Origin of the sequence: Halomonas sp. DP5N14-9 (genome assembly GCF_019802175.1) — a bacterium.
Taxonomy (GTDB): Bacteria; Pseudomonadota; Gammaproteobacteria; order Pseudomonadales; family Halomonadaceae; genus Halomonas; species Halomonas litopenaei.
The window spans coordinates 1-57,671 of the sequence record NZ_JAHVHR010000031.1 but is presented as its reverse complement, the minus strand read 5'-3'; the positions used below and the strand labels follow the sequence as shown (position 1 = coordinate 57,671).

Here is a 57,671-nt window from a genome sequence, read left to right as displayed (position 1 = left end):
GCACTACGCAAGGCTTTACCGGCGCTTCCCGAACCCTGAACCGCGATAGGTCTCCCACCTCTCAAGATTTCTACGCAGAATCATTGCGCAAGCGTCGCGCTCACGATCTGCTTCCACACCGCAACCTCATCGACCATGACCCATTCCATGGTGACCCGACCGCCTGTCAGGTAGGCGTGAGTGATCCCCATCACGTACACCGGCGCCCCGGTCGGCTCACCGAAGGCGCCCCATCCCGAATGACTGCCGCGCAAGGACCAGCGCATGGCGATGCGAACGGGCTGTTCAGGCTCGCGATTGATCATCAGGTGTTCGACGCAAAATTCCGCGTCCGGAAAAGAGGCCAGGTAGCCGAGCAGGAAGCGGTCGATATCGGCATGGCCGTTGCGCGATTCCCCACCGGGAACGTGCAGACAAGCGCCCGGATGATAGAGATGCTGGAGCGCCGAGATCTCCTTGCCCCCCCAGATGCGTGTCCAGCCGTCGGCGTAGGCGCGTGCGGTGGAGTCCTCGGCGATAAAGGGACGATAGGTGCCGGCAACGTCCTGCGCCGGGGTAAAGAAGCGCGGCTCGCCGAACTGGCGCATATCACTGTCGACCTGGCGCCGGGCAAGTTCCCGCGGCGAAAGGCCAAGACATCGGGCGAAGGCGGCCTGGTCACGTACCAGCCACTCCTCCTTGACCTGGTTTTCCCGCACCACGCAGTCGGCAATGATGCGCGAGCGAACCAGGCGACCGCTGGCCTCGCCGTAGGCGCCGCCTCCGGTATGGCGCATCACCGAGATCAATCGATGGGACGAGACATGTTCACTGTCGTCTTCGCTACGCCAGATCACATCCTCACCCACCAGTTGACGGTCCGGAAACTCGTTGAGGGTCGCCAGGGTGGCGGCGGTGACACCGGTATTGTCGGTAAGGATGCCGCTGGGCGCCCTGACCAGCACGTCATCGGCGTAGTAGCGCTTGAGCGCCGCACCTACGCCACGCTCCTCCCAGATTTCATGGGTGATTCCATGGATGAAATCCGGGAACGTCTCGTAGTCGTCATTGAAACCTTTCATCAGGGGTCCTTGTTGCTCTATCTGCTTTTTTATCAACGGGTCTCGCTATCTGGCGCCTGGATGGGATAGCGCCTGCGTGCGCCACATCGCCAAACCTTTTGCTGCCATCGAGCCAGAGCGGGCGACTACCGCCAGGCAGGGCTATCGGAGCCGCTAGACGCGGCGCTTCTCGAATGCTGCCCAGGCATCCATCAGTCCCTGAAGGTCGAAACCGGGACGACGTATGCGCTCCAGAAGTTCCTGCTCGGCGCCGACGATGCGATCGATGGCCTCGGGCAGTGCCCTGGCCTCATCCGGTGTCAGCCGTACCGCGCCATGGCGGTCGGCGTGGATCAGGTCCCCCGGTGTCACCTCGAGGCCGAATACCGTCACCGGCGTGTCCACCGCGGTGACGCGCACATAGGCGTGGGACGGACCGACACGGCCGCCCAGCACCGTAAATCCCGGCTCAAGGTCATCGAGGTCACGAATTACCCCGTTGGTCAGGACACCGAGCAGACCGAAGCGGTGGTGGAGGCAAGTGTTGACCTCTCCCCAGAAGGCACTGACGGCTTCATCACCATCTTCATCCTCGATCACCATCAGGCTGTCGGCGGGACTTTCGGCGATGTAGCGGTAGTAGGCCATGCGCCGCTCGCGGATGGCCTCGGCAGGCTCATCGGGCGGCGTCAGCCCCCTGATTCGCGCGCACCGTGCGTATCCCACCAGTGGAGGGCGTGACGGATCGGCCGCCACCACCGGGGTGCGGGTAAATCCTTCGGCACTGCGGGTGCCACGCACCAGATCCAGCGCATTTGCGATGGTCGGCGTATCGAATCGACGAAGCTGTTCGAGCAGGTCAGGGGTCATGATCATGGGTCTCGTTGTTGTGGTCAGGAAGACGCCTTCGCCGGAGCGGCGTCCTCGCCTGCCGGACGTCCGAGCCACTGCATCAGGGCGTGGTTGACGGCTAGGGGGGCCTGCAGGGTACTGAGGTGCCCTACCCCCTCGAGCACGACCAGTTGGGTATCCGGAATGTGGTCCGCCAGCCAGGTATGCCGGGATACCGGGCATAGCCTGTCGCCGTCACCACACAGCACCAGCGTCGGTTGACGAACCGCGCCAAGCCACTGGCTGGCGTCGGCACGATCACGCAGCGCCAGGGACTGGCGGCGAAAGGTCTCGAGGCCTTGCCCCCTCGCCATCTTCACTATCAGGTCGGTATGTTCCGGCGATGGTTCTTGCCCCTGCGCCGGATACAGCGGTGCCAGGACTTCCCGAGCGTAGCGCTCGAGCCCCATCTCCTCGGCCTGGTGGATATCCGCGGCACGCTGAATGCGGCGCTCCTCCACCTCGGCGAAAGGGTTGGTATTAAAAAGCGCCAGGCGCTCGATACGCTCACTGGCCTGGCGCACCATCGACATGGCCAGAATGCCACCCATGGACAGGCCCGCCAGGTTGAAGCGAGGCCAGGGGGCCTGATCCAGCAGGTCCCGGGCCAGGGCGTCCATGTCATCGCTGGCGCCGAGGCGAGGCACGTAGGTGTCCACCTCGTGCCCCAGCGCCTCGATCTGAGGACTCCACAGACGTGCATCGCACAGGGTCCCGGGCACCAGCATCAGCGGCAGACGGTTACCGTCGCTGCCTTCTGCCGCCATCGAGCCATTCATGCCGCCACCACCGGTCCGCGCGGCGCCTCGGTGCCTCGGGCCACCACCACTTCGGCGTCCTGATCGGCCATCAGCCGATGGGTCCAGCCCTGGGGCGAGGTAAATGTATCGCCGGGCCCAAGATCGATGGTTCCCTGGTCACTCTTCACCTTGACGCTGCCCCGCTGAACGAACAGCACCTCCGGCTCGTGGCAGTGATAGCCGGGCGTCGCTGCGCCTTTTTGCATACGTAGTACTCGCAGCTGGAAGCCGTGGGGCCACCAGCCCACGATAGGCCCGGGAGAGAAGCCGTCTCCACTGGCCTGAGGGACAATCACCGGGCACTCCTCCACCCCCGGCCCCGCCAGCGCCGCCTGAGGATTGGCACGCAGTTCATTGCGGCGAACCACGCACTCGGCCAGGCGCTGCGGCGTCGGGGTAATCAAGCGTGCGAGTTCCTCGGCATCCGGCGCGGCTTCGAGCTCGGCGCCTTCCGGCACGGATTCTCCGGCGGCCACATCGACCAGACGCCCGCCCTTGAGCAGCACCAGGCCGTGCTCCTTGGCCAGATCGAACACGCTGGGTGCCCACTTGACGCGGCCAGGGTCGTCGCCACCCAGCAGGACGAACAGGAAGCCGGTACCTTCGTCGATCTTCTCGAACCCCCGGAACATATGGATCGGCACGCTGGCGACGTCACCCGGGCCAACCTCGAGATCACCGTCCTGACCTTCTGGCCCGAAGATCAGGCGCCAGCGGCCGCTGTGCACGATAAATACCTCGGCGCTTTCGTGGGAATGCTGGGAGTTCAGGCAACCTCCCGGCTGACGCGCCCCGCCCACGTTGAAACCGTGGGGTTCGCTGATGTGCACATACTGATGGGGGTTCTCTGCGACCCCGGGGCCAATGATGGTGAAGTTTTCCTTGCGATCCGAGCCCGGCGAGCGGGTATCGACGAAGGCGTTGCGGCACGGAATCAGTTCGTCGTAGCGCACACGGCGTGCCTCAAGGGCGTCCAGGGTCCAGCTCATGTTGTTTCCTCAGCGTTGTTGATGGGCGATCTGGGCATGAATGGCAATCTCGTCGAGCAAGTGCCATTCACGCAGGACCTGACCTCGGACGATTTCGGCGTGGGTGATACCCAGCAGCACCACCTCGGCGCCGCTCGGCTGACCGAAACGACCTGCTCCCAGATGGCGCGTGTGCAACGACCAGCGCAGCGCCACCCGCCGGGGCATCCCCGGTTCTTCTCGATCCAGATAGTGATGTATGCGATAGCACCCCGCGGGGAAGGCAGCCTTCATCTCGAACCAGAATGACTCGAGCTGGGTCAATCCACGCAGATGTCGTCCGCCCGGCACCTTGGCGTCGATCGCACGGGAATAGCCTCGCCTGAGCCTGTCGAGACAGGCGTCCTGCCACAGATCGCGGTAGCGCTGCGCCACTTCACCCAGGCTGTCAATATCAAGGTCGCCCTGGGCTCCCCGCCAGCGCTCCACCAGAGCCTCGGCATCGGGCCAATCGGCCGTTGTCGCCAGCGCCTGCCCCAGTGTCATCGGGGACGCCCCTAGCTGAAGCGCCAGGCCGGACTGGTCCCTGACCAGCCACTCATCCACGATCCGGTTGTTCTGGCACAGACAGTCAGCGATGGTCATCACCTCGGCGCTGCGCCAGGTGGGCGAGCCGAACTGCCCTTCTCCCATATGTGTCATCTGAGACAGGATGCGATGGGAGGAGTAGTAGCAACCGGACACCGGCCCGCCCTCGATCACGTCTTCACCGAGCAGGGTCCGATCGGGAAACTCCTGAAGGGTGGCCAGGGTGCCCTGAACGACCTTTTCCACCCCGCGAAAGGCTCCGGCTGGCGTTTTCACCGGACAGTCCTCGCTGTAGTAGTGACGAATGAGATCGATACCCCGCCCTTCCCAGATTTCCTCGGTGATCGTCAGGATATAGTCGCGAAGGTCGCAGAAACGCTTGTCGAATCCCTGCAGTCCCATCGATGCGTCTCCTTGTTCCAGGCATTTCATTGATACCATCGCTGCGCGCGGGAAAGACCGTGCGCTCAATGGGCGGTCCAGCCGCCATCCACCATCAGCGCGCTGCCGGAGACCAGCGCCGAGGCCGCAGAGGCAAGAAAGACCAGCGGGCCCATGATGTCTTCCACCTGCCCCAGACGGCCCAGCGGGATCTTGGCCAGCACCTCATCACGAAATCCTGGACGCTCGAAGAAGGGACGCGTCATGGGGGTCTCGACAAAGGTGGGACAGAGGGTATTGGCACGAATCCCCACCGGCCCGAGCTCCACCGCCATGGCTTTGGTCATGCCCTCCATCGCCGCCTTGGAGGCGCAATAGAGGGTCCGGTTGGCCGCGCCCACATGCCCCATCTGCGACGACATATTGATGATCGAGCCGCCGGCCGGCATCCGCCGGGCCACCGTCTGAGCCAGAAAGTAGGCAGCGCGGACGTTGAGGTTCATGACGCTGTCGTAGTCGTCGACGCTGATCTCGTCGAGCGGCTTGGGACGATTGGTACCGGCATTGTTGACCAGGATGTCGAACGCCTGGGTCGCCAGGGCACGCTGTACGGCGTCGAGGTCGGTGACGTCCAGCGCCAGGCAGTCGACCCGATGACCGGCGTCGGACAGTGCCGCGCGCACCCGCTCGAGCTCATCGGCCTGGCGGGCCACCAGGGTCACCGCGGCCCCCGCCTGGGCCAGGGCACAGGCGCAGGCCAGCCCAAGCCCCTTGCTGGCCCCGGTGACCAGGGCCCGCTTGCCTTCCAGACGAAAACTCGGTGTCGATGGCAGAGAAAGCTCGCTCACGGTGCCACCTGTCCGGCGTAGGGAACCTCTTGATGACCGTAGCGCCGGACTCGCTCGTTGGCCTGCTCGCCGTGTCCGGCAAAGCCCTCCAGGGCGCACAACCGTGAACAGTAGCTACCGATGCGTGCCGATGCCTCGTCGCTGACCACGCGCTGGTAGGTGCAGGTCTTCAAGAACTTGCCCACCCACAGGCCGCCGGTATAGCGCGCCGCCTTCTTGGTCGGCAGGGTGTGATTGGTGCCGATGACCTTGTCGCCATAGGCCACGTTGGTCCGCGGCCCCAGGAACAGCGCCCCGTAGTTGGTCATGTTGTCGAGGTACCAGTCGGCGTTCTCGGTCATCACCTGGACGTGCTCGTAGGCCATGTCATTGGCCACCTCGAGCATCTCCTCATGGCTGTCGCAGACGATGATCTCGCCGTAGCTGTCCCAGGCCTGACGGGCGATGTCGGCGGTCGGCAGTTTCTCGAGCAGCGTCGCGATTGCCGCTTCGGTGTCGCGAGCCAGAGTCTCGGAGTTGGTCAGCAGCGCCGCCGGCGAGGTCGGGCCATGCTCGGCCTGACCCAGCAGATCGGTGGCGCACAACAGTCCGTCGACGCTGTCGTCGGCGATGACCAGGGTTTCGGTGGGACCGGCGAACAGATCGATGCCGACCCGGCCGAACAGTTGGCGCTTGGCCTCGGCCACGAAGGCGTTGCCCGGCCCGACCAGCATGTCGACGGGATCGATGGTCTCCGTGCCGATCGCCATGGCCCCCACCGCCTGGACCCCGCCCAGTACCAGGATCTCGTCGGCGCCGGCCAGGTGCATGGCGGCAACGATGGCGGGATGCGGCTTGCCCTTGTGAGGCGGCGCCGCCGCTACCACTCGCTTGACCCCGGCGACCTTGGCGGTCAGCACACTCATGTGGGCAGACGCCACCATCGGATAGGCGCCGCCCGGCACATAGCAGCCGACGGCGTTGAGCGGCAGATGCTTGTGACCCAGGATCACGCCGGGGCTGTTCTCGACCTCGACCGGCTGCATCGAGGCCAGCTGGGCCTCAGCAAAGTTCCTGACCTGGGCCTGGGCGAACCGGATGTCCTCGAGCGCCTGGGGAGAGACCTCGGCCATGGCAGCCTGGATGTCGTCATCGCTCAGGCGAAAGCTTGTCGGCGACCAGTTGTCGAAGCGCTCGGACAACTCGCGCACGGCCGCGTCGCCGTTGGCTTCGATCGATGCCAGGGTGGTTTCCACCACCTCCCTCACCTTGCGATCGGCTTCGGCGCGGGCTTCCTGGCTGGTGGCGTTCTTCAGATGTCGAATCATGGGGGCTCCGGTCAAGGCGTGTTGTGGATTGTTGTGGGTTACTGTCGGGTGTGACGCGATACGCGGATCGAGATCGCCGATAAAGGGCGGCCAGGGGCAGAGTTGCTCGACCAGCGCGATCACTTGCATGTCATTTGATGCTTCTTAGACTGACCCTTTTTGCATACGAATGCAAACCAGGCTACCCCCGACTTTGGTGGAATGTGACGGCGTGGCATACAGCAGCCAAACCCATAGCCGAACGCACCCCGCGGAGGGTGTGATCGCTACGCTGACAGCACCGCCAGACATCCCATGGTGATGAAGAAGAAGACAATCAACAGCCACGCCGGCGAGTCCACCTTCCCGGGCAGCAGCGACCAGCCGCCCTCCGTGATCGGCCACCCTTCCCGGGCAAACAGCGCCCGCTGGCCTTTCACGGTGTAGGGGGAATATTCTGACTGGCGACCGTCGAGCAGGCGGCTGGCCCCCAGCGACACCACCACATTGAAAAAGGCGCCGATGGCGCAGTACCAGGGCCAGCTGATGTCGGTCCAGACGGCGACCGCCCACACCGCGACGAAGCCGGCAGCAACGCCAACCAGTAGCCCGCGTTCGGTGGTGTCCCGCGAGAAGAAGCCAAGCGCGTACATGCTGAGCTTGGCGCCGACGAAGAAGGACCCCGCCTTGGTCAGAAGCTCCAGCACCGAACCCTGATTGCCGGCGAAGGCGATGGCCGGACCGACGATCAGCACCGCCCACAGCACAGTGAACCAGCGCGATGCCTTGAGGTAGTGCTCGCCGCTGGCACCAGGACGCAGATACTTCTCGTAGAAGTCCACCGTGGTGACCGTGGCCAGGGAGTTGAGGGCGGAGTCGAGACTCGACATCGACGCCGCCACCACCGCCGCAGCGACGATGCCAAGCAGCCCCGGCATGCCGTACTCGGCGGCGAACTCAAGCACGATGGTATTACTGTTGTCGAACTCGCGACCGCCGTAGTAGCTGTAGAACAGCACCCCCATCATCAGAAACATGAAGTAGATAAAGAAGGCCCCGAACCCCATCAGCATGAACGACTTCTTGGCATCGCCAATATTTCTGGCCGCCAGCGCCCGCTGCACGACCATCTGGTTCGTGCCGTAGACGGTGGTGTGATAGAGCGTCATGGCGATCACCCCGGACCACACGGTGGCGGTGACCTTGGTGTCCAGCGACCAGTCGAGGATATTGAGCTTGTCCTGGTCGCGCAGCGCATCAAACGTCAGCGACAGCGATTCGGGCATCCTGTCGATCAAGGCAAACAGGATGATGATGGCGCCGACCAGCAGGATCAGCGCCTGCAGCACGTCGGTCCAGATGACCGCGGTGATCCCCCCCATCATGGTGTAGACCAGAGCGATGAGGGAGATGGCGATGATGGCGTGCACCACGTCAAAGCCGGTCATGTAGCTCAGCACCAGCGCGGTGGCGTAGAGCACCGCGGCCGAGGACAGCGTCTGGGTCATCATGAAGATGATCGACATGACCGCCCTGGCCTTCTTGCCGAAGCGACGCTCCTGGTACTCGTAGATGGAGACCACGCCACTGTTGTAGAAGAACGGCAGGAAGAAGGTGATGACCAGAAACACCACGAGGGGATAGTTGATCTGGATCATCATCACCCCCAGACCGCTCTGGTACGACCAGGCCGGCCCGCCCAGAAAGGACATGGCGCTGACATAGGTGGCCATCACCGAGAGCCCGATGGCCCACCAGGGAGTGGTCTTCTGGCCGACATAATAGTCTTCGGCGGTGTGGATCTTCTTGCTCAGCATGGACCCCATCACCAGGTTGACGACCAGGTACAGGATCACGATGGACCAGTTCAGCGCTCCCAGATTTTCCATGGCGGTTACCGTCGTTGTTGTTGTGCTTGTTGTTGTGCTTGTTGCAGTGCTTGTCGTTGCCGGCAGCGTCGGGACAGTGATCGATCAGCCGCCGGTACCTACGTCTGAGGCTGGCACTATTTGCATACGCATGCAATGCGTCAAAGACAGCATCTTCTAGAGATATCTCTGAGCTGCAGTGCAACAGAAACGCAGGCAAGCCAGGGCTCACCATGATCAATGGCCGGCTACTCAGAGAACGGCAGTTTGGGGAAAGCCAATTCGGGGAAAGGGAACTCGGAGGAAGACAGCAAAATGAATATCGCTAAACGACAGCACAACCTGCAGGGGCTAGCGGTAAGCTCCCTATAGGCCTCGCGCGGCGATCAGGACAGAACGCAGCGACGCATCTCACACCACGGGGCTAGCCAGGTTCCTGCGCAAGGACTGGCATCGCAATCAGGCCGAGTCGGGCCGCCGGGCGGTCTCGCGCAGTACTGGAATAACCGGCAGTACACGGCTCTCGGCTCCTCCGCCCTCATGAATCTGACGCATAAGCAGCGAGGTCGCCACCTCGATCATCTGATCGATGGGCTGGCGAACGGTGGTCAGCGAATAGCTTGGCCAGGCAGAAACAGGGGTATCGTCAAAGCCGATCACCGACACGTCCTCCGGGACCCGCTTACCGAGTTCATGGCGCAAGGTCTCGAGCACCGCCACCGCCATATGGTCGCTGGCGGCAAAGATGGCGTCGGGCACGACGGTTTCAGCGAACAATCGACGGGTCTGCTGGCGTGCCATCTCGAAGTCGTAGTCGCCATGGACAACCGCGTGGGGCTTGAGCCCGTGGGCCGCCAGCCCATCGCTAAAGCCTTCGAAGCGACGCCGGCTGGTCGACGAACGCTCGACACCGGCGACAAAGGCGATATTCCGGTGCCCACCCATGGCCAGATAGCTGCCAGCCCAGTAACCACCGTGGTAGTTGTCGCTGTAGACCTGGCCAATTCCTTCGATATCGACGCCGCGGTTGAGCAGCACCAGCGGCACGCCGGCGTTCACGCACTCTCTGGCCAGGCTCGAGGTCAACAGCGCCGACAGCATAAGGATCCCGTCCACCTGGCTCTGCAGGATACGGTCCATGACTCCCGGGAAATCGTCGCTTTCCGGAACCACGAACAACAGCAGATGGTAGCCCTCATCCTGGAACCGTTGAGACGCCATCTGCACCGCCATTGGGTAGAACATGTTGTCCAGCGAGGACAGCACCAGGGCGATCGTCCGTGTCGATCGCATGATCAGCGAGCGCGCCACCGTATTGGGCCGATAGCCCAGCTCCTGTGCCGCGCGCAATACCTTTTCCCGAGTCTTCTCGGAAATACTTGCATTGGGGGAGAAACACCGGCTTACGGCGGACTGAGAGACCCCCGCCAGCCTTGCCACTTCCTTCGAGGTTACCGCCGGCCTTTGTTTCATCGTTGACGACTCAATCATTTCTGCATACGTACTCAGACTAACAGCATCGAGACCTCAAGGCGCGTCTCAATGCTCCCCCAGCGCCGCCAGAAAGGCTTCCAGCACCCGATGGGGGCGGCGGTCACGGCGGGTGATGGCGACGAACGGCGTCTCGTAGGCGGCGCTTTCGGAACACAGCTCGCGCAGTCGTCCCTGCGCGACCCAGAGATTGGCGTGGTGATCCGGCAGATAGCCGATGTAGGCCCCGGTCAGGATAAGAAAGGCCGCGCCTTCCCGGTCGGACGCGGTGGCGCTGGGCTTGAGCCCGACATGGCGCTCACGGCCGGCTTCCGACAGCGGATAGGACGGTACCACGGCGTCCCACTGCCCCAGCGCCTGCCATCCGCCCAGCGCCTCCAGCGCCGTCGATGGCTCGGCAAACAGCGGATGCCCCCGGCCACAGTAAAGCCCGGAGCGTTCGCTGTAGAGCGCCTGGCTATCGACGCTGGCGGGCAGGTTGACCGCCGGAACGACACCGACATGCAGGCGTCCGTCGAGCACCCCCCGGGCGATCTCGCCGGGAGGGTCCATGTGCATGTTGATGCGCACCTCTGGGCCCTGAGCCTTGAGGCTTGCCAGGGCATGGGTGATACGCATCTCGGGTGAGCTGACCAGGGTATCGGTGATGCCGATATTGAGTTCGCCGCGCAGGCTGTGGTGCAGCGCATTGACCTCGGTGCGAAAGGCTTCCAGTCCCGACAGCAGACGACGGGCGCCTTCCAGCACCTCACGGCCTTCCTCGGTCAGGGCGAAGCCGCCCCGCCCCCGCCGACAAAGCTTGAGCCCCAGGCGCTTTTCCAGGTCGCCCATATGCAGGCTGATGGCCGAACGACTGATGCCAAGCTCGTTCTCGGCGGCGGAAAATCCACCACACTCGGCCACCGCCTTGAACACCCGCAATAGACGAATATCGAAGTCGGTGACCGGGCTCTGCCGGCTCACGCGCTTGCTCCGCCGGACCGCCCCCGGTCTGCGCAGGCAGGACAGCGTGGATCGCGCCCCAGCCGATAGTGACGCCACTCGCCACTCAGGCCGTCGAAGGTGGCAAGCCCCCGGTGGGGCCTGCCGGCCCCGGACAACAGCTTGACCGCCTCCAGCGCCTGGAAGCAGCCGATCAGCCCCACCAGCGGCGAGATGACGCCACTCTCGGCGCAGGACAGGGCCTCGTCGCCCTGATCATCCGGCGGATACAGGCAGGCGTAGCAGGGACTCGTCTCGTCACGCGGGTCGAACACCGCCAACTGCCCGGAAAAGCGGATCGCAGCGCCGGAGACCAACGGCACCCCGGCGGCGACGCTGGCCGCATTGATGGCGTAGCGGCTGGAAAAGCGATCGGTGCAGTCGAGGATGACGTCCGCCTCCCGCGCCGCCTGGACCAGCCCCTCGGCGTCCAGATGGCGCTCGATGGCGCTGACCCGGCAGCCTGCATTGAGGGCGATGGCAGAGTCGGCGGCCGACTGGGCCTTGTTGCGTCCCAGGTCCTGCTCCTGGTGGGCGATCTGGCGCTGCAGGTTGGATATCTCGACCACATCGGCGTCGGCGATGGTCAGCTGTCCGACTCCGGCGGCGGCCAGGTACAGCGCCACCGGCGAGCCCAGGCCACCGGCACCGACGATCAGTGCGCGCGACGCCAGCAGGCGCCCCTGGCCTTCGATGTCCACCTGGGGAAGCATGATCTGGCGGCTGTAGCGCAGCAGGTCCTGGTCATTCATGAAAACTCACTTGTCCTCGAACTCTTCGATATCCGGCACGTGCAGGGCAAAATCTTCCTTCACTTCTTCCATCACCACGTAGCTCTTGGATTCCTTGACCCCGGGCAGGGTCAGCACCACGTCGCCAAGCAGCTGACGATAGGCGGACATCTCGGGAATTCTGCACTTGAGAATATAGTCGAACTGCCCGGACACCAGGTGGCACTCCTGGATCTGCGGCAGCTTCGACACGGCACGACGGAACTCATCGAACACCGCCGGGGACTGGGTCTCCAGGCTGATCTCGACGAACACCAGCAGATTGGCCTTGAGCATGCGCGGGTTGAGGATCGCCTTGTAGCCACGGATCACCCCGGAGCGCTCGAGGCGCTTGACGCGCTCCAGACACGGCGTGGTGGACAACCCCACCTGGGCGGCGAGGTCCACGTAGGACACCCGGGCGTTTTCCTGCAGGCAACGCAGAATCTTCAGATCGATACGGTCGAGGGAGCGGTTCTTGGTTTTCATTGTGGTCCTGAACGCTGGTCTGACGGCGAGGGGCACGCAAGGAAAGAATCGACCAAAAAGGCCTGGTCGCAAAGCATTTCACGACAATCTCTCGCGCCCAATCGCTTGGTGGCAAAACATTTTACTGATAATCAGTATCACATGCCCCCAACAGACTCCAGTCCCTGCTTCAACGTTGCATGCCCCACTGCCCCAGCGTCACCCGAGGGTGGCCCCCCAGGTCATGCACGCTGTCGCAGCGAACATAGCCCAGCGCTTCAAGATGCTCTCGCACCCGCTCGGCCTGCTCGTAGCCGTGTTCCATCAACAGCCAGCCGCCCGGCTGGAGGAAGCTCCGGGCGCGCTCGGCGATGGCAAACAGATCGGCCAGGCCATGGTCGGCGGCCACCAGCGCCGAGCTTGGCTCGAAGCGCACATCGCCCTGCCCCAGGTGAGGATCCTGCGGGTCGATATAGGGCGGGTTGGCCACAATCAGATCGAAGCGCTCGTCATCGAGCGCATCGAACCAGTCGCTCTGGCGAAATCGAACCGCCAGACCATGTCGCTCGGCGTTGCGCCGCGCCAGTGCCACCGCCTCAGGGGACAGATCGACGCCCTCGACCCGCCAGCCGGGGCGCTCGCTGGCAAACGCCAGGGCGATGGCACCGGTGCCGGTGCCCAGGTCGAGCAAGGCGCCGGTGTGGGCGTCGCTCCTGGCATCGGGCTTGGCATCGCTCTTGGTATCGGCCCGGGCCAGCGCGGCCTCCACCAGGGTCTCGGTATCGGGCCGGGGAATCAGGGTGCTGGGCGAGGTCGCCAGGGCCAGCCCCCAGAATTCGCGCTCACCGGTCAGGTAGGCCACCGGCATGCCCTGGGCACGCGCCGCCACCCAGGCCTCGAAGCGGGCCCGGGCCAGCGTCGCCATGGGCTTGTCGCCCCAGGTGTAGAGCCAGGTGCGGTCGACCTTCATCGCCGCCATGGCCAGCACCTCCGCGTCGAGTCGCGGCGTCGGGCTGCCGGCGGCCTCGAGGCGGCGGGTCGCCCGGGCGATCAGCACATCACAGCGCATCAGCCGTCCTGTTGCAGAGCGGCGAGCTGCTCCGCCTGATACTCGTGGATCAGTGGGTCGATGACCTCGTCGAGGCCGTCGCCGGTGACCACTTCGTTGAGCTTGTACAGGGTCAGGTTGATGCGGTGATCGGTGACTCGCCCCTGGGGGAAGTTGTAGGTACGAATGCGCTCGCTGCGATCGCCGGAGCCCACCAGCGAGCGACGGGCGTCGGCCTGCTCCTGGCGCTGACTGTCCTGGGCCGACTGCTTGAGCCGCGCCGCCAGCAGCGACATCGCCTTGGCCCGGTTCTTGTGCTGACTGCGCTCCTCCTGACACTCCACCACCACACCGCTGGGCAGGTGGGTGATGCGGATCGCCGAGTCGGTGGTGTTGACGTGCTGACCGCCGGCGCCACTGGAGCGAAAGGTGTCCACCCGCAGGTCGGCTGGATTGATGTCGATATCGCTGACCTCATCGGCCTCGGGCATCACCGCCACGGTGCAGGCCGAGGTATGGATACGGCCCTGGGATTCGGTGGCGGGAACCCGCTGAACGCGATGGGCACCGGACTCGAACTTGAGCCGGGCGTAGACGCCCTCGCCCTTCACCCGCGAGATGATTTCCTTGTAACCGCCCTGCTCGCCGTGGCTGGCACTGACCACCTCGACCTTCCAGCCCTGGTTCTCGGCGTAGCGCGAGTACATGCGAAACAGGTCGCCGGCGAACAGCGCCGCTTCGTCACCGCCGGTTCCCGCGCGCACCTCGAGAAAGACGTTACGCCCATCATCGGGATCCTTGGGCACCAGCAGACGCTTGAGTTCGGCCTCCAGCTCCTCGAGCTTGGCCACGCCCTCCTCGCGCTCCATCTGGGCGAGCTCGCGCATGTCGGCGTCGGCGTCCTCGGCCATCTGCTCTGCGGTGGCCACGTCTTCCTCGACGCCACGATAGCGGCGCCAGGCGTCGACCAGCGACTCGAGCTCGGCGTATTCGCGGGAGTAGTCGCGAAAACGTGGCTGATCGCTGATCACGTCGGGCTCCGACAACAGGGCAGAGAGTTCCTCGAAGCGGTCGACGAAGGCATCGAGGCGCTCACGCAGAGAAGCTTTCATCGGCAAATCCTTGAAATCATGTAAGAAGGCGCATTGCGGTCAAGCCAGGCCCGGCTAGTTCCGGGACTCGGGCTCGCCCAGCAGCAGTTCGACGGCAGCCTCGAGCAGGTCCTGGCGCTCATCGGCGGCGGCACCCCGCAGGGCCAGGGTGGGCTGATGCATCAGGCGGTTGGTCAACTGGTGGGCCAGGCGACGCACCACGGCCTCGGGATCCTCACCCTTGGCCAGGCGCTCCAGCGCCTGGGTCTGGGCCTCGTCACGCAGCCGTTCACCCTTGGCACGCACGTCGCGGATCACCTCGCCGGCCCCGCGCACCCGGCGTTCCTTGTGCCAGTGGGCCACGCCGTGCTCGATCAGCGCCTCGGCCTGGTCCGCCGCCACCTGGCGGTGACGTCGGTTTTCCTCGATGACCTCGTGCAGGTCATCGACGGTATAAAGGAAGATGTCGCTGAGCTCGCCGACCTCTGGCTCGATGTCGCGCGGCACGGCGATATCGACCATGAACACCGGACGGTGGCGGCGACGCTTGAGCGCCCGCTCGACCATGCCCTTGCCAAGAATCGGCAAGGGCGCCGCGGTGGACGAAATGACGATGTCGGCCTTTTCCAGGGCGACGGGGATCTCGTCGAGGCTGATGGCCTGGCCGCCCAGGCTGCCGGCCAGGGCACTGGCCCGCTCGCGGGTGCGGTTGGCCACCGTCAACTGGTGCACCCCGGCTTCATGCAGGTGGCGCGCCACCAGCTCGATGGTCTCGCCGGCACCGATCAACAGCGCCCTGGCGCGCGAGAAATCGTCGAAGATTCGACTGGCCAGACTGACCGCCGCGTAGGCCACCGAGACAGGGTTCTCGCCGATGGCGGTCTCGGTGCGCACCTGCTTGGCCACCGCGAAGGTATGCTGGAAGAGCCGCTCCAGCTCCCCGCCGAGCCCGCTGGCGTCCCTGGCCGCCTGGTAGGCATCCTTGAGCTGGCCCAGGATCTGGGGTTCGCCCAGCACCATGGAATCGAGCCCCACGGCGACGCGCATCAGATGGCGCGCGGCGTCGCCTTCCAGATAGTGGTAGGCGCAGTGCAAGAGGTCCTCGCGGGGCAATGCATGAAACCGGCTCAACCAGTCGAGCACCTCGCTCTCCCCACTCGACTCGGTCACGCAATAAAGCTCGGTGCGATTGCAGGTCGACAGCACCGCAGCCTCATGCACACTCGGCAGCGCGCGCAGCTCGGAGAGCGCCCGGGTGAGTTGCGAGGGGCCAAAGGCCACCTTTTCGCGCACCTCGACGGCCGCGGTTCGATGGTTGATGCCAAGGGCAAGCAGGGTCATGCGTTCGACGTCTTCATCAGATGATGTCCGGAGCGGCCAACCAGGCCGCTCCTGCAAGGCGCATATCCTACCATAGGCAGCTCTGACCTCGCTCCCCCGGGCATTGACCTTTGCCAAGACTCTCCAAGCCGTTATGCTGAGAATTCTCATGGAGAAGATGACGCCTCAATGCCCCCGAACGCGCGCCACGGAAAGCTGACCTGCACTCTGGCCACCCTGTCACTGACGGCGTGGCTCGCCGGCTGTCAGAGCTTTTCCTACAGCCCAGGCAGCGCGTCACAGGCTGACCCCATGGCCGGTGCTCCACCGATCACCCGTGGACTCGATGCCGACGGCCTGTCGACGCTGCTGATTGCCGAAATGGCCGGTCAGCGGGGCGACTATCGACGCGCCACCGAAGGCTACCTCAAGGCAGCCGAGCGCTATCACTCCGCCGCCCTGGTCGAACGCGCCACCCTGGCTTCACGCTTCACCGATGACACCGCCCTGATCGAACGCGCCGCGCGCCGCTGGCAGGAGCTGGCGCCCGAGGCGCCGGTGGCCGCCCAGATCCTGGGCAACCTCGCCGGTGGACGCGGCAACTGGGACGAAGCCCTGAAACAGCGGCTGATCGCGGCCGATGACGACACCGACATCACTCGCTTCGTCGATACCGCCCTGTCCAGCGGCGGCGATCCGGTGGCGCTCGCCGCCACCCTCGAACAGGCGCTCGACGAGCCCACACTCCCCGAGTCGAGGAAAGACGACCTGCGCCTGGCGCTGGCCCTGACCGACTCGGCCCAGGGGGATCATGAGGGCGCCCAGCGACGAATTGCCGCACTGGGAAACAACAGTCGCGATAATCCCCAGCGGATTCTCGCCGAATCACGCATCGCCCTGGACGCCGGCAAGTACCACCAGGCCCGCCTGGCGGCCAAACGCGGCCTCAACCTCTCTCCCGGCGACCCCCGCTTTCTGTTGTTGATGGCGCGGGCCGACATTCGCCTGGGCAACCTGGTGTCGGCCGAGAGCAGCAGCGACACCCTGCTCGAGACCCGTGGCGACAACCCCCTCTTGCGGGTCGGCCTGGCCCAGCTCTATCTGGAAGAAGGCCACCACGACCCGGCGCGCCGGCTGCTGCTGCCGCTGGTCGATGATCCCCAGGCACCCAGCGCCCTCTATCTATTGCTTGGCAGCATCGCCGAGCAGGAAGACGAGGTCGACAACGCCCTGCTCTACTATCGCCGGGTACCGCCGGGCCCTGACTTCCTGCTGTCGCGACAGCGCGCGGCCAGCATGCTGATCGAGGCCGACCGGCTGCTGGACGCCCGGGCCTTTCTACGGGTCGAGCGGCTGCGTCACGACGATGCCTATACCGGCCTGGTCATCACCGAAGTGCAACTGCTCGACCAGCAAGGTCTCGAGCCCGAGGCCGAGGCGCTGCTCAACCGCGAGCTGGCGCGCAGCCCCGAGGATGGCGACCTGCGCTACTTCCGCGCCATGCGTGCCTGGAGCGAAGGCGACCTGGACACCTCCGAACAGGATCTGCGCACCCTGGTCGAACAGCAGCCGGACAACGCCGTGGCGCTCAATGCCCTCGGCTACACCCTGGCCGATGCCGGCGATCCGGATGACCTCGACGAGGCCAGGCGACTGATCCAGCGGGCCTACGAACTCTCGCCGGACAACCCCGCCATCCTCGACAGCCTGGGCTGGGTCGCCTACCGTGAGGGCAAACCGGAGGTTGCGCTACCCTGGATCGAGCGCGCCTGGCGCGAGATCGCCGACCAGGAGGTCGCCGCCCACCTGATCGAGGTGCTGTGGGACCTGGGCCAGAAGCAGCGCGCACGCGAGCTGTTGCAAGAAGCCCAGCAACGCTTCCCCGAACGCCCGCTGATCGTCGATCTCCTCGATCGGCGCCCCGAAATCAGGCCTGAGCCAACGGCAACAGCGCCTTGACTGCCCCGACACCACGACCACTACCCGCAAGGACCCCGCGATGATGTCTTGTTTTCGCCTGACCGCCGCCGCCCTGGGGCTCGGCCTGCTGGCCGGCTGTGCCACCTCCCAGAGCGTCACCGAGCCGCGCCAGGAGCGCCAGGCCGGTGACTGGGAAGCCCAGACCGAACAGGTGGAAGCCTTCACCTCCTGGAACCTGACCGGAAAGGTGGGCCTGCGCACTCCCCAGGAATCCACCAGCGCCAACCTCGACTGGCGCCAGACCCCCTACCACTATCGCCTGCTGGTCACCGGCCCCATGGGCGCCGGCCGCAGTACCCTGGAAGGACGCGACGGTCGCGTCTCGCTGACCACCAGCGAGGGTCGCTTCGAGGCCGACAGCCCGGAAGCCCTGATGGAACAGCGCCTGGGCTGGTCGCTGCCGGTCTCGAGCCTCACCGACTGGGTGCGCGGCCTGCCCGCCGACGACAGTGACTTCGAGATGACCGACGACGAACTCGGCTTCCCCGCTTCACTTGAACAGGACGGCTGGGAGATCGACTACCGCGGCTGGAAGGATGTGAACGGCACCTGGCTACCCAACCGGCTGGTGATGACCTATGACGACCTGCGCGCCACCCTGGTGGTGAACCAGTGGCAGCCACTGGAACAATAGTCGCACCGGTTCCCGCCCCGGATGGCGGGAGCCTGTCTCCCGGGTAAAATGAAGCACCATCGCCCTCTGCCTCCTGTCGACGTGCTCCTTGCAGCAAGCTCCCTATAGAGAGAAGCAACGAGAGCCGTCATCGATCCCGGTCGCCGATGGCAGGCGCCACCCCCAGCCACCGATCGCCATCACTTCGGTCAGCCGATCCCTGGACAGCACCCTTTATAGACTCCCCCATGCCCGACACCTCTTTCTCTTCCGATGCCAGCATGCAGCCGACCCTGACGCTGCCGGCGCCGGCCAAGCTCAATCGCATGCTGCATATCGTCGGCCGTCGCGACGACGGCTACCACGAGCTGCAGACGCTGTTCCAGTTCCTCGACCACGGTGACGATATCCACCTGCGCCTGCGCCAGGACGGTGAGATAACCCTGACAGACCGTCTCGAGGGCGTACCCCGCGAGGCCAACCTGCTATGGCGGGCCGCCGACCTGCTCAAGCGCGAGACCGGCTGCGCGCTCGGTGCCGATCTTGGCGTCACCAAGCGTCTGCCCATGGGGGGTGGCCTGGGTGGTGGCAGCAGCGACGCCGCCAGCGTGCTGGTCGGGCTGAATCATCTGTGGGGCCTGGGACTGACGACCCGGCGTCTGGCCGAACTCGGCCTGACGCTGGGCGCCGATGTGCCGGTATTCGTCCACGGCCAGGCCGCCTGGGCGGAAGGCGTCGGCGAACGCCTTGTTCCGGTGGCACTCGACACCCCCTGGTTCGTGGTCGTGCACCCGGGTGTGGCGGTCTCCACCCCCGCCGTGTTCACTGCGCCGGAATTGACACGGGACACCCCCGCCATTACCATGGCGCGCGCACTCAAGGGGGGAGCGTCAAGCTGGCGCAACGATTGCGAGGACACCGTCAGGCAAGCCTATGCTGAGGTGGCTCGTGCCCTGGACTGGCTCAACGCCCGGGCGCCGTCAATGTTGACGGGTACCGGCGCGTGCGTTTTTGCCCGTCTGGAGTCGGAGGCCGAGGCCGTCCAGTTGCTGGACGAGGTTCGATGCCAACAGCCGACCTGGCACGCCTTCAAGGCCCTGGGCCTGAATCGATCGCCTCTCCTCGACGCCCTGCCCGCGTGAGGCAGGACGTATGCTGGGGTATAGCCAAGCGGTAAGGCAGCGGTTTTTGGTATCGCCATGCGGAGGTTCGAATCCTCCTACCCCAGCCAACTTCCTTCTGAGTCCTGGACTCACTCCCCCAGGCTCACACTGAAGACCCAACACAGCAAAGGTGGCTGCGCGTGTCAAAATTGATGGTTTTCGCCGGGAATGCCAACCCCGAACTCGCCCGTAAGGTCGCCGAGAGCCTGGACAGCCGACTGGGTAATGCCACGGTCGGCCAGTTCAGCGATGGCGAGGTCGCGGTCGAGATCAACGAGAACGTGCGCGGCAAGGATGTCTTTATCCTGCAGTCCACCTGTGCACCGACCAACGACAACCTGATGGAACTGATCCTGATGGTTGACGCCCTGCGCCGGGCCTCGGCCACCCGTATCACTGCGGTGGTGCCCTACTTCGGCTACGCCCGCCAGGATCGCCGCGTGCGCTCCGCCCGGGTGCCGATCTCGGCCAAGATCGTGGCCGACATGATGGTCAAGGCCGGCGTCGACCGGGTCATGACCATGGACCTGCACGCCGACCAGATCCAGGGCTTCTTCGACGTGCCCGTGGACAACGTCTACGGCTCGCCGATCCTGCTCGACGACATCGAGCGTCAGAACTACGACGACCTGGTCGTGGTCTCCCCCGATGTCGGCGGCGTGGTCCGTGCCCGTGCCATCGCCAAGCAGCTCAACGCTGACCTGGCGATCATCGACAAGCGTCGCCCCCAGGCCAACCAGGCCCAGGTGATGCACATCATCGGTGATATCCAGGACCGCACCTGCGTGGTGGTGGACGACATGATCGATACCGCCGGCACCCTGTGCAAGGCGGGCGAAGCGCTCAAGGAACACGGCGCCAAGCGCGTGGTCGCCTACGCCACCCACCCGATCCTGTCGGGCCCTGCGGTGGACAACATCTCCGAGTCGGTGCTGGACGAAGTGGTGGTGGCCGACACCATCCCCCTGTCCGACACCGCGCGTCGCAGCGGACGTATCCGCCAGCTCAGCGTGGCCGGCCTGATCGCCGAAGCGATCCGCCGCGTCAGCAACGAGGAATCCGTCAGCGCGATGTTCCACTAAGCGACATATCGCGCGGGAAACGCGCCCCGACAACCGGGGCATCTGGAACCACCGAGGTCTGGTCGCGGGCTCGGTGGCTTCCTTACTTTAGCCAAGAGGCAATTTCATGTCTGACTACAAACTTACCGCCAATGTTCGTAACGACCTGGGGAAAGGTGCGAGCCGCCGCCTGCGTCGTGCGAACCAGCAAGTCCCCGCCATCATCTACGGTGGTGAAAAGACGCCGCAGCCGATCGCCGTCGACAAGACTGCGTTCTACAAGGCGCTGGAAGACGAAGCCTTCTTCTCTTCCGTCATCAACCTTGAGGTTGACGGCAAGTCCCAGCAGGTCGTGGTGCGTGACCTTCAGCGCCACCCGTACAAGCCGCTGGTGACCCACGCCGACTTCCTGCGCGTCGATGCGACTCACGAGATCACCATGCGCGTTCCGCTGCACGTGGTCGGTCAGGACGAGTCCAAGGCCATCAAGGAGCAGGACGGTGAACTGCACCAGTTGGCCAACGAAGTCGAGATCAGCTGCCTGCCGAAGGACCTGCCCGACTACCTCGAGGTCAACATCGCTGACCTCGAGATCGGCAGCACCCTGCACCTGTCCGACCTCAAGGTTCCGGCTGGCGTGACCATCGTCGAGCTGAGCCACGGTGAAGAGCACGACCAGGCCATCGTCAACGTGACCAAGGCCAAGGTCATGCAGTCCGAGGAAGAAATCGCCGAGGAAGAAGCCGCCGCCGCCGAGGCCAGCGAAGAAGCTGCCGAGGAAGCGAAGGACGACGCCAAGGACGAAGGCGAAGAAGGCGACAAGGAGTAATCCTTTTCTGCCGGATTCAGGGGCCACTGCGGTGGCCCTTTTCGTTTCCGAGGGCTTTGCCCATGGCCTCGTCGCCAAGGCCCTGAGCAAAGCGCTTGCCCCGCACCGCTGACCGGAGAGACCACCATGACAAGGATCAAGGCGCTGATTGGCCTTGCCAACCCTGGCACCCAGTACGAGGCGACGCGTCACAACGCCGGCGCCTGGCTGGTGGAGGAAGTCGCGCGTCAGTCCAGCGCCGAGCTGCGCCCGGAGAAGAAGTTTCTCGGCCTCTACGCCAAGGCCTTTGTCGAAGGCAGCGATCTGCACCTGCTGGTGCCGACCACCTACATGAACCGCTCCGGTGCCTCGGTGGCGGCGCTGGCCAACTTCTTCAAGCTGGCCCCCGACGAGATGCTCATCGCCCACGACGAGCTCGACCTGCCCCCCGGCAGCGCGCGCTACAAGCAGGGCGGCGGCCACGGCGGCCATAATGGCCTGCGCGACATCATCAGCGCCCTGGGCAACGACAAGTCCTTCCATCGTGCGCGCATCGGCATCGGTCATCCCGGCAGCGCCAAGCTGGTCACCAACTACGTGCTGGGCCGTCCCGGCAAGACCGAGCGCGAGGCCATCGACGGCGCCCTGATCGAGTGCCTGGCGACATTGCCCCAGGCGCTATCCGGCGACTGGGCCAAGGCCATGAACCGCCTGCACAGCCACTCTGCCTGACCCGGCGGGCGCCAACCAGGACAGCAGGTGGTTGCACCGCCCGGGCTGTCCCCGCCTGGCCCGACGTCATACACTGTGCGCCGACTTCTTTCACTTCACGCCTTCAGGAACCACCCATGGGATTCAACTGCGGCATCGTTGGTCTGCCCAACGTCGGCAAGTCCACCCTCTTCAACGCCCTGACCAAGTCCGGCATCGATGCAGAGAACTTCCCGTTCTGCACCATCGAGCCCAATGTCGGCATCGTCCCCATGCCGGACCCGCGCCTCGACAAGCTCGCCGAGATCGTCAAGCCGGAGAAGGTGGTGCCCACCACCATGGAATTCGTCGATATCGCCGGCCTGGTCGCCGGAGCCTCCAAGGGTGAAGGTCTCGGCAACCAGTTCCTCGCCAATATCCGCGAGACCCAGGCCATCGCCCACGTGGTGCGCTGCTTCGACAACGACAACGTCATCCACGTGGCCAACCAGGTCGACCCGGCGGCGGATATCGAGACCATCAACCTGGAGTTGGCCCTGGCTGACCTCGACACCGTGGAGAAGGCCATCCAGCGCCTGGTTCGCGTGGTCAAGGGCGGCGACAAGGACGCCATTGCCACCAAGGCGGTGCTCGACAAGATCCAGCCGCACCTGGCCGAAGGCCAGCCGCTGCGCAGCTTCGATCTGAGCGATGACGAGAAGAAGCAGATCAAGAGCTTCGGTTTCCTGACCCTGAAGCCGACCATGTACATCGCCAACGTCAACGAGGACGGCTTCGACAACAACCCCTACCTCGACGTGGTCAAGGGCATCGCCGAGGCCGAGGGCGCCGTGGTGGTTCCCGTGTGCAACCAGCTGGAAGCCGAGATCGCCGAACTCGATGACGAGGAACGCGAGATGTTCCTGGCCGAGATGGGCATGGAAGAGCCCGGCCTCGACCGGGTGATCCGCGCCGGCTACGCCCTGCTAGGTCTGCAGACCTACTTCACCGCAGGGGTCAAGGAAGTGCGTGCCTGGACCGTCAAGGTCGGCGCCACCGCCCCGGAAGGCGCCGGTGTCATCCACACCGACTTCCAGAAGGGCTTCATCCGCGCCGAAGTGGTGGCCTATGACGACTTCGTCAGCCTGAACGGCGAGCAGGGTGCCAAGGACGCCGGCAAGTGGCGCCTGGAAGGCAAGGACTACGTGCTCAAGGACGGCGACGTGGTGCACTTCCGCTTCAACGTCTGACGCTCACCGCAGCGTCCGACGTAACATCACGTTTCCTGTGTCAACACCGAGGCATGCCTCGGTGTTGTCGTTTACATGCCAGTCACATGCAGCAACTCTATCGCAAAGAGGTTATATTCGAGAGATGTCATCAAGCGCAGGAACAAGAGCGTGACACTCTCGAACGATTCTCCACCACTCAAGGCAACGGCGCCTGAGCTATGGATAGCGGATGGGCCCGTCATCAGAGGCAAGCTGCTGCCCTATCCGACACGCATGGTGGTGGTACGCCTGAGCGGCGACCGGCTGTGGGTCCACAGCCCCGTCCCGCTGACCGAGCCACTGCGTGACGCCCTCGACGAGTTGGGCCAGGTACACTTCCTGATCGCTCCCAACCATTGTCACCACCTGTTCATGCGCGAATGGCAGATGGCCTACCCGATGGCTCGCAGTTTCGGCACCCGGGAAGTCATCGCCAAGCGCGGTGACCTGGTGTTCGAAAGCACCCTGGATGGCACGCCCAACCGCTACTGGGGTGACGATATCGACCAGTGCCTGTTCACCGGCTCATCGCGCATGCAGGAAGCGGTGTTCCTGCATCGTTCCAGCCGCAGCCTGATCGTGGCCGATCTTATCGGCAATCTACCCCCTGCTTCCCTGACGCCCTTGCAGCGTCGACTGGCCAGGCTCTCGGGCATCCTGGCGCCGGATGGCAGGATGCCGCTGGAGTGGCGACTGAGCTTCCTCGGCCGACGCTACCTGGCGAGCGAGCATCTGCGCACCCTGCTCTCCTGGCGGCCCGCTCGGATCATCATGGCCCACGGCGAGATCATCGAGCATGACGCCAGTGACTTTCTCGCCCGCGCTTTTCGCTGGTTGAAGGAGTAAGGGCCAAGCATGGCGCTGTTTGCATACAGTGCATAATGTTTGTATAACATTGAGGCAGGTTCTGAACGCAAAGGATCTGCGCTCATGCTTGGTTCACCTCGGCTACTGCTGATCGGTTATCTGTTGGCAGTAGGCCTGCTCGGCATATTTTGGCTACCGACATCCCCGCAACAGCTCTGGTGGTGGCTACCGCTGGCGGCGCTGGGGGTGGTCGGCGTGCTGGACCTGCGCTCCAGCCACAACGTGCTGCGCAACTACCCCATCGTCGGCCATCTGCGCTACATGATGGAATTTCTGCGTCCGGAACTGCGCCAGTACTTCTTCGAATCGGAGACCAGCGGCCGGCCGTTCAATCGCGAACAGCGCCAGATCATCGGCGCCCGGGCCGAGGGACGCAGCGACACCGCCCCCTTCGGCACCCGCCAGGACGTGCTGCGCCAGGGGCGTCGCCAGATTGCCCACGCCATGATCCCCACTCGCGTCGACCCGCAGCAAGCCTGGGTGACGATCGGTGGCCCCCAGTGCCACCGCCGCTACCGCTCTTCACGGCTCAACATTTCGGCCATGAGCTTTGGCGCCCTGTCCGGACGGGCCATCACCGCCCTCAACTTGGGGGCCAGGCGCGGCGGCTTTGCCCAGGACACCGGCGAGGGTGCCATCAGTCCTTATCACCAACGGCACGGCGGTGACCTGATCTGGCAGATCGCCAGCGGCTACTTTGGCTGCCGCGACCAGGCCGGGCGCTTCAACCCGGAAGCGTTCAGCGCCAAGGCCCGCGAGGATCAGGTCAAGATGATCGAGATCAAGCTGTCCCAGGGCGCCAAGCCGGGGCACGGCGGCATGCTCCCCGGCTCCAAGGTCGACCAGGAGATCGCCGAGACACGCCAGGTCCCGGTGGGGGAAGACTGCTATTCACCGGCGGCCCACCCGGAATTTTCCACCCCGCTGGAACTGATGCAGTTCATCCAGCGCCTGCGCGATCTGAGCGGCGGCAAGCCGGTGGGCATCAAGCTGTGCCTCGGCCACACCCGGGACATGCTGGCGATGTGCAAGGCCATGCTGGCAAGCGGCATCCAGCCGGACTTCATCACCGTGGACGGTGCCGAGGGCGGCACCGGCGCGGGACCGGCGGAGTACGCCGACCATGTGGGCCGCTATATCGATGAGGCGCTGCCGATCGTCGACGCCTGCCTCAAGGGGATCGGCAAGCGCGACGAAATCAGCGTGATCGCCAGCGGCAAGGTGGCACTTGCCATCGACATGGTCGAGAAGTTCGCGCTGGGCGCCGACGTCTGCAACGCCGCGCGCCCGTTCATGTTTACCCTGGGCTGCATCCAGGCCCAGCGTTGCCACACCAACACCTGCCCCACCGGGGTGGCGACCCAGGATCCGGCCCGCAGTCGCTCCATCGATGTCGACAGCAAGGCCGACAACGTCCAGCGCTTCCATCGGGCCACCCTGGACGCCTGCCTCGACATGATCGGCACCATGGGCCTGGCAGGCCCAGGCGAGCTGCGCCCTGAGCACCTGCTCGAGGGCCCGGCCACCGCCACCCGGGTATGGCAAGTCGACAGCCTGGAGGTCGGCGCCTTGCTCGACCACCAGAAAGCGCAACAACTCCCCGCCTGCTGGCGAGACGACTGGCATGAAGCCAGTCCCCACCACTTCTTGCGTGGACCGGGAGGCTCGCACCAGGAAAGCCACCACAGGACGGCCCCCGGCCCCCATCGAGACGGCGGCGAAGGAGACCGCCATCATCCGCCAAAGGAGGTGCAACGATGATCGTACGTAGTCACAAGGATGCGGAGAAGTCAGCCGTAGAGGACGACAAGTGGATCAGCCGGCGCTACACCCTGCGCAAGGACGGCATGGGGCATTCGGTCCACGAGACCTACATCAAGCCCGGCCAGGAACTCCACATGTGGTACAAGAACCACACCGAGACGGTCCTGTGCATCGAAGGCGAGGGCCAGATCGAGGACCTGACCGAGGGCGGCAAGTGGGATCTCAAGCCCGGTGTGCTCTACGCCCTCGACAAGCACCAGCAGCATATCCTGTCGAGCGAAAAGGGCATGACCGTGATCTGTACCTTCTCGCCGGCCCTGGTCGGTCCCGAGACCCACGATGAACAGGGCTCCTATCCCCTGCTCGACGACGACGGCAGCGTGCTCAAGCGCTGAGCCACGCCCCGACACCGGGGCGGCACCAAGCACAGGACGGCTCAGCAAGCAGACGGAAAGACCTAGGCGCTGTCCGAAAAGTCGACGAGCGAAGGTTAGACAAGGCAAAAATCGGTGAGAAAGCGCAGTTTACGGGGTGTAAATGAGCATTTTGATCCGATTTTTAACGCCGTATTACCGAGCGCAGGCACTTTTCAGACAAGCCCTAGCGGAAATCCCGCGTGGGCACGCCGAGTTCGGCCCACAAGCCGCTCAAGTCCTCGAGCCGTCCGGCGATCACATGGATCACGCTGCCCTCGCGCTCCAGATGGCCGGTGACTTTCAACAGCCGGGCGTTCAACAGCGCCTGGCGCTGGGCCTTGGCGGTGTCCTTCCACACCACCACGTTGACGTTGCCGGTCTCGTCTTCCAGGGTCACGAAGGTGACCCCGGAGGCGGTGCCCGGCCGCTGGCGGGTGGTCACCAGCCCCGCTACCTGGACCAGATGGCCGTGGTCCAGCTCGGCAAGCTCAGTGGCCTTGAGGCAACGCGCCAGTCCTTGCCGAGCCATCGAGGTCTGCTCGCGCAGCAACGCCATGGGATGGCGGGCAAGGCTCAGCCCCAGATGGCGAAAGTCCTCCTCGAGGTCGGCCTGCTCGCTGGGGGGCGCCAGCTCTGGGGTGGTGTCGTCGAGGATATCGGTCTCGCCCAGCGCCAGCGCCGGATCTGGCGCCAGCAGATTCCAGCGTGCCTGGTAGCGATGGCCACCGAGGCTCGACAGCGCCCCGGCCGCCGCCAGCGCTTCCCACTCGCGGGCCGACATCGGCGCGCGACGCCTGGCCTCGGCGACGCTGGCATAGCCATTGGCCGGACGCCTCGCCAGCAGGCTGTCGATGGCACCACGCCCCAGCCCCTTGACCAGGCGAAAGCCCAGTCGCAGGCCGCCGTCCGGCTCCAGGGTGGCGTCCCAGTGGCTGGCATTGATATCCACCGGACGCACCTCGACGTCGTGGCGGCGGGCATCCTGCACCAGCTGTGACGGGCTATAGAAGCCCATCGGCTGGCTATTGAGCAGGCCGCAGCAGAAGGCCGCGGGATGGTGGCACTTGAGCCAGGCCGAGACGTACACCAGGTGGGCGAAGCTGGCCGCGTGGGACTCGGGGAAGCCGTACTGGCCAAAGCCCTCGATCTGGCGGCAGATAGCGTTGGCAAACTCATCGCTGTAGCCCCTGGCACGCAGCCCGGCGGTCAGCCGCTGCTGGTGTTCGGCGATGGTGCCGGCCCGTCGCCAGGCCGCCATGGCCCGCCGTAACTGGTCGGCCTCACCACCGGAATAGCCCGCCGCCACCATGGCCAGCTTGATCACCTGCTCCTGGAAGATCGGCACCCCCAGGGTCCGTTCGAGCACGCCCCTGACCTCGTCGCTGGGATAGCTGACCTCCTCGATGCCGTCACGACGCCGCAGGTAGGGATGCACCATGTCTCCCTGGATCGGCCCCGGACGAACGATGGCGATCTCGATCACCAGGTCGTAGTAGTTGCGTGGCTTCAAGCGCGGCAGCATGTTCATCTGGGCACGGCTCTCCACTTGGAAGACGCCGACGCTGTCCCCGCGACTGAGCATGGCGTACACCTCGGAATCATCCCGGGGCACGCGGGACATGGCCATGGCCTGGTGCTCGCCCTCGCTCTCGCCCTCGCTCTCGCCCGTGCTCTCATAGCAGCGCCTGTCGTCGTCCCGGTGTTCGCCTCCGTCTGACAGCAGCGCCAGGGTCTTGCGAATGGCGGTCAGCATACCCAGCGCCAGCACGTCGACCTTGAGCAGCCCCAGACTCTCCAGGTCGTCCTTGTTCCACTGGATCAGGGTGCGCCCTTCCATCGCGGCGTTCTCCACCGGCACCAGCTCGTGCAGCGGCCCGCGCGAGATCACGAAGCCCCCCACGTGCTGTGACAGGTGGCGGGGAAAGCCCAATAGCTGCTCCACCAGTTCGACCAGATGGCGCAGCAGTTCCGGGACGGCGGTGGAGGCGCCCTCTTCGCCTCCCGCGCCCACCGTCTCCCCCACCGTCTGCTTGAGCGCCTCGAGCCAGGCGCCCTCGCCCTCGCGTCGATCCAGCCGACTGGCGAGCCAGGCCAGATAGCCCGGTTGCAGCCCCAGCGCCCGCCCCACGTCCTTCAGTGCACTTCTGGGGCGGTAGCTGATCACGGTGGCGGCAAGCCCGGCCCGCTCGCGGCCGTAGCGCCGATAGATGTACTGGATCACCTCCTCGCGGCGCTCGTGCTCGAAGTCCACGTCGATATCCGGCGGCTCGTCGCGCTCCTCGGAAATAAAGCGTTCGAACAGCAGCTGCACCTGACGCGGGTCCACCTCGGTGATAAACAGGCAGTAACAGACCACCGAATTGGCCGCCGAGCCCCGCCCCTGACACAGGATGCCCTGGCGGCGGGCGAAGGCGACGATGTCCTCGATGGTCAGAAAGAACGGCTCGTAGGCCATCCTGGCGATCAGCTCAAGCTCGCGGGCGATCTGCTCGGCGATATCCGAAGGCGTACCCTCCGGGAAGCGTAGCCGCTCGCCCTGGCGCACCTTGTGCGCCAGCCAGGACGACGGCGTATGGCCGTCGGGGACCAGTTCCTCGGGGTACTCGTAGCGCAGCTCGCCGGGGTCGAAGCGACAGCGCTTGGCGATACGCAGGCTTTGTTCGAGCAGCGCAGGCGCAAAACACTGCGCCAGCCGCGACAGGGGTCTCAGGCAGCGCTCGGCGTTGGGCTCGAGCAGAAAACCGGCGCGTTGCACGCTGGTGCGATGCCAAAGGGCGGTCAGTACATCCTGCAATCGCTTGCGGCTCGGCTGGTGCATCAGGACGCCACCGCTGGCGACCAGCGGCAGGCCTGCGGCACTCGCCAGCCTCATCCGCCTTGTCAATCGCTCCTCCTCACTTGCCTGGAAGTGGCGCTGGACCATCACCCAGCAGCGCCCGTCGAAGCGTTGCTTTAGCCCGTCCATTCTCTCCCGAGTCCGGGCGTCGTCGTTGCCCGGCAGGTACAGCAGCAGACAGTCCTCGAGCGCCTCCAGGTCCTCCCAGTCGAGACGATAGCTGCCCTTGGGCGCACGGCGACGGCCCAGGGTGATCAGCCGGCACAGGCTGGCGTAGCCGCAGCGGTTCTCGGCCAGCACGACCACGACTTCGTCGGCCAGGCGAAACTCGGCACCGACGATCAGCGCGATCCGGTGGTCTCGGGCAGCCTCCCAGGCGCGCACGATGCCGGCCACCGAGCACTCGTCGGTGATCGCCAGGGCGCGATAGCCAAGCTCGGCGGCGCGGGCGACCAGCTCATGGGGGTGAGACGCGCCCTTGAGAAAGGTGAAGTTGGACAGGCAATGTAGCTCAGCGTAGCCAGGGCCCGGGGCGACTTCGGCAGCGTCAGGTGGCTCGCCGACACGCTCAACCGAACCAGCCATGTAACCACCATTGCGACTCGGCGTCGCGAAAGACCCAGCCGTGGCGACCGTCCGGCCAGCAGGCCACGTGATAGTCACGTCGCGCCGGGGCCTGGTCCCACCAGCCGCTGGCCAGTCGCTCGGGCCCGGCGACCCAGACCAGACGCTCAAGCGTCGCCGGCGTCAGCGGCTCGGGGTGTTCCAGCAGCCAGGCCGGATGGTTGGCGCTCCGGGTTTCAGCCGGGGGCCTGCGGGCGGTCCCCGGCTGCGCTACCAAGCGGGAGGCCCGTTCGGGGCGATGATCCTCCAGCGCCATGGGCTGCAACACGGCGCCATCACCGAGACGAGAACGCAACCGGCTGAACAGTGCCTCGGGGGTGTCTCTGGGCGGCGCCGCCTGAAACAGGTCCGTTGCCACCTCTTGCAGGCTAGCTACCTCGCTGACCTCCAGGCGCAGGCGCAACACCGGCGCGTGCAGCACCACTGATTCCAGACGCAGCCGGCACAGCTCGAGCCAGGCCTCCGCCGCCTGCTCGCCCCCGGCGTGCCCCACGCTCAGGTCCTGAGCCCCTTCCCGGTGATACAGGGTCAAGGTCAACGACAATGCCTTGACGCAACGCACCTTGAGAAAGCCCTCGAGCTCCGCCAGCAGGCGCCGCAGGGGAAACACGATGCCGGCGGCCAGCTCGATCTCATGGACCAGCTCCCGCTCACGATCGAAGCGCGGTGGCGGCGCGAATACCGGCGGGGGATCGGCGACCTCGCCGGTCAAGCGCTGAAGGTAGCGCCGCAGGTCTGTCCCCAGGCGCGAGGCCAGCGAGGCCGGCGGCAGCACAAGCAGGTCATTGAGGTGCGTAAACCCGAGTCCCTTGAGGCGCGACTGCTGGCGTGCGGACAGCCCCAGCCGGTCGAGGCGAAGCCTGCCGAGCCTGGCCATATGCTCCGCCTCGCCCTGGCCACAATAGCCCCCCGTCCGGGCCAGCAGGCAGGCGGCCAGCGGGGTGTGCCCGGTGGCGCTGGACACCTCAAGCTCCAGGGTCGCCAATTCTTCGTGCAGGCGTCGCCACAGTCCCTCGAGTCCGCCGAAGTAGTCGAGCATCGAGGCGATCTCCATCACCACGCCCCAGGACGCGGCGTTCTCCGCCGTCGGCTCGAGACTGACCCGGGCGCTGAAGCGGGCACACCATAGCGCCAGCCCTTCGAGACGACGTCGGCTCACCTCAGGATCCGGCGTCAACAGCCGGAGTCCTGGCTCCAGACATAGTGCCGCACTGACCGTCATGCCCGGCCGCACACCGGCCTGCCAGGCCCCGGCCGAGACCAGCGCGATACGCTCCCCGTCCTCGCACAGCAGCGCGAGGGGTCCGTCATCGCCGGCGCTCAGCACCTCCAGGCCAAGCTGCGGACAGTGAAGGCATAGCCACAGCCCCTTCATGATCGCCCCACACCCTTGCGCTCGGAGACGAGCAACACGGGGCGGGATCGACGTTCCCCACTGGGTGCGCACGGCAGCGAAGTCGGCCGCGGGCACGGGGGCGACAGCCTAGAGTCGGCCAGGGTGATATCGATGGCCCTGGCTGGCATGGCCCCCTTGCGCTTGAAGGCATGGACCTTGATGCGCCTCGACAAGGGCGACGTCTCGTCACCGCTGCTCTGATCAGGAGCCGACAACCGCAGTCGCCAGGGGGCCACTGACCCTTGCTTGGCGAAGTCGGCCGGTCGCATCAGCGCGCCATGGCCGCCCCCTGCCGCCACGGCGAGCTGCAGCCGCCGCAGCCATTGCCCCTGCACCGCGGCGAACCAGCCCAGCACCAGATCGCAGCAGCCGCTCTTCAATGCCTGCTCCATGGCCCACAGCCGCTGCCTGGGATGGCGGGTACGCACGATGACTAGGCGCGACAGATCCAGGCCCGCCGCCGCCAGGGCCGCCGCATGAGGCTGCCAGGGTGGGTCGAACCACACCACCCGCTCGCAGTTGCGCATCAGCGGAAGCAATAGACGAATCTCGCCGCAACCCGCTCGATCCAGCAGCAGTTCCAGCAGCTCTCCCCGGGGCCAGCCACCGCCGAGCAGCTCGTCCAGGGCCTCCACCCCGGTGGAGATCCCGCGCCTCGTGTCGCCCTCCGGCTGATCACGGTGCCACTGTCGCCGCGCCCGCCAGACGCTACCTCGCTGCATCAAGCGCGAGAGGTCATCACTTGCGTTGTCACGGGCCTGGTTGTCTGCTGCCTTCATCGCTCCTCTCCCGCTCCTGTCCCGCTCAACTGGCCTGCTGAACTGGCGTTCTCTGCTGGCGTTCTCTGCTGGCGTTCGCTGCTGGCGTTCTCTGCTGAGCTGCGCCCCTGGCCCGCTAGATACACCAGCCCGGCCCAGATTTCTGGCCCAGGTTTCAGGTCCAGGTTTCTAGACCACGCCCTGGCCCTAGCGGCCAGACGCCGAGATACCAAATACTGTTATTTTATACAGTACTCGTCCAATGCCAAGTCGGCAATGCAGCGCCAGGGCAATCTGACGATGGGTCAGGAAAGCGGCACATCCGCTCACACCAGCACAGAAGCGCCACGGGGGCTCCCCCGGGGAGGGGTATGGTGGTCGTAGAAGGTTGTCACAGCTCAAGTTTGGCTTGCGATAGCTGTGAAATAGTCAGGCAGGTCTTTTCTTCACCGCTGGACGTCATGACCATTCACCCCCCCACGACACCGCCATGCACCCCAGAGACCACGGTAGAAATCCGGGTCCGCGGCTGTGTGCAGGGTGTGGGGTTTCGTCCGACGGTATGGCAACTGGCCAACCGGCTAGCGCTGGTCGGTGAGGTGCTCAACGACGGTGAAGGCGTGCTGATCCGGGCAACCGGCCCCAGTGAACGCCTCGAGAGCCTGATCGAACAACTCAAGCGCGACCCGCCCCCACTGGCACAGATCACCGACATCGAGGTTCGCTCGGGCCTGGCGCCGCTGCACCGAGTCGGCTTCACCATCGTCGATAGTCTCGAGGGCGCAACGCGCACCGATATCGCCGTGGACGCCGCCATCTGCGCAGCCTGCACAGAAGAAATACTGAGCCAGCAACAGCGACGCTCCGGTTACGCCCTGACCAACTGCACCCACTGTGGCCCGCGCCTGTCGATCATTCGTGACATGCCCTACGACCGGGCGGCCACCACCATGGCCGACTTTGCGCTATGCGAGTGCTGTCGCACCGAATATCTGGATCCCGGCGACCGTCGCTTCCATGCCGAACCCATCGCCTGTCCGGCCTGCGGGCCCCAGGTGCGTCTTGTGGCGCTGGACGACGGGCCCTGGCTGGCGGGCGAAGACGCCATCGACGCTCACACCACCCCCGCCATTGAGGCTCCCATCGACCAGGCCGCCGCGCTGATCCGCCAGGGCCAGATCCTCGCCATCAAGGGGCTCGGCGGCTACCAGCTTGCCTGCGACGCCACCAGCACCGAGGCCCTCGAGCGCCTGCGACGGCTCAAGCATCGCCCCACACGCCCGCTGGCGTTGATGGCCAGAGACCTGGAGATGGTCAGGCGCTACTGCCGGCTCGATGAGCTCGAACAACAGGCACTCTGCTCAGCCGCCGCGCCCATCGTGCTGCTCGAGCGGCGCCGTGACGAGGCCACAGGCCGGCCACTCGCCGAGGCCCTGGCCCCGGGGCTCGACCGACTCGGCGTGATGCTGCCGTCGACCCCCTTGCACGTGCTGCTGTGCCAGCGGCTGCCCTTTCCCATCGTGATGACCAGCGGCAACGTCTCCGGCGAGCCCCAGCTGATCGACGATGGCCAACTGGCTGACCGCCTGTCGACGATCGCCAGCCACGCCCTCACCCACGACCGCGCCATCGCCCGGCGTATCGACGATAGCCTGGTACAGCTGGCCGCCGGCAAGGTGCGCATGCTGCGTCGTGCCAGGGGCTACGCCCCGGCATCACTGCCGCTGCCGCCTGGCTTCGAGGACATCTCGCCGGGGCTTGCCCTGGGTCCGCAACAGAAGGCCACCTTCTGCCTGGTGGATGGCCAGCGCGCGATCCTGTCCCCGCATCAGGGTGACCTGGACGACGCCGCCACCCTCGACGACTACGAACGCAACCTCGACGACTTCCTGGCGCTTTACGACCACCATCCCGCCTGGCTGGCCTGCGACACTCACCCGGACTACCGTACCAGCGACATGGCTCGTCACATGGCTCGTCACATGGCTCGGCGAATGGCCGACGACGCCGGCCTGCCACTCGATGCCATTGGCCATCACCACGCCCATATCGCCGCCTGTCTGGCCGACAACGGCTATCCTCGCGACGCCGCTCCGGTACTGGGTATCGCCCTGGACGGCCTGGGCCTTGGCGAGGATGGCGGCCTGTGGGGCGGAGAGTTCCTGCTGGCGGATTATCGCCATTGCCAGCGGTTGGGTTCGCTCAAGTCCGTGGCCATGCCGGGGGCCGGCGCCGCCTCCCGCGAGCCCTGGCGCAACCTGCTGGCGCAGCTCATCGCCGGCCCCGGCCTTGCCGCCCTGAAGCGCCGCCACCCAAACCTTGGCGTACTGAAGCGACTGCAGCAGAAGCCGATCGATACCCTGAGTGGGATGATCGAGGCCGGGATCAACAGCCCCCTCGCCTCCTCCTGCGGGCGCCTGTTCGACGCCGTCGCCGCCGCCCTGGAGCTGTGCTTCGATCACCAGCACCACGAAGGCGAAGCGGCCATGGCCCTGGAAGCCCTGGCCGCCCGCGCGCTGACACCAACCCCGCCGCCTACGTCACGCACGTCTTGTGCCATTGCGCCCTATCCCTTCGCCCTTCACAGGGCGCCAGGCGGTCACCGGATCCTCGATCCGGCACCGATGTGGACGGCGCTGTTTGACGACCTGGCCGCCGGCAAGGACGCCACACTGATCGCGGCGCGCTTTCATCTGGGACTGGCCAAGGGGCTTGGCGAGGTCGTTGGCGAGATGCTGGGCGACGTCGATGGCGACATGCAGGACGACGCACTCGACGAAGTCTCTAACGACAATGCCCGGCGCCTCTCCAGCACGCGCAACGTCGAGGCCGTCGCGCTGAGCGGCGGCTGTTTTCACAACCGCACCCTGCTGGAACTGACGCTTAAGTGCCTCGCACCCCTGCCTGTTCAGGTGCTGACCCACCACCAGGTGCCGGCCAACGACGGCGGCATCGCCCTGGGCCAGGCGCTGATCGCGGCGGCGCGGCGGCATCCGCTGGCCTCCGACCAGGCGTCGGATAGTCTGACCTCGGCAACCTCAACGATCTCAACGATCTCAACAACAACAACAACAACCGCTCCCTCCATTGCCACTGTCACTACCGCCACCACGGCATCCAATAACGCACAGGAGACCGCCCATGTGTCTGGGAATTCCAGGACAGATCATTTCCCTCGATGACGCCGACGCGCGGCTCGCCACGGTGGACGTGAGCGGGGTCCGACGCCAGATCAACATCGCCTGCATCGTCGATGACGACCACCCGCCCGAACGCTGCGTGGGCGACTGGGTACTGGTCCATGTGGGCTTCGCCCTGAACCGTATCGACGCCGAGGCTGCGGCGCGCACCCTCGAACTGCTGGACGAACTGGGCGATACCCACGAATTCGACGCTCTGACCTTGACCGGCGACCAGGAGGTCTCTTCATGAAATTCATCGACGAATTCCGCGATCACGCCCGCGCCCGGCAGATCCTCGAACACATCACCACCCTGGTCGCCCGCCTGGCCGAGCAGCGCGGCGGCCCGGTGCGCATCATGGAGGTCTGTGGCGGCCACACCCACGCGATCTTCCACTATGGGCTGGAGGCCATGCTGCCGCCGGAACTGGAGCTGATCCACGGCCCCGGCTGCCCGGTGTGCGTGCTGCCGATGGGTCGCGTCGATGACTGCGTCGCCATCGCCGAGCGTCCCGAGGTGATCCTCGCCACCTTCGGCGACGCCATCCGGGTTCCCGGCTCACGCAAGAGCCTGATGCAGGCCAAGGCCGACGGCGCCGACGTGCGCATCGTCTACTCCCCCACCGACGCCCTGGCACTGGCGCGCAAGCATCCGGATCGGGAAGTGGTGTTCTTTGGCCTGGGCTTCGAGACCACCATTCCCTCCACCGCCCTGACCATCGCCCAGGCCGAGCGCGAAGGGGTCGGCAACTTCTCGGTGTTCTGCAATCACATCACCATCATCCCGACGTTACAGGCGATCCTCGACAATCCTGACCATCGCCTGGATGGCTTCCTCGGGCCGGGACACGTGTCGATGATCATCGGCACCGACCCCTACCGCTTCATCGCCAAGCGTTACGGCTGCCCGGTGGTGGTCTCTGGCTTCGAGCCCCTGGATATCCTGCAGTCGCTGCTGATGGTCGTTCGCCAGCTTCACGATGGCCGCGCCAAGGTCGAGAACCAGTACCAGCGTCTGGTGACCAGCGACGGCAATCTCACCGCGCTGGAGGCCTTCCACCAGGTCTACGAGCCCCGCGAGAGCTGCGAGTGGCGCGGGCTTGGATCGATCGCCGAGTCAGGTGTCCAGATCAAGGACGCCTATGGCGCCTTCGATGCCGAACGCAAGTTCGCCGTGCCCAATCAGCAGGTGGCCGACCCGGACAACTGCCGCTGTGGCGACGTGCTCACCGGCAACCTCAAGCCCTGGCAGTGCGAGCTGTTCGGCAAGCGTTGCACACCGGATCAACCCCGGGGCGCGCTGATGGTCTCCAGCGAAGGCGCCTGCGCCGCCTACTATCAATACGGCGGTGGCAACGTCGATAGCCAGAACCACAGCACAAGCCAGGCCGAATCATGAGCGATACGACACGACGACAGCTTCCCACCCTTGCCGCCCGCGCGGTGACCCAGGCCCACGGAGGCGGCGGCAAGGCCATGAAGGACCTGATCGATGACGTCTTCGTCAGGGAATTCACCGCGCTTCCCGAGGTGCTCGAGGACCAGGCGCGGCTGGAGCTGGCCGAGCTGGCATGCCTGGGCGACCGACTGGCCATGACCACCGACGGCTTCGTGGTCGACCCGCTGTTCTTTCCCGGTGGTGACATCGGCAAGCTGGCGGTGTGCGGCACCGTCAACGACCTGGCCGTGGGGGGCGCCCATCCCCGCTACCTGTCCTGCGCGGTGATCCTGGAAGAAGGCCTGCCGATCGATGACCTGAGGCGCATCGCCCACTCCATGGCCACAGCCGCCCGCGAGGCCGGCGTCGAGATCGTCACCGGTGACACCAAGGTGGTCGAGCGCGGGGCCTGCGACGGCGTCTTCATCACCACCACCGGCATCGGCGTCATTCCCGCCGAGCGTAAGCTCGGTATCGAGCGCATCCAGGCCGACGACGTGATCATCGTCAACGGATGGCTCGGCGATCACGGTGCCGCCATCCTGGCGGCCCGTGGCGACCTGTCGCTGGACACCGACCTGGAGAGCGACTGCGCCTCCCTCAATGGCCTGATCGAGGCACTGCTGGCCGCCGCCCCCGACACACGCTGCCTGCGTGACGCCACCCGGGGCGGCGTCGCCACGGTACTCAACGAGATGGCCGAGGCCTCCAGGCTTGCCATCGAACTCGACGACCTGGCCCTGCCGCTGCGCAAGGAGGTCCGGGGGATGTGCGAGATTCTGGGGCTGGACCCACTGTACCTGGCCAACGAAGGCAAGCTGGTGGCGGTGGTGCCCGCGGCTCAGGCCGAGGCGGCCCTGGCCGCCCTGCGCGGGCATCCGCTGGGAAAGCAAGCCGCGATCATCGGTCAGGCGCTTGACGGCAAACCGGGACGGGTGACGCTGCGCACTGGCTTCGGCGGCCAGCGCATCGTCGACATGCTGGTGGGAGAGCAGCTACCGCGCATCTGCTGATGCGATGCTGACACGCTGATGGTGGTCTGCTCAGGGCCGATTCGAATCTCGGCCTATTCGGGGTCGCCGGCCGCCTCACCGATCCCGTAGCGTTGCAGCTTGGCCCTCAGGCCGATGCGCGATAGCCCCAGTTCACTGGCGGTACGTGACTTGTTGCCGCCATGACGCTCGAGCGCCCGAGCCAGGCAGCTCGCCTCCAGGCGCTCGACCCGTTCGCGCAGAGTGCCGGCGTCCTCGTCATCCTCGACCGGATCGGCCGTCGTATTCGCTTTCGGCGACTCAGGCAGGTCCTGGCGCCGCTCGACTGGCGCCTGACGCCATTCATCGGTTCGCAGGTGCGGCGCCAGCAGTTCGACGCCAAGCTTCTCGCCGGTCGCCAGCATCACCATGCGGGTGATCTGGTTTTCCAGCTCGCGAACATTGCCGGGCCAGGCGTAGGCGCACAGACACGCCATCGCCGCATCGGTGAAGCCGCCGACCCTGATCCCGTGGCGGGAAGCGATCCGCGCCAGCAGCACCTCGGCCAGAGCCGCGATATCACAGGCGCGCTCGCGCAGCGGTGGCAACTGAACCGGGGCCACCGTCAGGCGATGATAGAGGTCCTCCCGGAAGCGCCCCGCCGCCACCTCGGCCATCAGATCCCGATTGGTCGCGGCGATGACCCGGACGTCCAGCTGGCGCACCTCGTTGGTCCCCACCGGGCGCACCTCCCCCTCCTGCAGAAAACGCAACAGGCGCAGCTGAAAGGCGCTGGAGGTGTCACCGATCTCGTCCAGCAGCAGGGTGCCCTCGTGGGCCCGCTCCAGCAGTCCGACGCGGCTTGAACTCGCTCCGGTGAAGGCCCCCTTGCAGTGGCCGAACAGCTCGCTCTCCAGCAGTTCATCGGTCACCGCGCCGCAGTCCAGGGCGTAGAAAGGCATCTCCGAGCGCAGGCTGCTGGCGTGGATCGCCCGGGCCATCAACTCCTTGCCGGTGCCGCTCTCTCCTGTCACCAGGACAGGCACGTCGAAGCCGGCGATGCGCGCCGCCATGTCGCACAGCGGCTCCAGCGGTGACCCCGGCGCCCGGATGATCGTCTCGAAGCCCCCCGCCTCGCGCATCCGCCGGCGGTGGGCCGCCAGCCGCGCCTGAACGGTCGGCTGGTACAGGGCACGCTCCGCGCGCAGCCGCCGACACTCCCGCTCGAGCTGGTACTGACGCAGGGCGACGTCGATGGTTCGCGCCACCACCTCAACCGGACTGCGGCGACAAAGCAGGTGAAACGCCTCGGGCCAGTCACCGACCGAGGTGGGCCCATGATCGGCGATCACCAGACACTGCACCTCGGGCCAGCGATGGGCCAGTTCCCTGGCCCAGCCACCGTCAGGGGACAGCCCCGTGCCCCTGGCAGCGTCGCCCTCAGGTGCAAGCTCGACAATCACCAGCCCGACCCACTCGGACACCAGCAGCGCCCGAGCCTCTTCCCAGTGCGTCGCCCTCAGGCACTCCAGGCGCCCTTGGGTGACGTCCTCAAGCGAGTCGATTCGCTCGCTGGCGACACCGACCCCCAGCACACTGGGCAGCGACTCGGCGGCAACACCGCGTCCATCGAACAGCGGACCCTCGACCAAGGTGGACATGGCGACCCCTAGCGCTGCTCGAGCATGGCGAGGTGCTGACGCGCCCGGCTCAAGGCGCGCTGCCTGAGCGCCTCACGACGTGCGTCGATCCAGTCGAGCCAGGCGTCCATGCCCTCACCACTGGTGGCCGACAGCCGCAGGATCTCCAGTTCGGGATTGATCCGACGGGCGTAGGCTTCGCAGGCGTCCATGTCGAAGTCGACATGGGGCGCCAGATCGACCTTGCTCAGCAGCATCAGTGAGGCGGCGGCGAACATGTGCGGGTACTTGAGCGGCTTGTCCTCGCCTTCGGTCACCGACAGGATCACCACCTTGGCGTCCTCGCCCAGATCGAAGCCCGCCGGACACACCAGGTTGCCCACATTCTCGATAAACAACAGGCCAAGCCCGGGCGGGCTTACCTGAGGCAGCGCCCGTTCCACCATGGAGGCGTCGAGATGGCAGCCCTTGCCGGTATTGACCTGCAGCGCCGGCACCCCGGTCTCGCGAATGCGTCGGGCGTCATTGGCGGTCTGCTGGTCGCCCTCGATCACCGCCACCCCCTCGGCGCCGAGCCGACGGATGGTATCCACCAGCAGCGTGGTCTTGCCGGAACCCGGGCTCGACACCAGATTCAGCGCCAGCACGCCGTCGGCCTCGAGGCGCCGCCGATTGCCCTCGGCGATGGCGTCATTGCGGGCCAGGATGTTGGTCTCGATCTCCACCAGACGGCGTTGTGACATCCCCGCCACCTCGACCCCGGCAGGCCCTGCGCCACAGTCCAGATGCGGCGAGGCGTCCGGCTCGGCAGCGCCAGGGTGGTCGCCGTGGCCATGGGAATGAACATGGGCGTGCACATGCTCATGAGAATGGGCGTGATCGTGAGAGTGGGAATGCCCATGGTGGTGGGGATGAGTGTGCTCGTGGTCGTGAGGGTGAGCGTGGGAATTAGCGTGCGCATGCTCGTGCTCGTGCTCGTGCGCATGCTCGTGATGATGGGCGTGACGCTGGTCACCGCTTTCGGCGCATCCGCAGACGGTACACATCAGACAACCTCCAGTTCCTTGACGCGAAGTTCCTCTCCGCCGGTCACGTGAAGACGGGCGCTGGAACACAGGGGGCAATCATCGCCACGCTGGGTAATATCCACCGTGCGATTGCAACCGAAACACCAGGCCGTGGCCGGTATGTTGACGATATCCAGCGTCGCCCCTTCGGCGACGGAGCCACGGGTGGACAGATCGAAACCGAACGCCAGGGCCTCGGGCTCGACGCAGGACAAGGCCCCGATCTCGAGACACACCCGGGTCACCTTCTCGAACGCCTGGACGCTGGCCTGCTCCTCGATCAGTTCGACGATGCTCTGACACAGGCTCAATTCGTGCATGATGACCTCCCCCCTGGCGGCCCTGCCTTCCGGCACGGCGCCTGCGAAGGCGCCTGGCACAGCGCTTCACTCGACTCCTGCCACACCACCGGCAGACAGGGATCAGCACAGCTCAGCGCCATCGCCACCCGCTGCCGGGCCCGGTTGTCGCCATCACTGAGGCCATGACTGTAGCCATGGCACTCGCCCTGGCCGTGGGCGGATTCCAGCAAGCGGGAAAGAAAGCCCTGTTGCCGCTCGCCATCGGGGCCGACAGCACCATCGAGCATGGCGTCGGTCGGGGTGATGATGTGGTAGTCGACGACCCGGTCGTCCCGGCACGCCACCCGATGCACCAGGCGTCCCCGGGCGGCCTCGGCCCAGCCACTGCCATCGGCGGCGCGCCCGCAGCGTGGCTTGCCGGCATCGCTGCTTTCCCCAGCGGTGCAGTTGCCAGCGCCGGCGCGCAGCGCAAGTATCAACTGCGCCACCTCCACCACCCGCGCCAGCATCCGCGCATACAGACTCCAACCACCTTGCGCGATGACGCCGCCTAGCGACGCATGCCCGCCCACGCGCCCCACAAAGGTGGGGTCGTCCGCCACAGCGATTCGCCCGAACTCCCGCGGCCAGTCGGCGACCTGGCGCAGCACCTCGGCGGGCCGACTCGGCGCTCGCTCGAGCCACGCCTCGATATCCTCCAGTGCGCGCTCGGCCGGCCCGGCGAACACCCGCGCCTCCAGCACCTCCAGAGTGGACAGCGAAAGCCCCGCCAGCCCCTTCAGGGAGTCGGCGTCCATCGCCATGCCCAGCACCCCCGGCCAGTCCCGCAGCATGACCAGGCCATGCTCGCGCAGGGTCTCGAGCTGGATATGACGGTGGCAGTCAGGGGCAAGCGGCAGGTCCATGGCCTTGGCCGCCGCGGCGCTCTGGGCGGCGGCGCACAGGTTGTAGAGACACCCCACCATGGTCATCGCCTCGTGACGATTTCGATCGATCAGCCACTGGGTCGGCATACTCCCCCGCTGACTCACGCGAAACCCCGGCTCGCCCCCGGGGTTGTGGCCGTGACTGATGATCAGCGTCGGCATCATGACGACTCGTCCTCATCCCCTGACGCAGAATCCAAGGGCGCTCCACTGCTGGGGGCGGCTTTGGTGCCGGCAGTGGTGCTCGACGTGCGCCCGGTCAGGAAGTCTCGCCGAGACTCGAGCCCAGGCGCCGGGGGAGACCACTGGCTTACGCCAGCTTCGCCATCGCCGCCTATGGGTTCGGGGTCGGCCGAAGGCGCCGCGGTGCTTTCAGCGTCAGCGTCAGCATCTGCCCCGGCGATACCCTCCTCCCCGGCCACGCTCAGCGCGGCGATATCGGCGTGGCGATCCGTCTCGGCGCGGTTGGCGGGATCAAACAGCGCCTCCATGGCGGCGCGAGCCACCTCGGTGGCGTAGGCCTGGCTTGCAAACTCGCTCATGTCGGAAAACAGCGAACAGGCCAGGAAGGCGCCCACCGGCACCCGGGTATTGAAGATGAATTCGTAGTCGCCGGAGGCAAAGGAGTAGACCCGCTTGTCACCGGGACGCAGGCGCTGGGCGTCGTCATCGGGACCTGGGATCACCACCAGATTCATCAGCCAGGGCGCGACAAGGATGCCCAGCAGCCCGCCCTCCCAGGGGATAAATCCCACCGCCTCGACGTGCAGCGACAGATTGTTGAAGGGGGAATCCTTCATGCCGGTGGTCTGGATCTCGCGAAAGGTCTCGACCAGTCGCTTGACGGCGCCCATATCCGCCGTCGCAGCCGCGGCGGGTGTGGCAGGTGTGGCGGGCGCGGCGGGCGCGGCGGCCGCCCCCCCGACGCCCTGCCGACCATCCAGCACCATAAACTGGTTGCGCTCACCGTCGCACTGGGGGCAGCGCCAGTCCTGGGGCAGCGCCGAGAACGGCGTCCCCGGCTCGACCTGACGAACGGCGTCGCCGACGGCAGGGTCATAGCAGTACCAGCAGATCTTGCACTCGAGCCGGGCGGCGTCGTCCAGGCGCGCCAGGTCTCCGAGAAACGAACCTTCGAATCGTGCCGTCACGCCATCGCCTCCACTACCTGCTTGAGTCGAATCACCGAATCGGCGATGTCTTCAGCCGCCGCGCAGGCCACCTCGGGCACATCGGAGACTTCGATGACGTCCAGAATCAGCGAGTCCTGGGAATTGAAGTAGCGCACCCGCCAGACGTGATCGAGGGCGGTGCTGTCGATACGACAGTTGCCGTAGCCCCGCGACAGGATGGTGACCTCGCCCCGACCCAGCGCCTCGTCCAGATAGGCCAGATCCTCCGGGGTATGGGGCAACAGCGACAGGTTGATGGCATAAGGCTCATTGTTGGAACAGAGCTCGCCACCCGGGACACGCTCCTCGCAGCGCTCGATCAGCTCCGAGACGATAAAGGGCCCGTTGACCACACCCTGGCCGGCCTCCGGCGGGCAGAAGATGCGCTGCTGGCGGCATTGTCCCACCGCCAGGGGCACCACGCCGATCTCGATATGTTCCCGCACACTGCCCGAGGCGTGATCCACATCACGGGACGTCACCCGCCACAGACCGGCGAAGACCGACTCCTGAATCTCGACGGCGCCAGCACCGGTACCAGTGCCACCCACCTTGATCGCGACCTCACCCTCGCCGAGTGCATCGGCCAGCGCCTTGCGATTCTCGGCATCGAGCGACGGCAGCTCGACCACCAGATTGCCGCCCTCCGGCGTCCACTGGGCGGCCCTGTCGGCCAGAGCGCTGAGAGCATCCAGCGCCGGCCGGATGCGCTCGGGGTCCTCCACCTCGGGAAAGCTCGGCTGAAAGGTGCTCATTCCCGATGGCATCGGCAGGTAATCGAGCACGGCCTCCTCGGGCTGGCTGCCAGGCCCGATACCCGGCGATGACGGCATGAATCCCTGGGTCATGTTCGAACACTCCCGTCGCGAGCGATGATATTGGCGCTGGCAGACGTCCCTTGCAGAATGGCGTGGATCTCGCTCAGGTAGTCGTCCCAGTCGCGCACCTTCGAGATCACACCGGTCATCCGCCCGTCCTGGAAAAACAGCAGTGAAGGCACCGGCCACACCTGAAAGCGTTCGCGGGTGGCGTCTTCTTCCGCGCGATCCACCACCGCGGGCTTGAAGCGCCCCGGGAAGGCCTTGACCAGCTCCGGTAGAATGGCGGCCACATCGTTGGTCTCGAGGTTGGTGGCCGGATCGCCACTGAGAAACAGCACCCGGGCGCCTGGCCCCGTCACGAAGGCCGCCAGTTCCTCCCCGGCGAGGCAGGGATAGTCCAGTTCATTGATCAGCCGGTGCAATGGCCCCGTCATTGGCGTGACTCCCTTGTCGCTCACTAGTCGCTCACTCGCTTGTGTTGTCGATCACCCGCTTGCGTTGTCACCCGTGGCGTACTCAGCCGGTGGAGGCACCCGCCTTGCGCGCTGCCTCCAGATGCGGCGGCAGGCGGGGTTCGCCCTGCTCCAGGTCTGCAAACAGTCCCGCCTCGACCGTCCCTCCCTCGGCCGCCATGGCCATGGCCCTTAACGCATCGCTGATGCGCAGCGCCTCATCGGCCTCCAGCACCCGGCGCGCCGCTCCCAGAAATACCAGCAGCCAATCGCCGGGGCTCACCGCCTCGACCAGGGAAATATCGACCTCTTGTCGATCCTCTGCCCCGTCGCTGACACAGATGGCGAGCGTCCCGCTGGCCTCAAGCACCCGCATGGGAATGCCAATGCACATATCGCGGCTACTCCTTTACAGGGCTTTCGGTAACACCATCCCGCTCGCTTCCCGCCTCGCGAGACGGGTCAACGTGCGCACCGCCAGGATGGCCAAGGTCCCTCGCCAGAAAGCGCGGATCACCCACACGGCAGGCATCACGTGGTGAAGGACGCAGATTTTCGTAGTGGTGAAGGGCGAGCGCCGAAGGCGCCAGTTCGGTGGCAGGAATCTGGTGATCGGGGCTGTGTCCGGGCCCGTGTTCGGAGCGAAGTTGGGGCCTGGCGCCCCAGGACGCCAGCTCATCGACCACCAGGCGGATCACCTCGTCGATTCGCGCGGCGATCTCCGGTCGCAGCGAGCCGCCATAATCGTCCAGCACCGAGGGCTGAACACCGACCAGCATCACCCGCTGTGGCTGCCAGCCGAGCAGCTGCGCCGCCGCCAGCACCTCCTGAAAGCCGGTCTGGTGCAGCGACATCTTCTTGGCGCCCATGAAGCTCGGCACCGCGTCATCGCGCACCACATGCACACTGCCCGGGGCCAAGCCGTAGTCGATGGCATCGATGACCAGCAGGCACTCGCAGGACTGCACGTAGGGCAGCAGGTAGAGTCCCTGGGTGCCGCCGTCCATCACGGTCACCGCCTCGGCAAATGTATAGCGCTGGTGAAGTGCCTCCACCGCGCGGACCCCGAAGCCCTCGTCGGCCCACAGCACATTGCCGATACCCAGCACCAGAATCGATGGCGTCGCCTCGTGATCATCCGTCTTCATGCCGGCTCCTTCGCTGCGCCGAATATCTGCCTGCGCTACTTTAGTTGGCTTTATCCTGCATCTCGTTCTTCGTTCTTTCCTTGTTCTTTCCTTGTTCTTTCTTCGCCTCTTTCAGCGGCTCGCTCTTTGTCTGATTCCTGGATGCATTCGCCATAAAAACATCAAGATGCAGCATCAAAGCCAAAGGCTAGCGACGAAGCGCCTTGCTCACCGAAAAAAAGACGCCGAAAAACAGGGCAACGACAAACAAGGCATCGAAAAACAAGACGCTGAAAAAAAGGACGCCAAAAACTGACGAAAACGCTTTCATCTGCGCCAAACATGGCATATGCGAAAGCGATTTTTTACACTACAGCAGCCACTTACATGCACATATCTACGATGACCTGAAAAAACCTCGACCATTTCCGCAGAATAGCGCCGCCACCTTTCAATAAAAAACATGCCCATCGTTTCGGCACAGCCACATGGCATATAACCCTACAAAAGTCCAATAACCGCCGACTAAAAAAGAATATTCCTCATAAAACCCCGGGCAATAACGTTTCTAAATATGACTTGTGATTACCTGATTAATGCTCGACCAAGACACCTCTCCCACCGGCCTATGCACGCGCTTCGCCCCCTCCCTGAAAGCCAACAAAAAGCGCCGGAGACCTCACCTGATATTCTCGGTGAAGCCTCCGGCGCCAACGGTCAGCGCTTACGCCCTTCAACGACAGGGCTAACGAGCAACTGCGAGCTATGACAAGTCACGGCGAGCAACGACAACTCACTACAAAGGGTCGTCGTCCTTGAAGGTGCGCTCCCCTGAGATCATGGTCGAGACGATGCTCTGGCGGGACATGATGTCCTCGCGTATCGCCACGTACACATGGATGATGATGAAGGTGATCATCACCCACATGCCGAGACGATGCAGGGTATGCACGTCCAGGCTCTGGCCCACCAGCGGGATGACCCAGCCGAACAGCGTGTCCTGCCAACTGCCGCGCAGGGCACCTTCGGCGTAGAGCGCCATTCCGGTCACGATCATGAACAGGGTGCCGAGGGTGATGAAGATGAACATCGCCAACTGTGCCAGGGGATTGTGGCCCACGTACTTGCGCGGGCGCTTCTCCAGAAACAGGTACCAGCGAAGCTCGAACCACACCTCACGCCACCAGTCACGACGGTGCAACGGCAAGCGAAACAGCTGCTTGGCGTGGTGATTGCCGACCAGCGACCAGTAGAAGCGAAACAGAAAACCGATCGCCAGGATGTAGCCTGCGGTGAAGTGGGCAAAGCGGATATAGCCCATCACGAAGTGATCGCTGGCCTCACCTGACACCGTCGGCAGCGGCTTGCCGATAAAGTAGCCGGTGACGATCAGCACCAGGATGGCCGCCGCGTTGGTCCAGTGCCACAGCCGCAACGGCGCCTCGTAGACGTAGACCGAGGTCTGCTTGACCGAGGAAGGCAGCACCCGTTCCTCCCCGGGGCCGAGCTTGCCTGCCTGGGGGTCGGCCTGGCTGGCGTGCGCAGATGAAGACGCTTTCGAGTCATGGGACATGGGACACCCTCCCCCGGCTATCTGACGGTGACGCGAGACAGCTCTTCACCGTCTTCGCTCATCACGTGGGTGGAACAGGCCAGGCACGGATCGAAGGAATGCAGCGTGCGCAGGATCTCCACCGGCTCGTCCGGCCGCTCCATGGGAGTATTCAGCAGTGACGCCTCGAAGGCGCCGATGTTGCCCTCCGGATCCCGCGGGCTACCGTTCCAGGTGGTCGGCACGATGCACTGGTAGTTTTCGATCTTGCCATCCTTGATGCGGATCCAGTGGCCGTTCATGCCCCGGGGTGCGGCGACCATGCCGACGCCGCGAGCCTCCTGGGGCCAGGACGCCGGGTCCCACTTCTCGATATTGGCGGTGGCCAGGTCGCCGGCGCGGATATTGGCGATCAGCTCATGCCAGTCATCGAGCATCATGGACGCGCAGTAGTGGGCTTCCAGGGCGCGGGCCAGGGTACGGCCGATGGTGGTCGGCAGCGCCTGCTTCGGCGTCAGGCGGGTGCCGGCGAGCTGATTGAGGGCGGCCAGCGACGAGTCCACCTGGTCGATCACGAAGTCATTGCCCTGGGCGTAATTGAGGATGTAGCGCGACAGCGGTCCCACCTCCATGGCGTGGCCACGCCAGCGTGGCGACTTGATCCAGGAGTACTTGGCCGCCTCGTCGATCTCCTCGATCCGGGTGCGGGTGCCGACGGTGCCCTCGCCCAGTTCGTAGTGGTGCTCGGTCTCGCCGTCCCAGGGGTGCAGGCCACGTGACTCGTCGGCGTAGCGGTACCAGGAATGGGCCACAAACTCCTGGATCTGTTCGGGGTCGGTGGGGTCCACCTCGTGGATCTCGTTCCAGTTGCCGCCGAGGATGGCGCCCCCCTTGAGCTGGTCGGTGGACTTGTCGTAGTTGACCTTGGAGTAGTCGCCGTAGTCCATCACGTTGGTGGCGGACAGTCCCCCGCCGTACAACCAGCCCTTGTAGAAGCTGGCGATGGCGATGACGTCGGGGATGTAGACGTTCCTGGAGAAGGCGAAGGCTTCCTCCATACGCGCACGCACGAAGTTGAGCCGCTCCATGTTGAGTGGCGCCCCGGCCGCCAGGTCGCCGTCGATATTGATGGCACAGGGCACCCCTCCGACCATGTAGTTGGGGTGGGGGTTCTTGCCGCCGAACACGGTATGGACCTTGACGATTTCCTTCTGCAGGTCCAGCGCCTCGAGATAGTGAGCGGTCGCCATCAGGTCCGCCTCCGGCGACAGCCGATAGGCGGGGTTGTCCCAGTAGCCGTTCTTGAAAAGCCCAAGCTGCCCCGACTCGATAAAGGTCTTCAGGCGATTCTGGACGTCGCGGAAATAGCCCGGCGACGACAGCGGATGGTTGGGGCCGGTCAACTGCTGCAGTTGCGAGGTCGCCCGCGGGTCGGCCCGCAGCGCGTTGACCGGGTTGACCCAGTCCAGCGCGTGCAGGTGGTAGAAGTGCACCACGTGGTCATGCCACTGCAGCACCTTGGCCATCATCTCGCGGATCAGGTGGGCGTTGCGCGGGATGCGGATGTCGAGAGCGTCCTCCACCGCGCGTACCGACGCCAGCGCATGACAGCCGGTGCAGACGCCGCAGATACGCTCGACAAAGGCCCAGGCGTCGCGCGGGTCACGGCCCTTGAGGATGACCTCGAGCCCGCGCCACATGGTGCCGGTGGACACCGCGTTGCGGATGATGTTGTTGTCATCCACGTTGACCTCGCAGCGCATATGACCCTCGATGCGGGTCACCGGGTCAACGACGATACGCCGTCCGCTTCTGTCCAGATTGAACCCGTTAGGGGTGTTGATCTGCGTCATCAGGCTTCCTCCCTGTTGGCTGACGACTGGCGCTTGACCTGCGCCCGTTTCAAGGCGCTGACGGCGGCGTGGACCGCCACCGCACCGCCCACCCCGGTGGCCACGGCGCCGCCGATCTGGTCGGCGTTGGCCTCGATGCCGAACTGGTGCACGTCCTGCAGCCGGGCGTACCAGGAGCCCTTGTCCCAGAAGCCGTCTTCGGAGCAGCCGATACAGCCGTGGCCGGCCTGGATCGGGAAGCTCACGCCCTCGTTCCAGCGGATGGTCGAACAGGCGTTGTAGGTGGTCGGGCCCTTGCAGCCCACCTTGTACAGGCAGTAGCCGCGACGGGCGCCCTCGTCATCGAAGGACTCGACGAACTGACCGGCGTCGAAGTGCGGCCGGCGGTAGCACTTGTCGTGGATGCGCTGGGAATAGAACATCTTGGGCCGCCCGGTGCGGTCGAGCTCCGGCAGCCGGTCGAAGGTCAGCATATAGGTGATGACCCCGGTCATGACCTCGGCGATCGGCGGACAGCCCGGTACCTTGATGATCGGCTTGTCGGTGATGACCTTGTGCACCGGAGTCGCCCGGGTGGGGTTGGGGCGCGCCGCCTGGACACAGCCGTGGCTTGCACAGGAGCCCCAGGAGATCACCGCCTTGGCGTGCTCGGCGGTCTCGCGCAGCTGGTCGACGAAGGGCCGCCCACCGACGATGCAGAACATGCCGTCCTCATTGAGCGGCGGGTTGCCCTCCACCGCCAGGATGTAGTTTCCCTTGTAGCGCTCGATGGTGTCGGCCAGGGCGGCCTCGGCCTGATGCCCCGCCGCCGCCATCAGGGTGTCGTCGTAGTCCAGCGAGATCATCGACAGCACCACGTCCTTGACCAGCGGATGGGCCGAACGGATGAATGACTCCGAACAACAGGTGCACTCGAGCCCGTGCACCCAGATCACCGGCGTGCGCGGCTTGGTCTCCATGGCGTGGGCGATTTTGGCGGTGTAGGCAGGCCCGAGCCCCAGCGCCGCCGCCGTCAATGAACAGAACTTCAGAAATGAGCGACGCGTGACCCCCTGTCGCCGCATCACGTCGTAGAAGGTTTCGATGGGCTCCATCGGCAACGACTCCCCTGTCGTGGTCCTGGATCTCGCCACCGGCGTGATCCCCTGATCTGGAGGCGGCCTGCCCTCGCTATGGCCAAGGCCAGAAGCCGACTCGAGGCTTGCGCGCCAGGCCATCCAGATCGCCTGTTGTTGTTTCCCTCAACTACAGGGCAAGGCCCGTGCCAGATTGCGGGGAGTACGTCTTTTCAACCACTTGGCGCACTTGACGACCACATGGCGGTAGCGCCCTTTCCAGCGGCCTCCGTCACGCCAGCACAGAACTCGCGCTACACGGCACACAGGTGGTAGCCGGCTTTCCAGCGCGCTGCGCTGGCGTCGCCCTGCCCGCCCCGGGCCACTATCAGAGCCATCACCAGGGCCATTGCCGTAACCCAAGTGCTTGACAACAAGCCGGCAATCCGTATAATACGGCGCCATCCAGAGGCTACGTAGCTCAGTTGGTTAGAGCACATCACTCATAATGATGGGGTCCCCTGTTCGAGTCAGGGCGTAGCCACCAGATACCGAAAGGCCCGTCGATCATCGATCGACGGGCCTTTTTGTTGTGCCTTCCAATGCAACGATTCAACACCGACGCAACAACGACAGAGCGCCTGGCGGTTGCCCGCCAGGCGCTCTGTCGTCGTCGTTTCAGTCTTTCAGCAAGCGTGCTGCGAGCGCTCGACCTACACCAGTTCGGCGCTGTTGAAGAAGGCCGTCAGTGCGCGGGTCAGGTGTTCCACGTCCTGGCTGCCGGCGGTCTCGCGGATCGAGTGCATCGCCCACTGGGGCACCCCTACGTCCAGCGTCGGCACGCCAAGCTCGGTTGCGGTGATGGGGCCGATGGTGCTGCCGCAGCCCATGTCCGCCCGGGTAATAAAGGTCTGCACCGGCACCTCTACCTTCTCGCACAGGTCACGGAACATCGCCGCCGTGGCGCTGTTGGTGGCGTAGCGCTGGTTGGCGTTGGTCTTGATCACCGGGCCAGCGTTGAGGCTCGGGCCGTGCTGGGCGTCGTGCTTGTCCTTGAAGTTCGGGTGCAGCGCGTGAGCGTTGTCGCAGGAGATCATCCGCGAGGACTGGATCAAGCGGATATAGCCTTCCTCAGTGCCCTCGCCGACCTGGCCATTTACGCGCTTGAGCACGTCGGCGAGGAACGGGCCCTGGGCGCCACAGGCGCTGGCGCTACCCACCTCTTCGTGGTCATTGGCGACCAGCACCATGCCCTGTTCGCCGTCGGCGTCGAGCATCGCTTCCAGGCCAATAAAGCACGACAGCAGGTTGTCCAGACGCGCGCTGGCAATCAATTCCTTGCCCACGCCCACCAGCGACGGCGGCTGCAGGTCATAGAAGCCCAGCTCGAAGTCCAGCACCTTCACCCCGGTCAGACCGTGCTCCTGCTCCAGCCAGGCCAGCAGCAGGCGATCGAGATCGTCGTCCTTGCCGCCCTGCAGCACCACCGGCGCCATCTGGGTCTGGGCATTCATCGCCTTGCCGTCGTTGGCTTCCCGATCCAGGTGGATGGCCAGGCTCGGGATGATGGCGATGGCCTCGGCAACGTTGAGCAGCACGCCCTCGACCCGCCCATCGGCGTGACGGACATGTAGACGCCCGGCCAGGCCCAGGTCACGGTCGAACCAGGGCGCGAGCAGTGCCCCGCCGTAGACCTGCACACCAAGCTGCAGCCAGCCCGCCGAGGTCTGTCCGGCGTGGGTCTTCAGCCTGAGATTGGGGCTGTCGGTATGGGCGCCGACCATGCGCAGACTGGTGACCGGCTGGCCCTTCGGCAGGTTGACAGCGATAATCGAAGAATCGTTGCGGGTCACGTAGAAGCGGTCACCGGGAACCAAATCCCAGCTATCGGTCTCCAACAGACGACGGTAGCCGGCGTCCTCGAGCCGCTGAGCCATGTTCGCGGTGGCGTGCCAAGGGCTGGGGGAACGGTGAAGAAACTCAAGCAGCCGACTGAGCCTTATGGCGCATCCGGCATCATCCTTTGGCAAGCACTCCTGTGACATGGGCGTCCTCTGTTGCATGATAGTGTGGTTCAAGGATTGACCCTAAATGTCGCACAACGGCAAGGGTCAAGGATTGACATCAAGCTGCTACAATGCGAATCCGGTCCAAGGGACCCGCCGACCGAGTCGGTGTCAGACCGACGAGTGTACACGAATCCTGGAGTGCTTCATTGATGAGCCTGATTGAGTCTGCGGGTCGCGCCCTGGCGCTGTCCCTGCTGATCGCGGCCCCTACGGCGCTGGCTACTCCCACGCCCGGCGACGACCAGCGTCAGGCGGCCATGGAGGTGGCCGAATCACTACGCTACGGCCACTACGCGGACGTGAGGCTGGACGACCAATGGTCCAACCGCGCCTTCCAGCGTTATCTGGACGTGCTGGACGGCCAGCGTGCCTACTTCGTGCAGGACGACGTGGATGAGTTCGCTGATCTGCGTACCGGCATGGACGAGGCAATGCTCGAAGGCTCCCTGGAGCGGGCCTACGACCTCTACGAGCGCTACCACGATCGTGCCGAGGCGCGTCTTGAGTGGATGCTCGACGAGATCGACCACCTCGACATGAGCTTCAACGGCGAAGGCCGCCTCGAACTCGACCGCGAGGACGCCGCCTGGGCCGCCTCCCAGGCGAGCCTCGACGACTTGTGGCGCAAGCGCCTGGCCAACGCCGCCCTGACGCTGTCGATCAGCGGCCAGGAAGACGACGAGGTCATCGACACCCTGCGCGAGCGCTACGAGACCCAGAAGCATCGCCTCGAGCAGACCAACGCCGAGGACGTGTTCGGGCTGATCATGGCCGCTGCCACCGGTACCGTGGACCCCCACACCGAATACCTGTCGCCGCGCCAGGGCGAGTCCTTCGACATCCAGATGCGCCTCTCGCTCGAAGGCATCGGTGCCCTGCTCCAGGCCGACGGCGAGTACGTCAAGGTCGCGAGCCTGGTGCCCGGTGGCCCGGCCGAGAAGGACGGCGCGCTCAAGCCCGCCGACCGCATCATCGGCGTCGGCCAGGAAGGCGAAGACATCGTCAACGTGGTCGGCATGCGCTTGGACGACGTGGTCGAACTGATTCGTGGGCCCAAGGGCTCCGAGGTGCGCCTCGAGGTGGTGCCCGGCGAGGCCGTGGACATGACCCGCTCCACCGTGGTCGACATTACCCGTGACACCGTCAAGCTCGAGGATCAGGCGGCCAGCAGTGAGGTCATCGAGATCCAGCGCGAAGACGGCGTGCACAAGGTCGGCGTGATCGAGGTACCCGCCTTCTACGTCGACTTCGACGCCTGGCAGGCCGGCGAGGAAAACTACCGCTCCACCACCCGTGATGTCGCCGCCGAGGTCGAGAAGCTCAAGGCCGAAGGCGTCGAGGGCATCGTGCTGGACCTGCGCAACAACGGCGGCGGCGCGCTGCAGGAAGCCAACTCGATGATCGGCCTGTTCATCGACCGTGGCCCCACCGTGCAGGTACGTGACGCCCGTGGCCGTATCAGCCTGTACGGCGACACCGACAGCGGCACCCTGTATGACGGCCCGCTGGTGGTGCTGGTCAACCGCCTGTCCGCCTCGGCCTCGGAGATCTTCGCCGGTGCCATCCAGGACTACGGTCGCGGCCTGATCGTCGGCTCCAACACCTTCGGGAAGGGCACGGTGCAGACCCTCAACGACCTGAGCTACGGCCAGATCAAGCTGACCCGCGCCAAGTTCTATCGTATCTCTGGCGAGAGCACCCAGAACCGCGGCGTGAAGCCGGACATCATGTACCCGAGCCTGCTCGACCCCGAGATCATCGGCGAGAGCGCGCTGGACAACGCCCTGCCCTGGGACACCGTGCGCGACGTCCAGTACCGCAGCTACGGCACCCCGCGCCAGTACCTGAAGGACCTGCGCGCCCGCCACCAGCAACGTGCCGACGAGCACCCCAACTTCCACTACCTGGAACAACGGGCAGAGCTGGCGAGCCGTCTGCGCGAGCAGCACACCAGCGTCAGCCTGAACCGCGAGCAGCGTCAGCGTGAAGCCGACGCCCAGGACGCCGAAATGCTGGCACTGGAAAACGAGCGCCGCGAAGCCCTCGGCCTCGACATCCTCGAGGAATGGGGCGACGCCCGCGAAAGCGGCGACGACGCAGACCTCGCCGACGAAGAGACCGAAGAGGAACAGCCCGTCGACCGCGCCGAGGTCGAGGAGTCAGCGGAAATCCTGCTCGACTTCGCCGAACTCGGCCCGAGCTGGCAATATGCGGTAAAAGGCTAAGCGGCAAAAGAAACGTATCGCTGCAAGCAGAACGAAAAAGCCGGGGCATCAAGCCCCGGCTTTTTTATGGACGTGGTCTGAAACCAACCATCGCCAGCCTAACGGCGAGCAGCCCTTCTCACTCTTCTCTCCCTCCAAAGCCCTATCGCGACCAGGAGTTCGAGCGTGGCGAAGCCCACAAACGCCGCCCCGTAGCCCCATCGCACCTGACGCTGCTGCTCTTCGGTCGGAAATAGCTCCAGCGAGCCATGCAAGAACCCTGCACCGCTCAGCAGCATCAACACGAGCAACAGCACCGCAACACACCAGAGTAGGGTTCTCACCTTCGTCCCGCCTTGTTTGTCATCAGCAGCTATCAACATTGTTGCCAATGCGCATACGGCTACGCAAAGTGGAAATAAAATCGAAAATCAGAGCGACGATGATGCAAACACTATACGATCAGGACGCTCCCAAACGAGCCACAAATCTCAGCATAAACAGCGACTTGCTGAAAAGGGCCAGGAGTATGAAGGTCAACCTCTCGGCCACGCTAGAGAAAGCACTGGAAGCAAGCTCGCCGAGAGCGAAGCCGAACAATGGCAGAGGGAAAACAGCAACGCTATCAAAGCTTACAACGATGCTATCTCTGAGCATGAGTGCTTCTCCGAAGAGTACAGGACATTCTAATGCCCCAGTTCGACGTGTACGCTAACCCCAGCGCGTCGACGAATAAGGATGTACTCCTAACCTTCTACACATACAGAGCGATACCCTCTCGGCGTTAGCCACCCGAATTGTAAGTGCCCCTTGGACGAGCATCTTTCCTCGAAGGAGAAAAACTGACCCGCCTTACTCCAACAGTGACGCCCGACAGCGAAGAACTGTTGATCCTTTTCCCACAAATCGCATCATTGCCTGCTAGCGTTTTAAAAACGCCCATCGGCACTCTAGAGCACATGCGAGATGAAATAGTCGCCGCACTCGACTTCGCAATAGTCGGGTTCTAGCGCTGGATATAGCTATCTAACGCCGCATTTATCAGCTTGTCCGCTGCAATGTTTTATCATGAATTTTATTTAAGCCACTCTCGATGAAAACATCCATTGGTTCAGGAAGCAACTGGTCATTTAGTCTTATAACTGAACGCAGTAAAATTTCTCTAATAGCAGATCGTGGCTTATTATCCCCAGCACAATCTATCGCCCCTATCACGTCAAACAATATACCTTCAATATTCTTACATAGCTCTTGGTCGGCACACTTATCATAAATGACGTCATCAATTACGTGGTGCTGGCTTTGCTTGTTTATTGTCGAGCATGGACAGACACAACTTCTGGGTCCCTGGTACATTTGACCGCCACTCCAGACATAATGCTCGTCTCCATATGTGACTTCCAACCCGTAGATGTTTGACATAGAGTAACCAGAGTGGCTAGAATTTGGACAGTCGCAATGTCGTGTTACAACATATAAGCCAAATTTCTCGGCCTCAGCAAGATACTTCTTGTATATTTCGCTCAACTTCCCCTTGGTTACATAGTTTGGAGTAGTATCATCCCAGTAAAGATCGAACCCTGAATCTTCTACGCCAGTGATAACTTCCAGTATATCAGCCCTCAATGATGCGTAATATTCAAATGTGCTCATGACCTACCCTAGGAGATGCATAACGCCAATACGAAGCGGCACGTTGCACGCATCCGCCTTCCGCGGCTTGTTAGTCGTCCAGCCTGGGAATTCGCTGGTCATCCGGAACTCGTGCGGACAATTTTTTAAGTTGTGCATTTGGGAATCGGAGTAGCTTTTCACCGATTCCCGTGCGATGCGCATAATGCTCAAAAATATACTGCCCTGGTCCATTAAAAATTTCTTCGAAATCACCATTCGAACTGATCTTAATGCCAAGATAGTATTCGGGAATAGTTTTGAACGTGAGAGCTTCTTGAAAAGTCGCCTTAATCTGAACGCGCCCACCACTTAGAGCCGTTCCATCGTGTGTATGCTGAGAAACCACATCGAGATCGATTCCATAAGCCATCGCGGCTATTACTTCACCAATATCGCCCACCAATCGCCCATCAATGGTGAATTGACGACTTGGAAAGGAGCCCTTTAAGTGAGAAATCCCAGAAAATATTAATTCAAGAGCTCTGGTAATATCGTGTTTGTTTGACATTGAATCTCCATACAAACGCAAAGCTTTGCGGAAATTTTGTAGCCGCGAAACGGTGGAAAAAATGTCCGTCAACAGCGTTTTGTTAGCTCTGATTGTCTCCAAACTTGAACTTCTCTGAAAGTTCAATTCTAGAAACTAGGTTTTTCAAAACCACACTTTGGCCGAATTCTACAGGACGCTGAGCTATATGAACGACTTTTTCTGAATAGATACGCTGTTCTTTGCTGCATTCATCGTTTTTTATATTTTCTTTATGAATTTCTAAAGAGTTACCAAGGTTGCTTTCATAATCGCTGTCTTTAGCTGCCAATAAAAACCCTTCAATTAGCGCACACTCAAAAGATTCGAGTCTTTCCTGTTGAGGAGTTAAAGAGTATAAATATTCGATCATTTTGTCCGGTGTCGATTTTGGATCAATATAGTTTAAATAGAGATCTTTATTCGAATTCTTCGTCGAAACAAGAAAGGCAAGGAGTGCTGGGTAAATGTATGTATTTTCGTTTGTTGAGTGAATAACCAAGTTTATCCGAGCGATAAGCTGCTCAACATCACGAAGGGAGTATTTTTTGGCTTTCGCAATGAACTTAAATACCTTCTTCAAGTGACTATAATCATACTGAAAAGCCTGATACTTCTTTCTTGCTTCAAAAAATCTATCAAAGCCTAATGTTTTGTAAATTTCATCTATGAAATCATCTAACTGAGAGGCCGGAAGAGAATATTCAATATCAATAAATCTTTTTAAGTATCCTATAGATTCAAAATCACTACCATATATTGCTTTGACGCTGTGCGACAACTGCTCTTTATCCATGGCCAGAATAAAGACCAAGCCTTCAATATCAAGCAAGTGTTTGACACGCTCTAAAAACTCTATCGCATATGTTGGTCTGCAACGATCTAGTTCATCGACAAAAATATAGAGATTTTCGGGCGAATTTTCTTCGGCGTTAATAACTTTCTTGATATTTTCTTTGAAATTTCCAATAGCATCTTTACTTCTTGAGTATTCATCAATAAGGTCTTTCGATAAAGACTCCGTCAATCTAGACGCCTCGTCCTGTAACATTTTTTCAGCATCAATAATGCCAGCAGTGCCTAACTTTACAAGAGCAGGCATGCCTTTTTTAAGTATATGAATTCCAGCATTCTTCGCCTTCTCCCACGCCTCGCTCTTTTCCGAGTCGCTCTGTATTAAATTACCAATTTCTTGGTTTATTTCACCCAGAAAAGCCAGCAATGGATCATGAGCAAAATCTGTTTCCCAAGCACTAAAGAATACGGATTTACAGCCTTTTAGCTTTAAATCAGCATGCAACATCTCAAGAAAGGTCGTTTTTCCTTCGCCCCACGGAGCATTTACTGACATCACAATGGGTGAAGTAAAGTTCCTTAGCAATAGGGATAGGTTTTCAACATCTCCACTACGAGATAAACAGTCATTTTGAAAAGGGGGCGGTCTCAACCTACAAGCGCAACACTATTGGAGTGCCGGAGATCCGGGCACTGACTTCTGGAGAACCTCCGCGTATACCTCCAGAGGCGTCTTGGCGTTCAACGTCTCTCTAGGCCT

Annotated in this window: 51 protein-coding genes, 2 tRNA genes and 1 pseudogene; 20 read left to right on the top strand and 34 right to left on the bottom strand. The window is 64.0% G+C overall.

The window, feature by feature from the left end; translation table 11 throughout:
• Positions 1-80 precede the first annotated feature (80 nt).
• The 15 genes from KUW00_RS17660 to hemA all read right to left on the bottom strand — a co-directional run bounded on the left by KUW00_RS17660 (position 81) and on the right by hemA (position 15,860).
• Complete coding sequence (locus KUW00_RS17660) at positions 81-1,061, bottom strand: ester cyclase (RefSeq protein ID WP_222569725.1); 981 nt, start codon at positions 1,059-1,061, stop codon at positions 81-83.
• A 153-nt stretch (positions 1,062-1,214) separates the two neighbouring features.
• Complete coding sequence (locus tag KUW00_RS17655) at positions 1,215-1,916, bottom strand: RraA family protein (protein WP_222569724.1); 702 nt, start codon at positions 1,914-1,916, stop codon at positions 1,215-1,217.
• A gap of 17 nt (positions 1,917-1,933) precedes the next feature.
• The gene (locus KUW00_RS17650) at positions 1,934-2,710 is read right to left on the bottom strand and encodes an alpha/beta fold hydrolase (RefSeq protein WP_222569723.1); all 777 of its coding nucleotides are present in this window, start codon (positions 2,708-2,710) and stop codon (positions 1,934-1,936) included.
• Complete coding sequence (locus tag KUW00_RS17645; RefSeq protein WP_222569722.1) at positions 2,707-3,720, bottom strand: cupin domain-containing protein; 1,014 nt, start codon at positions 3,718-3,720, stop codon at positions 2,707-2,709. Before KUW00_RS17645 ends, KUW00_RS17650 begins: the two co-directional genes overlap by 4 nt.
• 9 nt (positions 3,721-3,729) lie before the next feature.
• Positions 3,730-4,689, bottom strand: coding sequence for an ester cyclase (locus KUW00_RS17640; protein WP_222569721.1), 960 nt, complete (start codon positions 4,687-4,689; stop codon positions 3,730-3,732).
• Between the two features lie 65 nt (positions 4,690-4,754).
• Positions 4,755-5,516, bottom strand: a complete 762-nt coding sequence (locus tag KUW00_RS17635) for an SDR family NAD(P)-dependent oxidoreductase (RefSeq protein WP_222569720.1) — start codon at positions 5,514-5,516, stop codon at positions 4,755-4,757.
• Complete coding sequence (hisD, locus tag KUW00_RS17630; RefSeq protein ID WP_222569850.1) at positions 5,513-6,823, bottom strand: histidinol dehydrogenase; 1,311 nt, start codon at positions 6,821-6,823, stop codon at positions 5,513-5,515. The genes KUW00_RS17635 and hisD overlap by 4 nt, the downstream gene beginning before the upstream one ends.
• A gap of 266 nt (positions 6,824-7,089) precedes the next feature.
• Positions 7,090-8,691 (bottom strand): sodium:solute symporter family transporter, encoded by a 1,602-nt coding sequence (locus tag KUW00_RS17625; RefSeq protein ID WP_222569719.1) that lies wholly within the window; start codon positions 8,689-8,691, stop codon positions 7,090-7,092.
• A 438-nt stretch (positions 8,692-9,129) separates the two neighbouring features.
• Positions 9,130-10,143: a LacI family DNA-binding transcriptional regulator gene (locus KUW00_RS17620; RefSeq protein WP_222569718.1), complete on the bottom strand. Its 1,014-nt coding sequence runs from the start codon at positions 10,141-10,143 to the stop codon at positions 9,130-9,132.
• A 66-nt stretch (positions 10,144-10,209) separates the two neighbouring features.
• Positions 10,210-11,124, bottom strand: a complete 915-nt coding sequence (locus tag KUW00_RS17615) for a LysR family transcriptional regulator (protein ID WP_222516634.1) — start codon at positions 11,122-11,124, stop codon at positions 10,210-10,212.
• Complete coding sequence (locus tag KUW00_RS17610) at positions 11,121-11,894, bottom strand: HesA/MoeB/ThiF family protein (RefSeq protein WP_222569717.1); 774 nt, start codon at positions 11,892-11,894, stop codon at positions 11,121-11,123. Before KUW00_RS17610 ends, KUW00_RS17615 begins: the two co-directional genes overlap by 4 nt.
• A gap of 6 nt (positions 11,895-11,900) precedes the next feature.
• The gene (locus tag KUW00_RS17605) at positions 11,901-12,401 is read right to left on the bottom strand and encodes an Lrp/AsnC ligand binding domain-containing protein (RefSeq protein WP_045995158.1); all 501 of its coding nucleotides are present in this window, start codon (positions 12,399-12,401) and stop codon (positions 11,901-11,903) included.
• Positions 12,402-12,570: 169 nt separating this feature from the next.
• Positions 12,571-13,449: a peptide chain release factor N(5)-glutamine methyltransferase gene (gene prmC / locus KUW00_RS17600; protein WP_222569716.1), complete on the bottom strand. Its 879-nt coding sequence runs from the start codon at positions 13,447-13,449 to the stop codon at positions 12,571-12,573.
• Positions 13,449-14,540, bottom strand: a complete 1,092-nt coding sequence (gene prfA, locus KUW00_RS17595) for a peptide chain release factor 1 (RefSeq protein ID WP_222569715.1) — start codon at positions 14,538-14,540, stop codon at positions 13,449-13,451. Before prfA ends, prmC begins: the two co-directional genes overlap by 1 nt.
• 54 nt (positions 14,541-14,594) lie before the next feature.
• Positions 14,595-15,860: a glutamyl-tRNA reductase gene (gene hemA / locus KUW00_RS17590; protein ID WP_045995161.1), complete on the bottom strand. Its 1,266-nt coding sequence runs from the start codon at positions 15,858-15,860 to the stop codon at positions 14,595-14,597.
• 168 nt (positions 15,861-16,028) lie between these two features.
• On the opposite strand from hemA, the gene KUW00_RS17585 reads away from it, so the two are divergent.
• The 11 genes from KUW00_RS17585 to KUW00_RS17535 all read left to right on the top strand — a co-directional run bounded on the left by KUW00_RS17585 (position 16,029) and on the right by KUW00_RS17535 (position 26,451).
• Positions 16,029-17,798: a tetratricopeptide repeat protein gene (locus KUW00_RS17585; RefSeq protein WP_261392250.1), complete on the top strand. Its 1,770-nt coding sequence runs from the start codon at positions 16,029-16,031 to the stop codon at positions 17,796-17,798.
• Positions 17,799-17,838: 40 nt separating this feature from the next.
• A complete protein-coding gene (gene lolB / locus KUW00_RS17580) occupies positions 17,839-18,453 on the top strand; it encodes a lipoprotein insertase outer membrane protein LolB (RefSeq protein ID WP_108132915.1) in 615 nt (204 codons plus the stop codon).
• 227 nt (positions 18,454-18,680) lie between these two features.
• A complete protein-coding gene (ispE, locus tag KUW00_RS17575; RefSeq protein ID WP_261392249.1) occupies positions 18,681-19,574 on the top strand; it encodes a 4-(cytidine 5'-diphospho)-2-C-methyl-D-erythritol kinase in 894 nt (297 codons plus the stop codon).
• Between the two features lie 14 nt (positions 19,575-19,588).
• A tRNA-Gln gene (locus tag KUW00_RS17570) sits at positions 19,589-19,663 on the top strand.
• Between the two features lie 72 nt (positions 19,664-19,735).
• A complete protein-coding gene (locus KUW00_RS17565) occupies positions 19,736-20,677 on the top strand; it encodes a ribose-phosphate pyrophosphokinase (protein WP_181248623.1) in 942 nt (313 codons plus the stop codon).
• 106 nt (positions 20,678-20,783) lie between these two features.
• Positions 20,784-21,485, top strand: coding sequence for a 50S ribosomal protein L25/general stress protein Ctc (locus KUW00_RS17560; RefSeq protein ID WP_222569714.1), 702 nt, complete (start codon positions 20,784-20,786; stop codon positions 21,483-21,485).
• 126 nt (positions 21,486-21,611) lie between these two features.
• Entirely contained in the window at positions 21,612-22,196 is a 585-nt protein-coding gene (gene pth, locus KUW00_RS17555) for an aminoacyl-tRNA hydrolase (RefSeq protein WP_108132918.1), read from the top strand.
• 116 nt (positions 22,197-22,312) lie between these two features.
• A complete protein-coding gene (ychF, locus tag KUW00_RS17550; protein ID WP_045995168.1) occupies positions 22,313-23,404 on the top strand; it encodes a redox-regulated ATPase YchF in 1,092 nt (363 codons plus the stop codon).
• 150 nt (positions 23,405-23,554) lie between these two features.
• Positions 23,555-24,271, top strand: a complete 717-nt coding sequence (locus KUW00_RS17545) for a DUF4336 domain-containing protein (RefSeq protein WP_222569713.1) — start codon at positions 23,555-23,557, stop codon at positions 24,269-24,271.
• An 84-nt stretch (positions 24,272-24,355) separates the two neighbouring features.
• Positions 24,356-26,053 carry an FMN-binding glutamate synthase family protein gene (locus tag KUW00_RS17540; protein WP_222569712.1) on the top strand — a complete coding sequence of 566 codons (1,698 nt, stop codon included), beginning with the start codon at positions 24,356-24,358 and terminating at the stop codon, positions 26,051-26,053.
• Complete coding sequence (locus KUW00_RS17535) at positions 26,050-26,451, top strand: ectoine synthase (protein WP_045995170.1); 402 nt, start codon at positions 26,050-26,052, stop codon at positions 26,449-26,451. The genes KUW00_RS17540 and KUW00_RS17535 overlap by 4 nt, the downstream gene beginning before the upstream one ends.
• A gap of 205 nt (positions 26,452-26,656) precedes the next feature.
• On the opposite strand, the gene KUW00_RS17530 is transcribed toward KUW00_RS17535, so the two are convergent.
• Genes KUW00_RS17530 through imuA form a run of 3 tightly spaced genes read right to left on the bottom strand, consistent with a single transcriptional unit; the run spans position 26,657 to position 32,107 of the window.
• Positions 26,657-29,893 carry an error-prone DNA polymerase gene (locus KUW00_RS17530; protein WP_222569711.1) on the bottom strand — a complete coding sequence of 1,079 codons (3,237 nt, stop codon included), beginning with the start codon at positions 29,891-29,893 and terminating at the stop codon, positions 26,657-26,659.
• On the bottom strand, positions 29,877-31,307 hold the full coding sequence (locus KUW00_RS17525) for a Y-family DNA polymerase (RefSeq protein ID WP_222569710.1): 1,431 nt from the start codon (positions 31,305-31,307) through the stop codon (positions 29,877-29,879). The genes KUW00_RS17530 and KUW00_RS17525 overlap by 17 nt, the downstream gene beginning before the upstream one ends.
• Positions 31,304-32,107: a translesion DNA synthesis-associated protein ImuA gene (imuA, locus tag KUW00_RS17520; protein ID WP_222569709.1), complete on the bottom strand. Its 804-nt coding sequence runs from the start codon at positions 32,105-32,107 to the stop codon at positions 31,304-31,306. The genes KUW00_RS17525 and imuA overlap by 4 nt, the downstream gene beginning before the upstream one ends.
• 440 nt (positions 32,108-32,547) lie before the next feature.
• Between imuA and hypF the strand changes: the two genes are divergently transcribed.
• Genes hypF through hypE form a run of 4 tightly spaced genes read left to right on the top strand, consistent with a single transcriptional unit; the run spans position 32,548 to position 37,718 of the window.
• Entirely contained in the window at positions 32,548-35,268 is a 2,721-nt protein-coding gene (hypF, locus tag KUW00_RS17515) for a carbamoyltransferase HypF (RefSeq protein ID WP_222569708.1), read from the top strand.
• Complete coding sequence (locus tag KUW00_RS17510) at positions 35,228-35,518, top strand: HypC/HybG/HupF family hydrogenase formation chaperone (protein ID WP_045994052.1); 291 nt, start codon at positions 35,228-35,230, stop codon at positions 35,516-35,518. The genes hypF and KUW00_RS17510 overlap by 41 nt, the downstream gene beginning before the upstream one ends.
• Positions 35,515-36,666, top strand: a complete 1,152-nt coding sequence (gene hypD / locus KUW00_RS17505; RefSeq protein WP_222569707.1) for a hydrogenase formation protein HypD — start codon at positions 35,515-35,517, stop codon at positions 36,664-36,666. Before KUW00_RS17510 ends, hypD begins: the two co-directional genes overlap by 4 nt.
• The gene (hypE, locus tag KUW00_RS17500; RefSeq protein WP_222569706.1) at positions 36,663-37,718 is read left to right on the top strand and encodes a hydrogenase expression/formation protein HypE; all 1,056 of its coding nucleotides are present in this window, start codon (positions 36,663-36,665) and stop codon (positions 37,716-37,718) included. Before hypD ends, hypE begins: the two co-directional genes overlap by 4 nt.
• A 53-nt stretch (positions 37,719-37,771) precedes the next feature.
• On the opposite strand, the gene KUW00_RS17495 is transcribed toward hypE, so the two are convergent.
• From KUW00_RS17495 to KUW00_RS17455, 9 genes are all read right to left on the bottom strand, one after another.
• Complete coding sequence (locus KUW00_RS17495; RefSeq protein WP_222569705.1) at positions 37,772-39,337, bottom strand: sigma-54 interaction domain-containing protein; 1,566 nt, start codon at positions 39,335-39,337, stop codon at positions 37,772-37,774.
• Between the two features lie 8 nt (positions 39,338-39,345).
• Positions 39,346-40,059, bottom strand: coding sequence for a hydrogenase nickel incorporation protein HypB (gene hypB / locus KUW00_RS17490; protein ID WP_222569704.1), 714 nt, complete (start codon positions 40,057-40,059; stop codon positions 39,346-39,348).
• A 302-nt stretch (positions 40,060-40,361) separates the two neighbouring features.
• Positions 40,362-40,703, bottom strand: a complete 342-nt coding sequence (gene hypA, locus KUW00_RS17485; protein ID WP_222569703.1) for a hydrogenase maturation nickel metallochaperone HypA — start codon at positions 40,701-40,703, stop codon at positions 40,362-40,364.
• Entirely contained in the window at positions 40,691-41,776 is a 1,086-nt protein-coding gene (locus KUW00_RS17480) for a hypothetical protein (protein WP_222569702.1), read from the bottom strand. The genes hypA and KUW00_RS17480 overlap by 13 nt, the downstream gene beginning before the upstream one ends.
• Positions 41,773-42,762: a [NiFe]-hydrogenase assembly chaperone HybE gene (locus KUW00_RS17475; protein ID WP_222569701.1), complete on the bottom strand. Its 990-nt coding sequence runs from the start codon at positions 42,760-42,762 to the stop codon at positions 41,773-41,775. The genes KUW00_RS17480 and KUW00_RS17475 overlap by 4 nt, the downstream gene beginning before the upstream one ends.
• A complete protein-coding gene (locus KUW00_RS17470) occupies positions 42,759-43,631 on the bottom strand; it encodes a hydrogenase expression/formation protein (RefSeq protein ID WP_222569700.1) in 873 nt (290 codons plus the stop codon). Before KUW00_RS17470 ends, KUW00_RS17475 begins: the two co-directional genes overlap by 4 nt.
• Positions 43,628-44,038, bottom strand: a complete 411-nt coding sequence (locus tag KUW00_RS17465; protein WP_222569699.1) for a hypothetical protein — start codon at positions 44,036-44,038, stop codon at positions 43,628-43,630. Before KUW00_RS17465 ends, KUW00_RS17470 begins: the two co-directional genes overlap by 4 nt.
• 82 nt (positions 44,039-44,120) lie before the next feature.
• Complete coding sequence (locus tag KUW00_RS17460) at positions 44,121-44,450, bottom strand: HypC/HybG/HupF family hydrogenase formation chaperone (protein ID WP_124803845.1); 330 nt, start codon at positions 44,448-44,450, stop codon at positions 44,121-44,123.
• Positions 44,451-44,457: 7 nt separating this feature from the next.
• Complete coding sequence (locus KUW00_RS17455) at positions 44,458-45,204, bottom strand: HyaD/HybD family hydrogenase maturation endopeptidase (RefSeq protein WP_222569698.1); 747 nt, start codon at positions 45,202-45,204, stop codon at positions 44,458-44,460.
• Between KUW00_RS17455 and KUW00_RS17450 the strand changes: the two genes are divergently transcribed.
• A complete protein-coding gene (locus tag KUW00_RS17450; protein WP_222569697.1) occupies positions 45,203-45,499 on the top strand; it encodes a hypothetical protein in 297 nt (98 codons plus the stop codon). The genes KUW00_RS17455 and KUW00_RS17450 overlap by 2 nt on opposite strands.
• Before the next feature lie 480 nt (positions 45,500-45,979).
• On the opposite strand, the gene cybH is transcribed toward KUW00_RS17450, so the two are convergent.
• From cybH to KUW00_RS17435, 3 genes are read right to left on the bottom strand one after another with little or no spacing between them, the layout of a single operon-like run.
• Positions 45,980-46,756 (bottom strand): Ni/Fe-hydrogenase, b-type cytochrome subunit, encoded by a 777-nt coding sequence (gene cybH, locus KUW00_RS17445; protein WP_222569696.1) that lies wholly within the window; start codon positions 46,754-46,756, stop codon positions 45,980-45,982.
• 17 nt (positions 46,757-46,773) lie between these two features.
• Positions 46,774-48,588 carry a nickel-dependent hydrogenase large subunit gene (locus KUW00_RS17440; RefSeq protein WP_108448923.1) on the bottom strand — a complete coding sequence of 605 codons (1,815 nt, stop codon included), beginning with the start codon at positions 48,586-48,588 and terminating at the stop codon, positions 46,774-46,776.
• A complete protein-coding gene (locus KUW00_RS17435; RefSeq protein WP_045994042.1) occupies positions 48,588-49,682 on the bottom strand; it encodes a hydrogenase small subunit in 1,095 nt (364 codons plus the stop codon). Before KUW00_RS17435 ends, KUW00_RS17440 begins: the two co-directional genes overlap by 1 nt.
• A gap of 431 nt (positions 49,683-50,113) precedes the next feature.
• Between KUW00_RS17435 and KUW00_RS17430 the strand changes: the two genes are divergently transcribed.
• A tRNA-Met gene (locus KUW00_RS17430) sits at positions 50,114-50,190 on the top strand.
• A 166-nt stretch (positions 50,191-50,356) separates the two neighbouring features.
• Here KUW00_RS17430 and KUW00_RS17425 read toward each other — a convergent pair.
• Positions 50,357-51,688 (bottom strand): M18 family aminopeptidase, encoded by a 1,332-nt coding sequence (locus KUW00_RS17425; RefSeq protein WP_222569695.1) that lies wholly within the window; start codon positions 51,686-51,688, stop codon positions 50,357-50,359.
• Between the two features lie 173 nt (positions 51,689-51,861).
• On the opposite strand from KUW00_RS17425, the gene KUW00_RS17420 reads away from it, so the two are divergent.
• The 3 genes and pseudogenes from KUW00_RS17420 (at position 51,862) to KUW00_RS22690 (ending at position 54,926) form a co-directional block, all read left to right on the top strand.
• Positions 51,862-53,937: a carboxy terminal-processing peptidase gene (locus tag KUW00_RS17420; RefSeq protein WP_222569694.1), complete on the top strand. Its 2,076-nt coding sequence runs from the start codon at positions 51,862-51,864 to the stop codon at positions 53,935-53,937.
• A 370-nt stretch (positions 53,938-54,307) separates the two neighbouring features.
• Positions 54,308-54,606 (top strand): annotated as a pseudogene (locus KUW00_RS22695) (type II toxin-antitoxin system CcdA family antitoxin).
• 113 nt (positions 54,607-54,719) lie between these two features.
• Positions 54,720-54,926 (top strand): CcdB family protein, encoded by a 207-nt coding sequence (locus KUW00_RS22690; protein ID WP_222569693.1) that lies wholly within the window; start codon positions 54,720-54,722, stop codon positions 54,924-54,926.
• A 31-nt stretch (positions 54,927-54,957) separates the two neighbouring features.
• Here KUW00_RS22690 and KUW00_RS17405 read toward each other — a convergent pair whose 3' ends face one another.
• The 3 genes from KUW00_RS17405 to KUW00_RS17395 all read right to left on the bottom strand — a co-directional run bounded on the left by KUW00_RS17405 (position 54,958) and on the right by KUW00_RS17395 (position 57,563).
• Positions 54,958-55,569 (bottom strand): hypothetical protein, encoded by a 612-nt coding sequence (locus KUW00_RS17405; RefSeq protein WP_222569692.1) that lies wholly within the window; start codon positions 55,567-55,569, stop codon positions 54,958-54,960.
• A 70-nt stretch (positions 55,570-55,639) separates the two neighbouring features.
• Positions 55,640-56,098, bottom strand: coding sequence for a DUF6998 domain-containing protein (locus tag KUW00_RS17400; RefSeq protein WP_222569691.1), 459 nt, complete (start codon positions 56,096-56,098; stop codon positions 55,640-55,642).
• Between the two features lie 82 nt (positions 56,099-56,180).
• Positions 56,181-57,563, bottom strand: a complete 1,383-nt coding sequence (locus tag KUW00_RS17395) for a P-loop NTPase fold protein (RefSeq protein WP_409996302.1) — start codon at positions 57,561-57,563, stop codon at positions 56,181-56,183.
• Positions 57,564-57,671: the final 108 nt, after the last annotated feature.

Coding starts and splice junctions, on each gene's coding strand:
- KUW00_RS17650 (WP_222569723.1), bottom strand. CDS start 2,710: ATGAATGGCTCGATGGCGGCAGAAGGCAGCGACGGTAACCGTCTGCCG.
- KUW00_RS17470 (WP_222569700.1), bottom strand. CDS start 43,631: ATGACCCAGGGATTCATGCCGTCATCGCCGGGTATCGGGCCTGGCAGC.
- KUW00_RS17660 (WP_222569725.1), bottom strand. CDS start 1,061: ATGAAAGGTTTCAATGACGACTACGAGACGTTCCCGGATTTCATCCAT.
- KUW00_RS17535 (WP_045995170.1), top strand. CDS start 26,050: ATGATCGTACGTAGTCACAAGGATGCGGAGAAGTCAGCCGTAGAGGAC.
- KUW00_RS17495 (WP_222569705.1), bottom strand. CDS start 39,337: ATGTCCACCTTGGTCGAGGGTCCGCTGTTCGATGGACGCGGTGTTGCC.
- hypE (WP_222569706.1), top strand. CDS start 36,663: ATGAGCGATACGACACGACGACAGCTTCCCACCCTTGCCGCCCGCGCG.
- hisD (WP_222569850.1), bottom strand. CDS start 6,823: ATGATTCGACATCTGAAGAACGCCACCAGCCAGGAAGCCCGCGCCGAA.
- hemA (WP_045995161.1), bottom strand. CDS start 15,860: ATGACCCTGCTTGCCCTTGGCATCAACCATCGAACCGCGGCCGTCGAG.
- hypF (WP_222569708.1), top strand. CDS start 32,548: ATGACCATTCACCCCCCCACGACACCGCCATGCACCCCAGAGACCACG.
- KUW00_RS17525 (WP_222569710.1), bottom strand. CDS start 31,307: ATGAAGGGGCTGTGGCTATGCCTTCACTGTCCGCAGCTTGGCCTGGAG.
- KUW00_RS17610 (WP_222569717.1), bottom strand. CDS start 11,894: ATGAATGACCAGGACCTGCTGCGCTACAGCCGCCAGATCATGCTTCCC.
- KUW00_RS17530 (WP_222569711.1), bottom strand. CDS start 29,893: ATGGCTGGTTCGGTTGAGCGTGTCGGCGAGCCACCTGACGCTGCCGAA.
- KUW00_RS17400 (WP_222569691.1), bottom strand. CDS start 56,098: ATGTCAAACAAACACGATATTACCAGAGCTCTTGAATTAATATTTTCT.
- KUW00_RS17640 (WP_222569721.1), bottom strand. CDS start 4,689: ATGGGACTGCAGGGATTCGACAAGCGTTTCTGCGACCTTCGCGACTAT.
- KUW00_RS17585 (WP_261392250.1), top strand. CDS start 16,029: ATGCCCCCGAACGCGCGCCACGGAAAGCTGACCTGCACTCTGGCCACC.
- ispE (WP_261392249.1), top strand. CDS start 18,681: ATGCCCGACACCTCTTTCTCTTCCGATGCCAGCATGCAGCCGACCCTG.
- KUW00_RS17605 (WP_045995158.1), bottom strand. CDS start 12,401: ATGAAAACCAAGAACCGCTCCCTCGACCGTATCGATCTGAAGATTCTG.
- ychF (WP_045995168.1), top strand. CDS start 22,313: ATGGGATTCAACTGCGGCATCGTTGGTCTGCCCAACGTCGGCAAGTCC.
- KUW00_RS17405 (WP_222569692.1), bottom strand. CDS start 55,569: ATGAGCACATTTGAATATTACGCATCATTGAGGGCTGATATACTGGAA.
- KUW00_RS17455 (WP_222569698.1), bottom strand. CDS start 45,204: ATGAAGACGGATGATCACGAGGCGACGCCATCGATTCTGGTGCTGGGT.
- prfA (WP_222569715.1), bottom strand. CDS start 14,540: ATGAAAGCTTCTCTGCGTGAGCGCCTCGATGCCTTCGTCGACCGCTTC.
- KUW00_RS17440 (WP_108448923.1), bottom strand. CDS start 48,588: ATGACGCAGATCAACACCCCTAACGGGTTCAATCTGGACAGAAGCGGA.
- KUW00_RS17655 (WP_222569724.1), bottom strand. CDS start 1,916: ATGATCATGACCCCTGACCTGCTCGAACAGCTTCGTCGATTCGATACG.
- KUW00_RS17425 (WP_222569695.1), bottom strand. CDS start 51,688: ATGTCACAGGAGTGCTTGCCAAAGGATGATGCCGGATGCGCCATAAGG.
- hypD (WP_222569707.1), top strand. CDS start 35,515: ATGAAATTCATCGACGAATTCCGCGATCACGCCCGCGCCCGGCAGATC.
- KUW00_RS17620 (WP_222569718.1), bottom strand. CDS start 10,143: ATGAAACAAAGGCCGGCGGTAACCTCGAAGGAAGTGGCAAGGCTGGCG.
- prmC (WP_222569716.1), bottom strand. CDS start 13,449: ATGCGCTGTGATGTGCTGATCGCCCGGGCGACCCGCCGCCTCGAGGCC.
- KUW00_RS17450 (WP_222569697.1), top strand. CDS start 45,203: ATGCCGGCTCCTTCGCTGCGCCGAATATCTGCCTGCGCTACTTTAGTT.
- hypB (WP_222569704.1), bottom strand. CDS start 40,059: ATGTCACAACGCCGTCTGGTGGAGATCGAGACCAACATCCTGGCCCGC.
- imuA (WP_222569709.1), bottom strand. CDS start 32,107: ATGAAGGCAGCAGACAACCAGGCCCGTGACAACGCAAGTGATGACCTC.
- KUW00_RS17465 (WP_222569699.1), bottom strand. CDS start 44,038: ATGACGGGGCCATTGCACCGGCTGATCAATGAACTGGACTATCCCTGC.
- cybH (WP_222569696.1), bottom strand. CDS start 46,756: ATGTCCCATGACTCGAAAGCGTCTTCATCTGCGCACGCCAGCCAGGCC.
- KUW00_RS17510 (WP_045994052.1), top strand. CDS start 35,228: ATGTGTCTGGGAATTCCAGGACAGATCATTTCCCTCGATGACGCCGAC.
- lolB (WP_108132915.1), top strand. CDS start 17,839: ATGATGTCTTGTTTTCGCCTGACCGCCGCCGCCCTGGGGCTCGGCCTG.
- KUW00_RS17480 (WP_222569702.1), bottom strand. CDS start 41,776: ATGATGCCGACGCTGATCATCAGTCACGGCCACAACCCCGGGGGCGAG.
- KUW00_RS17560 (WP_222569714.1), top strand. CDS start 20,784: ATGTCTGACTACAAACTTACCGCCAATGTTCGTAACGACCTGGGGAAA.
- KUW00_RS17420 (WP_222569694.1), top strand. CDS start 51,862: ATGAGCCTGATTGAGTCTGCGGGTCGCGCCCTGGCGCTGTCCCTGCTG.
- hypA (WP_222569703.1), bottom strand. CDS start 40,703: ATGCACGAATTGAGCCTGTGTCAGAGCATCGTCGAACTGATCGAGGAG.
- KUW00_RS17460 (WP_124803845.1), bottom strand. CDS start 44,450: ATGTGCATTGGCATTCCCATGCGGGTGCTTGAGGCCAGCGGGACGCTC.
- KUW00_RS17645 (WP_222569722.1), bottom strand. CDS start 3,720: ATGAGCTGGACCCTGGACGCCCTTGAGGCACGCCGTGTGCGCTACGAC.
- pth (WP_108132918.1), top strand. CDS start 21,612: ATGACAAGGATCAAGGCGCTGATTGGCCTTGCCAACCCTGGCACCCAG.
- KUW00_RS17540 (WP_222569712.1), top strand. CDS start 24,356: ATGCTTGGTTCACCTCGGCTACTGCTGATCGGTTATCTGTTGGCAGTA.
- KUW00_RS17435 (WP_045994042.1), bottom strand. CDS start 49,682: ATGGAGCCCATCGAAACCTTCTACGACGTGATGCGGCGACAGGGGGTC.
- KUW00_RS17625 (WP_222569719.1), bottom strand. CDS start 8,691: ATGGAAAATCTGGGAGCGCTGAACTGGTCCATCGTGATCCTGTACCTG.